Annotated in this window: 50 protein-coding genes (1 of these 50 running past the window's edge); 31 read left to right on the top strand and 19 right to left on the bottom strand. The window is 44.2% G+C overall.

The features are described from left to right. On the top strand, positions 1 to 425 hold the end of the coding sequence (locus tag VHA02S_RS10045; protein ID WP_038897503.1) for a hypothetical protein. Its footprint begins 616 nt before the window's first position; the window shows 425 of its 1,041 coding nt (coding positions 617-1,041); its start codon lies off the left edge, out of view; its stop codon occupies positions 423 to 425. A gap of 97 nt (positions 426 to 522) precedes the next feature. On the opposite strand, the gene VHA02S_RS10040 is transcribed toward VHA02S_RS10045, so the two are convergent. The 3 genes from VHA02S_RS10040 to VHA02S_RS10030 all read right to left on the bottom strand — a co-directional run bounded on the left by VHA02S_RS10040 (position 523) and on the right by VHA02S_RS10030 (position 2,620). Further along, the gene (locus VHA02S_RS10040; protein ID WP_038897504.1) at positions 523 to 819 is read right to left on the bottom strand and encodes a hypothetical protein; all 297 of its coding nucleotides are present in this window, start codon (positions 817 to 819) and stop codon (positions 523 to 525) included. Between the two features lie 117 nt (positions 820 to 936). After that, a complete protein-coding gene (locus VHA02S_RS10035) occupies positions 937 to 1,272 on the bottom strand; it encodes a hypothetical protein (RefSeq protein WP_038897505.1) in 336 nt (111 codons plus the stop codon). 124 nt (positions 1,273 to 1,396) lie between these two features. Next, entirely contained in the window at positions 1,397 to 2,620 is a 1,224-nt protein-coding gene (locus VHA02S_RS10030; protein WP_038897506.1) for a DUF5666 domain-containing protein, read from the bottom strand. Between the two features lie 88 nt (positions 2,621 to 2,708). Here VHA02S_RS10030 and VHA02S_RS10025 point away from each other — a divergent pair, with 88 nt between their 5' ends. The 4 genes from VHA02S_RS10025 (at position 2,709) to VHA02S_RS10010 (ending at position 7,130) form a co-directional block, all read left to right on the top strand. Next, positions 2,709 to 3,377 carry a response regulator transcription factor gene (locus VHA02S_RS10025; RefSeq protein WP_005450120.1) on the top strand — a complete coding sequence of 223 codons (669 nt, stop codon included), beginning with the start codon at positions 2,709 to 2,711 and terminating at the stop codon, positions 3,375 to 3,377. Then, the gene (locus VHA02S_RS10020) at positions 3,349 to 4,590 is read left to right on the top strand and encodes a sensor histidine kinase (protein ID WP_005450118.1); all 1,242 of its coding nucleotides are present in this window, start codon (positions 3,349 to 3,351) and stop codon (positions 4,588 to 4,590) included. Before VHA02S_RS10025 ends, VHA02S_RS10020 begins: the two co-directional genes overlap by 29 nt. Positions 4,591 to 4,750: 160 nt before the next feature. Then, positions 4,751 to 5,680 carry an SRPBCC family protein gene (locus VHA02S_RS10015; RefSeq protein ID WP_029790728.1) on the top strand — a complete coding sequence of 310 codons (930 nt, stop codon included), beginning with the start codon at positions 4,751 to 4,753 and terminating at the stop codon, positions 5,678 to 5,680. Between the two features lie 160 nt (positions 5,681 to 5,840). Continuing rightward, positions 5,841 to 7,130, top strand: coding sequence for an alkaline phosphatase (locus VHA02S_RS10010; protein ID WP_029790729.1), 1,290 nt, complete (start codon positions 5,841 to 5,843; stop codon positions 7,128 to 7,130). 142 nt (positions 7,131 to 7,272) lie between these two features. Here VHA02S_RS10010 and VHA02S_RS10005 read toward each other — a convergent pair whose 3' ends face one another. The 6 genes from VHA02S_RS10005 to VHA02S_RS09980 all read right to left on the bottom strand — a co-directional run bounded on the left by VHA02S_RS10005 (position 7,273) and on the right by VHA02S_RS09980 (position 16,346). Next, positions 7,273 to 7,719: a serine protease external chaperone gene (locus VHA02S_RS10005; RefSeq protein WP_038897507.1), complete on the bottom strand. Its 447-nt coding sequence runs from the start codon at positions 7,717 to 7,719 to the stop codon at positions 7,273 to 7,275. Between the two features lie 12 nt (positions 7,720 to 7,731). Continuing rightward, a complete protein-coding gene (locus tag VHA02S_RS10000; RefSeq protein ID WP_038897508.1) occupies positions 7,732 to 9,510 on the bottom strand; it encodes a S8 family peptidase in 1,779 nt (592 codons plus the stop codon). 255 nt (positions 9,511 to 9,765) lie between these two features. Next, positions 9,766 to 10,101, bottom strand: coding sequence for a hypothetical protein (locus tag VHA02S_RS09995; RefSeq protein ID WP_005450107.1), 336 nt, complete (start codon positions 10,099 to 10,101; stop codon positions 9,766 to 9,768). Positions 10,102 to 10,110: 9 nt separating this feature from the next. After that, positions 10,111 to 12,024: a tetratricopeptide repeat-containing diguanylate cyclase gene (locus tag VHA02S_RS09990; protein ID WP_005450105.1), complete on the bottom strand. Its 1,914-nt coding sequence runs from the start codon at positions 12,022 to 12,024 to the stop codon at positions 10,111 to 10,113. Between the two features lie 628 nt (positions 12,025 to 12,652). After that, the gene (locus VHA02S_RS09985; RefSeq protein ID WP_038897509.1) at positions 12,653 to 13,909 is read right to left on the bottom strand and encodes an aromatic amino acid transport family protein; all 1,257 of its coding nucleotides are present in this window, start codon (positions 13,907 to 13,909) and stop codon (positions 12,653 to 12,655) included. Between the two features lie 220 nt (positions 13,910 to 14,129). Beyond that, entirely contained in the window at positions 14,130 to 16,346 is a 2,217-nt protein-coding gene (locus VHA02S_RS09980) for an EAL domain-containing protein (protein WP_038897510.1), read from the bottom strand. A gap of 454 nt (positions 16,347 to 16,800) precedes the next feature. Here VHA02S_RS09980 and VHA02S_RS09975 point away from each other — a divergent pair, with 454 nt between their 5' ends. The 11 genes from VHA02S_RS09975 (at position 16,801) to nirD (ending at position 30,287) form a co-directional block, all read left to right on the top strand. Further along, a complete protein-coding gene (locus VHA02S_RS09975) occupies positions 16,801 to 17,235 on the top strand; it encodes a GNAT family N-acetyltransferase (RefSeq protein WP_005450095.1) in 435 nt (144 codons plus the stop codon). A gap of 290 nt (positions 17,236 to 17,525) precedes the next feature. Next, a complete protein-coding gene (locus VHA02S_RS09970; protein ID WP_038897511.1) occupies positions 17,526 to 20,189 on the top strand; it encodes a nitrate reductase in 2,664 nt (887 codons plus the stop codon). A gap of 20 nt (positions 20,190 to 20,209) precedes the next feature. Next, positions 20,210 to 21,115: a uroporphyrinogen-III C-methyltransferase gene (cobA, locus tag VHA02S_RS09965; RefSeq protein WP_038897512.1), complete on the top strand. Its 906-nt coding sequence runs from the start codon at positions 20,210 to 20,212 to the stop codon at positions 21,113 to 21,115. Beyond that, the gene (locus VHA02S_RS09960; RefSeq protein WP_038897514.1) at positions 21,112 to 22,065 is read left to right on the top strand and encodes a glycosyl transferase family protein; all 954 of its coding nucleotides are present in this window, start codon (positions 21,112 to 21,114) and stop codon (positions 22,063 to 22,065) included. Before cobA ends, VHA02S_RS09960 begins: the two co-directional genes overlap by 4 nt. 258 nt (positions 22,066 to 22,323) lie before the next feature. Then, the gene (locus VHA02S_RS09955; RefSeq protein ID WP_038897515.1) at positions 22,324 to 23,241 is read left to right on the top strand and encodes a dienelactone hydrolase family protein; all 918 of its coding nucleotides are present in this window, start codon (positions 22,324 to 22,326) and stop codon (positions 23,239 to 23,241) included. 74 nt (positions 23,242 to 23,315) lie between these two features. Beyond that, positions 23,316 to 23,897 (top strand): ANTAR domain-containing response regulator, encoded by a 582-nt coding sequence (locus VHA02S_RS09950; RefSeq protein WP_038897517.1) that lies wholly within the window; start codon positions 23,316 to 23,318, stop codon positions 23,895 to 23,897. Between the two features lie 265 nt (positions 23,898 to 24,162). Next, the gene (locus VHA02S_RS09945) at positions 24,163 to 25,527 is read left to right on the top strand and encodes a CmpA/NrtA family ABC transporter substrate-binding protein (RefSeq protein ID WP_005375887.1); all 1,365 of its coding nucleotides are present in this window, start codon (positions 24,163 to 24,165) and stop codon (positions 25,525 to 25,527) included. Positions 25,528 to 25,607: 80 nt separating this feature from the next. Next, positions 25,608 to 26,573: an ABC transporter permease gene (locus VHA02S_RS09940; RefSeq protein ID WP_038897518.1), complete on the top strand. Its 966-nt coding sequence runs from the start codon at positions 25,608 to 25,610 to the stop codon at positions 26,571 to 26,573. Between the two features lie 11 nt (positions 26,574 to 26,584). Beyond that, positions 26,585 to 27,421, top strand: a complete 837-nt coding sequence (locus tag VHA02S_RS09935; protein ID WP_038897519.1) for an ABC transporter ATP-binding protein — start codon at positions 26,585 to 26,587, stop codon at positions 27,419 to 27,421. 10 nt (positions 27,422 to 27,431) lie between these two features. After that, positions 27,432 to 29,951 carry a nitrite reductase large subunit NirB gene (gene nirB, locus VHA02S_RS09930; RefSeq protein WP_050567764.1) on the top strand — a complete coding sequence of 840 codons (2,520 nt, stop codon included), beginning with the start codon at positions 27,432 to 27,434 and terminating at the stop codon, positions 29,949 to 29,951. Then, the gene (nirD, locus tag VHA02S_RS09925; RefSeq protein WP_038897520.1) at positions 29,952 to 30,287 is read left to right on the top strand and encodes a nitrite reductase small subunit NirD; all 336 of its coding nucleotides are present in this window, start codon (positions 29,952 to 29,954) and stop codon (positions 30,285 to 30,287) included. A 98-nt stretch (positions 30,288 to 30,385) separates the two neighbouring features. On the opposite strand, the gene VHA02S_RS09920 is transcribed toward nirD, so the two are convergent. Both VHA02S_RS09920 and VHA02S_RS09915 read right to left on the bottom strand, forming a co-directional pair. Further along, positions 30,386 to 30,790: a PPC domain-containing DNA-binding protein gene (locus VHA02S_RS09920; protein ID WP_038897521.1), complete on the bottom strand. Its 405-nt coding sequence runs from the start codon at positions 30,788 to 30,790 to the stop codon at positions 30,386 to 30,388. A 1-nt stretch (position 30,791) separates the two neighbouring features. After that, positions 30,792 to 31,367, bottom strand: a complete 576-nt coding sequence (locus VHA02S_RS09915) for a TetR/AcrR family transcriptional regulator (RefSeq protein WP_009701863.1) — start codon at positions 31,365 to 31,367, stop codon at positions 30,792 to 30,794. Positions 31,368 to 31,651: 284 nt separating this feature from the next. Here VHA02S_RS09915 and VHA02S_RS09910 point away from each other — a divergent pair, with 284 nt between their 5' ends. The 4 genes from VHA02S_RS09910 to VHA02S_RS09895 all read left to right on the top strand — a co-directional run bounded on the left by VHA02S_RS09910 (position 31,652) and on the right by VHA02S_RS09895 (position 35,070). Further along, positions 31,652 to 32,266 (top strand): glutathione S-transferase, encoded by a 615-nt coding sequence (locus tag VHA02S_RS09910; protein ID WP_038897523.1) that lies wholly within the window; start codon positions 31,652 to 31,654, stop codon positions 32,264 to 32,266. Positions 32,267 to 32,520: 254 nt separating this feature from the next. Beyond that, on the top strand, positions 32,521 to 32,781 hold the full coding sequence (locus VHA02S_RS09905) for a hypothetical protein (protein ID WP_005443088.1): 261 nt from the start codon (positions 32,521 to 32,523) through the stop codon (positions 32,779 to 32,781). Positions 32,782 to 32,802: 21 nt separating this feature from the next. Further along, complete coding sequence (locus tag VHA02S_RS09900) at positions 32,803 to 34,485, top strand: SpoIIE family protein phosphatase (RefSeq protein ID WP_038897525.1); 1,683 nt, start codon at positions 32,803 to 32,805, stop codon at positions 34,483 to 34,485. Positions 34,486 to 34,509: 24 nt separating this feature from the next. Beyond that, positions 34,510 to 35,070 (top strand): hypothetical protein, encoded by a 561-nt coding sequence (locus VHA02S_RS09895; RefSeq protein ID WP_038897526.1) that lies wholly within the window; start codon positions 34,510 to 34,512, stop codon positions 35,068 to 35,070. Positions 35,071 to 35,145: 75 nt separating this feature from the next. On the opposite strand, the gene VHA02S_RS09890 is transcribed toward VHA02S_RS09895, so the two are convergent. Then, positions 35,146 to 35,571, bottom strand: coding sequence for an ester cyclase (locus tag VHA02S_RS09890; RefSeq protein WP_038897527.1), 426 nt, complete (start codon positions 35,569 to 35,571; stop codon positions 35,146 to 35,148). 116 nt (positions 35,572 to 35,687) lie between these two features. Here VHA02S_RS09890 and VHA02S_RS09885 point away from each other — a divergent pair, with 116 nt between their 5' ends. The 4 genes from VHA02S_RS09885 to VHA02S_RS09870 all read left to right on the top strand — a co-directional run bounded on the left by VHA02S_RS09885 (position 35,688) and on the right by VHA02S_RS09870 (position 42,586). Further along, positions 35,688 to 36,578 carry a LysR family transcriptional regulator gene (locus VHA02S_RS09885; protein WP_038897528.1) on the top strand — a complete coding sequence of 297 codons (891 nt, stop codon included), beginning with the start codon at positions 35,688 to 35,690 and terminating at the stop codon, positions 36,576 to 36,578. 298 nt (positions 36,579 to 36,876) lie between these two features. Then, positions 36,877 to 38,196, top strand: a complete 1,320-nt coding sequence (locus tag VHA02S_RS09880; RefSeq protein ID WP_038897529.1) for a peptidoglycan DD-metalloendopeptidase family protein — start codon at positions 36,877 to 36,879, stop codon at positions 38,194 to 38,196. A gap of 766 nt (positions 38,197 to 38,962) precedes the next feature. Beyond that, a complete protein-coding gene (locus VHA02S_RS09875) occupies positions 38,963 to 41,851 on the top strand; it encodes an Ig-like domain-containing protein (RefSeq protein ID WP_038897530.1) in 2,889 nt (962 codons plus the stop codon). A gap of 135 nt (positions 41,852 to 41,986) precedes the next feature. Further along, positions 41,987 to 42,586 (top strand): cytochrome b, encoded by a 600-nt coding sequence (locus VHA02S_RS09870; RefSeq protein ID WP_005447113.1) that lies wholly within the window; start codon positions 41,987 to 41,989, stop codon positions 42,584 to 42,586. Positions 42,587 to 42,669: 83 nt separating this feature from the next. Here VHA02S_RS09870 and VHA02S_RS09865 read toward each other — a convergent pair whose 3' ends face one another. From VHA02S_RS09865 to VHA02S_RS09845, 5 genes are all read right to left on the bottom strand, one after another. Then, entirely contained in the window at positions 42,670 to 43,242 is a 573-nt protein-coding gene (locus tag VHA02S_RS09865) for a YceI family protein (protein ID WP_005447112.1), read from the bottom strand. Between the two features lie 280 nt (positions 43,243 to 43,522). Continuing rightward, entirely contained in the window at positions 43,523 to 44,257 is a 735-nt protein-coding gene (locus tag VHA02S_RS09860; protein WP_038897531.1) for a GNAT family N-acetyltransferase, read from the bottom strand. Between the two features lie 25 nt (positions 44,258 to 44,282). Continuing rightward, entirely contained in the window at positions 44,283 to 45,701 is a 1,419-nt protein-coding gene (locus VHA02S_RS09855) for a flavin monoamine oxidase family protein (RefSeq protein WP_009696286.1), read from the bottom strand. Positions 45,702 to 45,755: 54 nt separating this feature from the next. Next, the gene (locus VHA02S_RS09850) at positions 45,756 to 47,027 is read right to left on the bottom strand and encodes a sensor histidine kinase (protein WP_038897532.1); all 1,272 of its coding nucleotides are present in this window, start codon (positions 47,025 to 47,027) and stop codon (positions 45,756 to 45,758) included. Beyond that, positions 47,020 to 47,694: a response regulator transcription factor gene (locus tag VHA02S_RS09845; RefSeq protein ID WP_101960690.1), complete on the bottom strand. Its 675-nt coding sequence runs from the start codon at positions 47,692 to 47,694 to the stop codon at positions 47,020 to 47,022. Before VHA02S_RS09845 ends, VHA02S_RS09850 begins: the two co-directional genes overlap by 8 nt. A 308-nt stretch (positions 47,695 to 48,002) precedes the next feature. Between VHA02S_RS09845 and VHA02S_RS09840 the strand changes: the two genes are divergently transcribed. Next, positions 48,003 to 49,562: a methyl-accepting chemotaxis protein gene (locus tag VHA02S_RS09840; protein ID WP_080640337.1), complete on the top strand. Its 1,560-nt coding sequence runs from the start codon at positions 48,003 to 48,005 to the stop codon at positions 49,560 to 49,562. A 70-nt stretch (positions 49,563 to 49,632) separates the two neighbouring features. On the opposite strand, the gene VHA02S_RS09835 is transcribed toward VHA02S_RS09840, so the two are convergent. Both VHA02S_RS09835 and VHA02S_RS09830 read right to left on the bottom strand, forming a co-directional pair. Further along, complete coding sequence (locus VHA02S_RS09835) at positions 49,633 to 51,156, bottom strand: AGE family epimerase/isomerase (RefSeq protein WP_038897534.1); 1,524 nt, start codon at positions 51,154 to 51,156, stop codon at positions 49,633 to 49,635. Positions 51,157 to 51,255: 99 nt separating this feature from the next. After that, a complete protein-coding gene (locus VHA02S_RS09830) occupies positions 51,256 to 51,798 on the bottom strand; it encodes a sugar O-acetyltransferase (RefSeq protein WP_038897535.1) in 543 nt (180 codons plus the stop codon). 320 nt (positions 51,799 to 52,118) lie between these two features. Between VHA02S_RS09830 and VHA02S_RS09825 the strand changes: the two genes are divergently transcribed. The 6 genes from VHA02S_RS09825 (at position 52,119) to VHA02S_RS09800 (ending at position 57,539) form a co-directional block, all read left to right on the top strand. Next, entirely contained in the window at positions 52,119 to 53,264 is a 1,146-nt protein-coding gene (locus VHA02S_RS09825; protein WP_038897536.1) for an AI-2E family transporter, read from the top strand. Positions 53,265 to 53,554: 290 nt separating this feature from the next. Further along, positions 53,555 to 54,400 carry an enoyl-CoA hydratase/isomerase family protein gene (locus VHA02S_RS09820; protein WP_038897537.1) on the top strand — a complete coding sequence of 282 codons (846 nt, stop codon included), beginning with the start codon at positions 53,555 to 53,557 and terminating at the stop codon, positions 54,398 to 54,400. 443 nt (positions 54,401 to 54,843) lie between these two features. Next, positions 54,844 to 56,169 carry a sensor domain-containing diguanylate cyclase gene (locus tag VHA02S_RS09815; RefSeq protein WP_009696279.1) on the top strand — a complete coding sequence of 442 codons (1,326 nt, stop codon included), beginning with the start codon at positions 54,844 to 54,846 and terminating at the stop codon, positions 56,167 to 56,169. 141 nt (positions 56,170 to 56,310) lie between these two features. Beyond that, on the top strand, positions 56,311 to 56,661 hold the full coding sequence (locus tag VHA02S_RS09810) for a DUF3147 family protein (RefSeq protein ID WP_005447099.1): 351 nt from the start codon (positions 56,311 to 56,313) through the stop codon (positions 56,659 to 56,661). A 242-nt stretch (positions 56,662 to 56,903) separates the two neighbouring features. Beyond that, positions 56,904 to 57,176 carry a DUF3601 domain-containing protein gene (locus tag VHA02S_RS09805; protein WP_038897538.1) on the top strand — a complete coding sequence of 91 codons (273 nt, stop codon included), beginning with the start codon at positions 56,904 to 56,906 and terminating at the stop codon, positions 57,174 to 57,176. A gap of 30 nt (positions 57,177 to 57,206) precedes the next feature. Beyond that, entirely contained in the window at positions 57,207 to 57,539 is a 333-nt protein-coding gene (locus VHA02S_RS09800) for a hypothetical protein (RefSeq protein ID WP_005447096.1), read from the top strand. Positions 57,540 to 57,671: the final 132 nt, after the last annotated feature.

Raw genomic sequence — 57,671 nt, 5'->3', positions numbered from 1 at the left:
AAGCGCAGTTGGGCTTGGTGGTGTTCTTATCTATCTTGTTGGATTTCTTTGCTGCTTTCTTTGTGGGTTTGATTGGTGAAGAGAATCGCTTCCGCCATTTCTTCCGTCGTAACGACGGAATAACGCTCGCAAACGTTCGAGATATTGACCCAGAGCCAGCGGGATACTTGCCTCATATCAAAGAGGAAGCCGAGCCTGAAGCGCAACAAGAGCTTGAACCAGAAGAGCCAAAAACGTTATTAGAGCAGGTGAGTGACGCGTTAAAAGGTCACCAAATTACTTGCACCAAAAAAGCGGTGGCGAAGCAGTTCAGACTTTCGGCAGAAGAGGTCGACAAAGTGTTTGAAGAACTAGCTAAACTTGGTTTAGTCGGTAAGAAAGCCAACCACCATTACCACTGGATTGGTCAAGCGGAAGTGGCTTAAGCATCGCGAACGAAAAAACAAAGGAGCGTCTAGATGGACGCTCTTTTCATTTACTCTAAACCGATATTTCACCAATCGACTCACTTCAGGCTGACGATTAATCAGTGATGATCTTCTTGGTTGTGTTTTTAATAGGTTTCTTCTCTTTCTCTGGCATTGCAGCGCCGACGGCCTTACCTGCAAGTCCTTCCTCGGGTAGCGCGTCTTTACCGGCTTCCACCGTGCTGTCTTTTAAGGCTTCTTTTGGTGTGCATCGACCACCGACTCCCACTACCGCTTTAGTGGCTGTTGCTTTGGCTGCTTTTTCTGCGTCACAGTCTGGGTCCAATACGCCAGCGTCCGCAGAGGTTGCGCCAAATAGGAGGAGAAGTAGGGCAAGGTTACGTTTGCTCATTACAGTTACCGTCTTCATGTCAACATGGATTAAGTGCAACTGAGTGATATGAGTTTGCAGGAAAAGAAAAGTGCCGCAGACGCGACACTTGTGTGTTTCTGTTGTAATTTCGGAGCCTTAGTCGTTCGCGACCTCGATTTCTCTTGCGATATTTTGATCGTTTACAACTACACCATCAACTTCAATAGTCGCACCGTCTAAGTTCGCTTCTTGTACGCCATTAAGCTGAGTATTGGTATCAATCACAACCGTTTTGGTTTGGAATTCTGGTCCATGATCGTTTTGGCAAGCAAGCACGAAAGTTCGGGAGTTTGCGTCGTAACTGTTTACTAAGCCTGTGCACTCAAAAGACTCTAATAGCTCTGATGTATTATCGTTGTTTGTTGCCGCGAAACTGCTTGCTGAAATACAAGCACCGAAAAGCATAATTAGAGGTAGTGTCATTTTACGCATTATTAATCCCTCATTTGGTCATACGTATCTGTTGTAAAAATTGAAAAGAAAAGACGATACGAGAGAGGGAAGAAGCACCACAAAGGCGGTGCTTCTTAGTTGTGTTTGTTGTACTTATTTCGACTTAGTCGTCAGATTCCAAAGGCTCAATCTCAAGTGCAACATTTGTGTTGTTGATGATAGTACCTTCAACTTCTACATGTTTATTTGCGATGTTTGAAAATGACAGACCATCTTCAAACATTGTTTTGCTATTTACGACCACGCTAGAGTTATCGATAGTTTGGTTTAAATCATTCCAACAATGATCGATGTCGAAAGTTGCGGTGTCCACGCCATTAATTTTGTGGTTTGCTACCCAGCCAGAACATTCGAACTCATTAACGTTCCAATCTTCTTCGTTATCATCTGCCCAGTCTGGCTTTTCAAACTCGACATGAGTTGCAACCGGGGTGTTCAATGTTCCCATGACAGAAGTCACTTCAACTTCAGAGCCGACGGCTAGATTGGCGATCAACGCTGGGTTACAAGGTGCGTCATCATCATTTTGGAAGCAAGTTTTGCCATCAATGATAAATGTTCCGCGGTAGTTAAGCTCGAAGGCGCTCTGGTCTTGGTTTACCCAAGTGACGATGCCTTCAACATCATTTTCTCCTTGTAGTTGGTTGTAGCTTTCAACTTCAACTAACGAGGCATGAAAAACGTTGCCATTGAAAGAGCCTTCTGCTTCCACCCATTGACCCACTTGTAGATCCGCAATGCGGTCATAAGCGACAGTCACATTTGCACCAAGTTTGAATTCTTTCTTATTAAGGTCAATGCTTGAAATTCGACCTTCAACTTCATCTTGATCAGACAAGCTGGTTTCAAATTTTACGACTGAAAGTACTTTGTATTGGTTGTTCGCCGCAGGTAGAGACGACACCATTACCCAGTCACCACTGTCAATATCAGAGTTAATGAGTTCTGGATAGACAAGTTCAAAACCATTGATGGTGAACTTGCCCGCGTTTTTGTCGATGATCTTAATGTGACCAGTCATGGTTGGTTCTAGTGTTACAACAACGGGTGCACTAGACGATTTTTCCTGACCAGAACCAACTTGAACCATCATGTTAGGCTTCACCGAAGCAAGGTTGGTTTGTTTACCACCATACATAACTTCTGATACTCGGTAAGTGTAGCCATTTACTGTGATTGAACTGTTTTCACTACTTACAGACTCTACGGTACCGATAGCTGCACTTGGTTTCGCTGCAGGTTGAGTTGTAGAGTTATCGCTACCTCCAGACCCACCACAACCTGATAATGCCAAACCCACTGCCGCTACAAGCGCTAATTTTTTCATGATATCGACCTATTTTGAAAGCTTATTTATGAATTTGGTTGTATCTTATGGCGCTTATCGTGAAGTGTTCGTGAAGAAACGTGAGCCTATGAAAATATTAATTGTCGATGATAATCACAATGTTTCAGAAACTATTGCGGATTATCTAGAGCTCGAAGGAATGACGATAGATTGCGCTTACCATGGAGAGGCTGCGCTAAATTTAATTCAAGAAAATCATTATGATGTCATCATTATGGACATCATGATGCCAAAACTTGATGGCATCAGTACAGTCGAGAAACTCCGTCGTGAGCAACTTTGTGGTACCCCAATTTTGTTCTTGACCGCCAAAGATACTCTCGATGATAAAGTCGCGGCATTCAATGCTGGTGGTGATGACTATTTGATGAAGCCATTTGCCATGCAAGAACTTAGCTTGAGAGTACATGCATTAGCCAATCGAGGTCCAAGGCAAGATATTGGCACGTTAAAGTTTGCAGACATAAGCTTAGATGTGAGAACCGATGAAGTGACTCGCAATGGTAAACACATCAAACTCAGCCGCATTCAAACTAAAATTCTAAAGCTGCTTTTAAAGCGCGCGCCTGCAGCGGTGTCTCGTACCGAAGTCATTGATAATGTATGGGGTGATGAGCCTCCAGGCAGTGATGCATTGAGAAGCCATATCTATGGTTTAAGAACGGCGCTCGACAAGGGTTTTGATGATTCCAGACTAGAGACGATTCATGGACAAGGTTACCGACTCAAAGCATAAAGAATACCCAAGTATTTATCGCAAGATCCGCTGGGGATTCGGTTTAATGACCTTTGCGATGTTTACCTTATTTTGGTCGTTAATTTATGTAGCGGAGAACAAACTCGAAGTACTGAGCTTACACCACTGGTTAGATACAGAGGTAGAGCTGTACCAAGAGAACTTCCAAAACATGGGGTGGGATGCGCCGCTTCCTAACGTTCTAGAATTTGATTCTTATTGGAGTGAAGCACCAACGCCGGAGTGGCTGTTGTCTTTCAAGTTTCCCGGTTTCTATGAATACCTTTTAGGCGAGGAGGATAAGCATTTTGTCGTGTTTGATCACCCGTCTGGTAAGGGCTTGATGTACATTGTCTTTCAAGATGACTCGGATGACTACTTGGATGAATACGAAAGCTCGCTGCACCAATTCACCTTCTTTTTAGGTGGATTGTTTTCTTTGATCATGGTTGGCTACGGTGTTTATATGGTGCGCATTTTGTCGCGTCCACTTGCCAAGATTGAAGACAAAATAGGGCGAATGCCACCTGACCAACCGGGTTTCGATGTGGATACCAAATTCAGCGAGACTCGTCATATTGAACAGACTCTGTTAGATAGTAAAAATGAAATCGCAGGGTATTTTCGTCGTGAGCAAGAGTTTAGTCGCTTTGCTTCTCACGAACTGCGCACGCCCATTATGGTTATTAAAGGCTCAACAGACATTTTGGCTCGCGTACCGGATCAACCGCCCATTGCTCACAAAGCTATCACACGTATGCAATCGGCTTGTGAGGAAATGAGAGTGTTAACGGAAGCCTTCTTACTATTGGGTAAAGAGAAGGTAGAGCCGCAACACTATGCCGATCATGCGTTAACCACATGCTTAAAACAGCAGTTAGCTGAGCTTGCACCTCTATTTGCTAAACAGGGAGCAGAATACAACCTGAGCGAAAATGAGAGTGGGCTCGTTCATGCCCCAGAGAGTTTTGTGACGATTGTAATTAATAACCTGATCAAAAACGCGTTTAGCTACAGTATTGGCGATATTGAAATCGTGTTGATAGGCACGCAACTTACTATTGTTAATCGACACGATGGTAACGAAACCTACAATGCAGGTTATGGTTGTGGCTTAGTCATTGTCGAACGTATTTGTGAGCGCATGAGTTGGCCATTTGAACTGGATGATGATGGCGTAAGGTTTACCGCTACGGTTGATTTTCGATCGTAAAGTCATCAGATCATTAGATTCCAGTAACACACTCAAAACGGTTAGTTGTAAAGCCAGAGCGTCGACTCTGGCTTTTTTGTTCCTAACTGCCAGTGAAACAAGAAAAAATCTCGATTTGAATTAGACTCATAATAGTAAAAATGAAACCCAAGGAATGGTTATGCTCTCTTATCAGGTCAGCCGAAGTATCGAAATCGAAAAGACGCAAAGTGAAATCATCGATTATCTGAAAGATTTTACCCATTGGCCCGAATGGTCACCATGGATAATTTTGGAACCGGATTGCGAACTTACGTACAGCGAAGAACAAGGAAAAGTTGGCTCAGGATATCAATGGAATGGTAAACGTATAGGTACAGGGGCAGTGGTACTGGAAAGTACACAAGAGCATCGCCTTGATATGGAGTTACACTTCTTTCGACCATTTAAAAGTCAGGCGAAAGTGACATTGATTGTGACGCCGTCACAGAAGGGGTGTGCAGTAGAATGGATGATGCAATCCCGTGTACCTTGGTTTTTATTCTTCCTTAAGGGGATGTTTAAATCCATGATTGAAATGGATTATGATCGCGGTTTACGTATGCTAAAAAGCCAGTTGGAAACCGGGCAAGTCTTATCTCAACTCAAAGACCTCGGTTCCCGGAAACAAAACGAAGTCAGCTACATTGGCTTGGCTGGGGCAGGAACTATTTCAGAGATTGGTCCTGTTATGCAGCAGCATGTCGAACGCTTGTTTGAAATGGCAGAAAAAGAAAACCTCCCCGTTACTGGAGAGTTGTTTTGCTACTACCTTTCGATGGACATGAAGCGTGGTTATTTTGAGTTTATCACGTGCTTACCAGTACAAGCAGGAGTCGTGGCGAGTGGCGAGTTTGTTGCTGGAACTATCCCCGCCAGTGATACTTATGTCGTTGAACATAAGGGCGAATACTGGTTCTTAGGTAACGCGTGGTCATTGGTGATGAACCTAACGCGACAAAATGGCATTAAAGTGAAAACCAAGCCGTTAGGGATCGAACGCTATATGAACAACCCCAATGAGACAGAGAAAGCAGATTTGTTGACCGAGGTAATTGTCTTCAAGAAATGATGTGCGTTGTAAAAGTATGAAGAAACACCATGTTTCAATCCAACTGCATGATAATATTGACTAATCAATTAGAACGATAACCAAGTTGATGAGTGCGATGCTCAAGTACCTCTCAGTTACTTGGATAAATAGCACCATCGCATTATGTCATGGATGAGATATGAAACTTAAATATTCCCTAATTACTGCCTGCTTATTTGCGTCTACTTCTTATGCGGATGAAGCTCCTAAAAACATCATCTACATGATTGGTGATGGCATGGGACCTGCTTTTACGACTGCATATCGTTACTACCACGATGATCCAAGTACAGAAGAAATAGAACCAACAGTATTTGACTCAATTTTAGTCGGTATGGCGAAAACCTATCCAGACGATGCTACTTATGTCACTGACAGCGCTGCGAGTGCAACGGCATTGAGTACAGGGGTCAAAAGCTACAATGGTGCGATTGCGGTTGATGCTGAGAAGAAGCCAATTAAGACAATGTTAGAGATGGCAAAAGAGCAGGGTATGACGACGGGGCTTGTCGCAACCTCGCAGATCAATCACGCTACCCCAGCGAGTTTTGCCGCACATAACGAATCACGCCGAAACTATGATGAAATCGCCAATGATTACGTCGACAATAAAGTGGATGATCAACTGCCAGTCGACTTGTTACTCGGAGGTGGTGTCCGTTATTTCGAACGAGATGACCGTAACTTAGTTGAAGAGTTTAAAGAACAAGGGTATCAGTATATTACGGACTTCAAACAACTTCCGGCGTTGCAAACCTTGCCTGCTCTTGGCTTGTTTGCAGATAAAGCATTTCCGTTCGCATTGGATGAAAACCCAACTCGATTGCAAGTGATGACCAACAAGGCGTTGTCCTTACTTCAACGCCAAGATAACGGCTTTTTCGTCATGATTGAAGGCAGTCAAATAGACTGGTGTGCTCATGCGAACGACATTGCATGTGCGATGGCAGAAATGAATGACTTTGCAAAATCAATTGAACTGGCAAAAGCTTATGTTGATGCTCACCCAGATACGCTTTTAGTCGTTACGGCGGACCACTCCACGGGTGGTTTAACCCTCGGCGCTAATGGTCAGTATTTATGGGATACAGAAGCGATTAAGGGCGTTCATACTACAGCGTGGCCGTTGGCGATGTCTTTGGCCAAATCTCACGATATGATCGCGACGTGGAATGAGTCCGTAGATTGGGCATTAACTAAAGATCAAAGCCGACAACTAGCATACGCGAAGTTGAGTGAAGAGCCAGCTAAAGCGCTTTACAAAGAAGTGAAGGATATTATCAATAAGAAGAGTTATACCGGCTGGACGACGAAAGGACATACCGCCGTCGATGTTCAGGTCTTCGCTTATGGTAAAGGCTCTGAGCAGTTTATTGGTTCGCAAAACAATACGGATATCGCTAAGAAACTAATCAACTTTATTCAATAATGGATGGGTGTTGATTGATAGCTTCTTGGGAGTGAAGTTGTTGTAAAGTTGATAGTTTTACGTGCTTCTTCATTTCTTAAAAAAATACCTCAGCGATTGCTGAGGTATTTTTGATTAAAAGCCAACTTCTCTTGCTAGAGAATTATTGTGCACGGTATTTACCGCTGTTTAATTCAATTTTAGACGCTTTTACGCGACTGTCAGCATTCAGATAGTCACTGATGCCCAAAAGGTCTTGTCCTTCAGAGGCTTTGAATACCGCTGATTCGCCCTGAGCGAAAACAACTTCAAGTTTGAGTTCTTTTGCTACTGCTTTAGCGTCTGCTGGATTTTTTACCGTGACAAAGATAAGGCCGGTTGCTTTTGATACATTGCTAAATGCATTCTTAAACACCTCGTCACCTGCATGCAATTCAGCGGCTTCTGAAAGGTTGTCGACAGACAGTTTACGGTAATCTTGACCGTTAATTTCTACTGCATCAGACGCGATGAACAAGTCTGGTGTTGGTTGCTCCGCTAATTGTTGCTCTGCTTGTACGGCAGTTGCCAACGTTGATAGAGCCAAAATCGAAAATGTTATAAATTTCATGTGAATGACTCCTTAGTGACCAAAGATACGCATAGACCAGTTCTTGATAACGCCTGGCTTAGCATTGTTTGCCATCGGTACATCATAGATAGCTGAAGAATTGAAATATGCAATGAATGAGAACACTTCATCACCATTAGTATCGATAGCGCGTAGCGTCCATTCACCTTTCGCGTTTTCACCATAGAAGTGGTTCGAAAGCATCAATTGGTTCTCGTAACCCGCAATGCTTGGATCCAGTGATTGTCCAACCAGACCGTTGCGAGGCGTTTGTAGAACAGAGCGAGTGCCTGATGGAGAGATCAGCTCGATTGCTAAATCTGGTAGACGTGAATGGTCCAGTGTTAGCTTCACTTGAACCGATTCAACCGTAATGTCATCAGTAACAGCGATGGCTGATGAGCCGCCCGCTAGACTTGCGTCTGGAACGCTGACTTCTGTCGAGTTGCTTGCCCAAGGCGTAATGATTTGTGCTGGCAGAACATTGTTTGTCATGCGTGCACGTTTCATTGCTTCGTCTAGGTTTACAGCACCAAAGCCATAGAACGTATGGAAATTAACGCCAGCTGCGTTCGTCTGCCATGGAGAAATCGCTTCATAGCTAACAACTTCGCCTTGATTATTAACGAACTCAAGTGGCACTCCTGGGTGAGCTTCGTCTGTCACACTTGCTGTTTCTGCAAGTAACGCACGAACGTCACGAGCAGTCAGTGCGTGGTTAGTTGACATGATGGCAGCAATGGCTCCTGAAGTGTTTGGCGCTGCAGATGAGGTGCCATTCATTGTGCTGGTGTAGTTACAGTTTGGATCTTGCTCCGTACCACCATGGAGACCGTTAATACCAAGGTCAGCACTGGTGTTTTGACCTTGTTCACAACCCATCAAGTCGGTGGTGACCATTGCTGGGAAATCTTGACCGTATTCACCAGCAGGCGCTGCAACCCAAACGTTTGAACCCACTGAAGAGTAACTTGCGCGGGTACCATCAGCACGCAAAGCGCTGGTTACTAAGTTGTAGTAATTTGAGTTGTCATAAGACTGCACTGCGTTGTGCATAGGTAGCCCTTTGTTGCCACCGCCAGCAAAGAAGTCACCCGGTAATACAAAGAATCGACCCGTATTGAAGTAACGATAGCCGTTACCTGCTGATTTTACGAACACGGCTCCGCGACCCCAAGCGTTATTTTTGCTGACGTCTTTCATCACATCCACTTCCAATTTGAACTGTGGATCGTTTTCATCGAAAGCAATTGGGGAAAGAGGACTAAAGCCGTAGCTTTGGTTGAATACACGAACATCGCTTGTTGACGCATCTGCACCGTGAGAAATCAACCAACCTTCAAGAGTTTGGTTTGCGAGCCAGTTAAAGCCCATAAGAGAAGAGCGAGAAGCGACACCACGAACCCCTTCGCCATTGTTACCAACGGCACTGATCAGACCGGCAACCGCGGTACCGTGACCATTTGCGTCTACCGGATAATCAGATGGGAAAGGAGAGTCTTCGATGAAGTTTCGGCTACCTGTGACTACGTTACCTGCAAGATCTGGGTGATCGATCTGTACGCCTGAGTCTATGACCGCAACCTTAACGCCAACACCAGCAATGCCCATTGCTTGAGTGAGTGTTGTGTTTAGGTCGTTACCGGCAACAGCAGGGTTCGCTGCAAACGCAGTTTGTCCGGTGTTGTTTAGGTGCCATTGCTCAGAATAGAGCGGATCGTATGCCGAGACGGCAGGTGAAATGCCTACTGCTAGCATCGCAGCGAATAGGCGATTAATGCGTGTTTCCATTTGTGACCTCATGTCTTTGTTTGGAATTTTTCTTCCTGTTCGGTACTCCTTTAAACAGGTCTAAACAAAGCTAGCGGTTAAAAATGGAGACGAAAACTGTTTACATCTTATTTACTTTTATTTTTCGACGCACGACAGTATCTTAGTGTTAACCACTTGAAGGTACGTAAGATTCTAGATATTTGGTGAAAATATAGCGTGTTTGAAAAGCAGGAATATTAGTGTAATTTCCTGCTTTTTATGGAATGGGGTGATTTATATGGCAGGTTGTATGGTTGCCTCAGGTTCTGTAGGGGCTTTCTCTTTACGAGACAACAGACCGTCAACCACTTTCTCAATGTAGAGTTGCTTATATTGTTGGTCACACCAACGCTTGTTCAAACCTCGACGGTTGAACTCAGCACCAATCGCAACACGTGTTTGGTTTGAAGCGCGATTATAATACAAGGTCTCACACAACTGCATGTTACTCATCTGTTGAGCGTATACGTTGACGCTGCTGCTTCTCATCCCAAGTTGTGCAGCTTGTTGATTGCTGCATGCTGCTAAAAACAAAGGCGCAATCGCAGCAAAAATCCATGTTTTCTTCATTGTTCTATTCTATGACGTCGAGTGAATCTTGTACTGGTTACGACCAGCTTGCTTTGCATCATACAGAGCTTGGTCAGCAGCGAAAAACCACTTATCCCACTCTTGTTTGATGGTTTGCGCGCTTAATTCATTAACCGCGCCAAGAGAGATTGTCGCGCCCATGGAGTCAGAGTCAACCTCTAGGTTGTTGTTTTCAACCGCAAGTCTCAAACGGTCCAATGTTTTTGCACAGTCGTCGGCATGGCTAATTTCGAAGAGAAGCACAAACTCTTCACCGCCCCAGCGAACCAGCAAGTCGCCAGAACGTGTGGCTTCATCGAGTATTCGTGCCACATGCATCAACATTTTGTCGCCCAAATCATGACCATATTGGTCGTTGAACACTTTAAAGTAATCAATATCGATGATCGCGAGAGCAAATCGACGACTTGGGCTTCTGCGCGCCATATTATCGAGCCAGTTCGGTAAGAAGCGGCGATTGTGTACCTTAGTTAATGGGTCCGTTGTGTTCTCTTGTGCAAGTACTTCATTGATTCGGTTCATCTGCCTGATATAACGGAACAACCAAAAACCAATGACGGCGACAACAAAGAAGTAGAAGATTTCGCGATAACGCTGCGACTCAAGTTCAGAAGCTTGCAAAGCATTCTTAGCCTCTAAAAGAGTCAGTTCTTTTTGTGCCAGTTTTGCCTCCAAATCGAGTTTGATATTAATCATCTCGTCGCCATGAATATGATTTTCAAAGCTCTTTTCTAGATTGCGTAGAAGCTCTAATGCGTTGAATGCTTCTTCGAAATGCTTAAGCTGTTGGTTTGCTCGGATAAGAACTAAATACAGATCCATTTTTTGTTTGGTCTCTGCACTTGCTGTTTCACTTAACCCTTCTAGGGCGAGATTTGCACTCTTTATCGCTTGCTCGAACTTACCATCTTGAAGATAAGCTTCTGAAAATGCTTCATAGCATGCTGCTTTCATGCCTTTTAGGTTTTGTGGATTGGGTAAATCTAAACAAGCTTGCGCCAACTGATAGGATTCTTCCATTTTCCCAAGCGTGCTGAGTAGCTGGGATAGGTTAGATACCGAGTTATGCTTAATTCTAACTGACCCTGTTGCCATTGATAGTTTGGCTGCTTCTTCGAAGTAACGCTCAGATTCCTCGTACTTTTCCATCCCAAAGTTAATGACACTCAAGTTTGCGTACATAATGGCTAAGAAAAGGCTATTGTCGTACTTCTCTTGGCTGTTTAAATAGCCTTTTAATGCTTGGTCTAGATAAGTCTTTGCACGATCCCAATCTGATAATTCCATATACAGAGAGGCAATGTTGTTGAGCGTCATCGCGATTTGAATTTCGAACTCTGAATTTTCCAACAAGTCATAAGCAGTTAGATAGTGCTTTAGACTTGTTTGGACCTGAGAGCGTTGAACTTCGGCATTTCCCAACCAACGGTAGGCGCGTCCCTGAAGGGAGTTATAGCCAATTTTTCGAGAGATATTAATAACGTCATGAAGAAGAAGTTCACCTTGCCAGACTTCATCGGCCTCCACCAATTCTACTGCTTGATTCAGTTTTGCCTCGGCAATAACCCACTGCAAATTATGAATGGTACCGAATTCGACGAGGTTTGGGATTTTAGGTAGAGGAACACCTTCATAACGCTCAAGATAAATACGAGCAAAATAATACAGAGCTTGGGATTCTGGTGAGGCGTCTTTAGGTAGTGAAAGTTCACTGGATTTAATTGATCGCGGTTTGCCGATGGAGTCAAAGTAGAACTCAAGCATCGGATAATCGTCTTTAGCGATATGGTGCCTTAGGTAACTCTCTTTGTTTGGTTGTTCAGAGGCAAAGCTAGAAGACAGACAAAGTGTACTTAGGACAATCGGAAAAATAGTTCGTAACGTTTTAAGCGGGAAAAGCATTAGTTTGGTGATAAGAGCTGACTCTTATAATTGAAACACATGTGAAGTCTATCACTTATTCTGAGTGATTACCCATAGATTTAGGCAGTCTATCTATGCTTGTAAAACCTTTATCAGATCAATGTTTGTAGGGGGTTGAAATTACGGGAATTAAAAAACGAAGGACTTTGGAGAAAGGAGAGAGTCGGCTGATGAACCCTAACCAGATACAAACGAACTGAAGTTGTTAGAAGTTTAAAAGAGGAGAGTGAACTAGCAAACAAAGAGAGGGATCTGCCTTAAAAAAACGTTTGATCTCTAAAATTTCATCTCGTTGTCATAAATATTTAATATTGCTATGTATTGTGGAAAAAGGCGTTTTTAGACATAGTGTTATTAAGCCATGAAAAACTGGCTGTTCCCATCAAAAAGGAGATTGCCTATGCACAACGAAATGATTCAACCTTCTCGCTTCGGTATTATCGGTCGTACTTGTATTGCTTCAGTACTGATGATCGCAGGTGTTTTCACTCTCATTCAATGAGACAGTAACGAATCATCACTGATAAGAAAACCATAGCAAAATTCAGGGAATTACCTTAATAAAAAATAAGGTATTCCCCTGAAAATCTCGCCTAAATCTCTTTTCTTAACTCAACAAGCTAAAAACCAACGCACTTACTGCAACAATACCTGTCATTAGTACAAAGTATGTAGATGCTTTCCCACGATACTTCTGCAGCCCTTTCACTTTATATACCGCTAACATCGGCATAATAAATAAGATCATGGCAATGACTGGGCCTGATAGAGCTTCCATCATGCCTAGTATGCTTGGGTTCATGATTGCTGCAATCCAAATAGACACAAACAGTACGACTACACTGATGTGATCAACACGTCGTTTTGGCATATCAGAATGCTTAGTGATCAAACCATTCAGGCTTTCGCGCGCGCCAAGGAAGTGACCAAGGAATGAAGAAGTAATGGCAACGAAGGCGACAAGTGGCCCCAAAGTTGCAATGAATGGGTTTTCTGTTGCGTTAGCTAAGTAAGACAATACCGACACGTTTTGTGCTTTTGCTTCTGCCAGTTGCTCCGGGGAAAGAGCAAGTACACATGAGAAGACAAAAAGCAGCACAAATGCGATCAGCATAATGCTTGTGCGGCGCAAGATCAGCTCTGATTTTACATCGGCACCGTCTTCATAGTGTCGGCGTTGTACGTTCGCAAAACTTGAGATCGCCGCAGCGTGGCTAAATGAGAAGATGACGACTGGAATCGCCAGCCACATTGTGCTTGCGAAAGATGACATCTCTGGTGCATCCATCACTGGCATGCTCCAGTTTGGCATTAGATAAAATGAAAGAAACGCCAGAATCGCAACCAACGGGTAAACCATGATAGCGAACGCACGTAGCATCACTTTTTCACCCGCCATCATGATAGCAATCAAACTGAATACTAATACGCCAGATAGTAGGGCACGTGGCAGTGGCTCCATACCCGCTTGGTTGACCATAAAGCTGTCAACGGTGTTGGTAATACCTACGCCATAGATAAGTAGAATCGGGAAGATAGAAAGAAAATACAGCAGCGAAATCGAACGACCAGCTTTCGCTCCGAAGTGCTCTTCTACAACATCTGTAAAGTCTGCATTTTTGATTTTGGATGACAGCACAAAGCGAGCAAGACCTCGGTGCGCTAAGTAAGTCATTGGATAAGCGAGGATCGCCATAACAACCAAGGGCCAGAAACCACCGATGCCTAGGTTAATAGGAAGAAATAGAATGCCTGCACCCACGGCAGTACCAAACAAGCTTAATACCCAGTGAGTATCATGTTTTGTCCAATTATTTGTTGTGTTTAATTCACTAAAATTTAACGTTTCTCGAGATTCTTTCACTTAAAACTCGCCTTTATAAAAATAATAATCGCGCGGATGTTATATGTTTTAGTGATTGTTATCACATTGGTGGAGTGGTGAATCATGCTGGTGAAAAGGCAGTGGTGTAAATTATCGAACCATGAAAATTTGCAAAAAGCGATATATAGTTTCAATTTTGCATATTAAAACTGAAACTATATCGTGAAATTTAACGATTTTTTGGTTTTAGATGTTGTGGTTAAGCTTTGTTCGATAACTTTGTAAGGTAGTCATGTAAGGGAAGTGGCTTAGCAACACCAAACCCTTGAGCAAACTGAATATTTAGCGACTCTAGGGTGTCAATATGTGCTTGTGACTCCACAAATTCGGCAACGGTTACTAATTTCATGCTGGTGGCAACTTGGCTGATGGCTTGAACGATAATTCGGTCGTTTTCACTATCAACGATATTTTTTACAAAAGAGCCATCAACTTTGAGCACATCCAGTGGGAGGCGACGTAAATAGTCAAAACTGGCGTATCCGGTACCAAAGTCGTCCAATGCGATGGTCGACCCTGATGCGCGAAGAAGATCGAGATTGTGAATAGCGATGGGTTCATTGCGCAGCGCATCCGACTCGGTTATCTCAAAGCACAGTTTATCCATTGGTATATGATGCAACCTAGCTTCTGCCTGTATGTCTTCCGCCATCCCTTCATAATTGAGTGCCTTAGCGGTCAAGTTGATGGCACAGCGTCCAACAAGGTTCCAATCTTCCACTTGCGCCTTTAGTGCGCTGAACGTGTGTTCAATAACCCACTGATCTAATTCTAATTCGAGTCCAAACTCATTGATCAACGGGAAGAACTCAGCAGGTGACATGAGCTCACCTTGGCTTGGCTTTAACCTCAGAAGGATTTCGAAATGCGCGGCTTGAGGTGTTAGCGTCAGGGCGCGATACGGCTGACAATAGAGCTCAAACTGATTCTCACGAAAGCACTGTTGGATAAAGCTGAGTTGATTGAGTGTGTTAGATTGCTGGTGGTTGTGAGTTACCCAACTCACACAGCTTTGCTGATGAGCTTGTTGCTCACACAGTTTAGAGATAAGTGGATCAAGGTTACTATTGCCAAAGATTGAAGCGCACTGAATCGTTCGTTTTACGAGACTAATAGCTTTGTCGTCGAAGTAAAAATAGAAGCTATCTAGTAGGCTAATCAGAGTATCGAGCTCTTTTTCCATGTTTGGTAAGCGGGGCGCGATGCAGAGTAAACCACTCGCAAAAGGAGGCAGGTAGGCGCGCTGTAAGTGCTCAGTATTTGATGCGAGATATTGACTGAGCTGTTTCATTAATTGCGCTCTACCATGATGCCCTAGACCACTTAGCTTTGACAACGTAGGCTCAAGGTCTATGTAAATCAAAGTAGCATTCGTGTGCTTTGCGACATCGTCTTTAAGTTGCGCGAGATTGTACAACCCCGTGAAGCTGTCGATACGCTCTTTACGAATGGCATTGCGTGTGGTGACGTAGTTTTTAATCGTGTGAGCGCCAAGCATAAACGTAAGCATGGTGAGAACAAACAACACCAAAAGCATGGCGTAAACTTGCTCTCTAGAGAGAATATCCGCGTTGAAGCGTTTTATGATGCTTTCGATACAAATCAATAAAGTGGCGGCGCCTACCAACATTGGTCGCACCAAGCCAAACTTGCCTAACGCCATGCCTACCAGACAAAGCAAAATTAAACTCAAGGTGTTGAGTGTTAGTGGGTTAGTCGTTGATATAGCCGCCACAAGGAAAAGCGCACAAATCATCAGCCAGAGTCTGAAATGCAAAGGGCTGGAATGGGCGTCCATCATGGCGCGGTCGAGCTTTAAATAGGGCGCATTATCACCATCGAGCACGTAGCTCAGTCCTAGGCTTAATAAAGGGGTCAGTACCATTTGCGTTAAAATCGCGCTCAAAACTGAATAGGCGATAAACTCAAAAGAAAAATCTGGCGCTCCTCCAAGAAGTGCACAGATCAGAAGCAAAAGTGCGGTGTTCGCTATTGGGTAAAGAATGCCGATTAAAATGGCGAAGTAACCTAACTTTAGTGTGAAGTTGTAAGCCAGTACACGCTTCAATGCAGCGCGATAAAGTTGGCAAAATAGTAATGGCAGGGTGGGCAAAAAGAAGGCAAATAATAGCGCCATCTCCCAAGGACGTTGGGAGAAGACGGTATAGTAAAATAGCAGGCTCGCGACAATGGTCGGCAATACTCGCCAACTGTATCTTAAGGTCACAGCAACGACAAAAGCGGCTGTGAAAGAGAGTACATGGACACGATCTTGCGAGATAACATAGAAATTAGACAGGCTATAACTGACTTGTATCGCGCAAAAAATTAGGGTTTGAATGCCTAAAAACTGCCACCACTTTTTATTTTTATAATCGAGCAAAGGGTTGATTTGCTCGAATCCAGACATCGACATTATTCAACTCTAATTATGACAACTTAATTGAAGCGCTGACGTAAACGCTAGCGGTACATTTTCGTAATGACTCGCTTGCTAATGAGCCTGATTGCTCAATAAGGACGACTGTTTTCGTCTCGTTATTATTATTTTTGTATATAAGAGCGGCGATTATTCAACAAAAAACGACCAACAATCAAATAAAAACTGGTATGACGTTCCATTAGTTAAAACTGGCTCTCATCATCAAGAATTGGTCTGACCAAAGCAAAAAGAAGTATACCCAAGGAGACTCGCCCTTCGGGAGCATGTCATTGAGTTGATTTCTGCGTCACCCAACTTGATGACAACGCTCTGAACCCTGCATCTTGAAGTCGCTTGGGTATATCAATGTGAACTGCATGAAATCGTTAGGTTTTATCGCACTTTGCAACTATATTCACTCGGAGAGTTTTATAAGGAAACATTGCCAATGCAGATCACCTCAGCAGATAAAAATGATTTAGCAGCTCTATATACACTGGAGCACAAGTTATTTGGTCATCACGCTTACCCTCAATTTTTCTTTCGACAAGCATTTGATTGTTGGTCTCAAGGTTTGTTGGTGGCCAAAGAAGAAGGGCAAATAGCTGGTTATGTGCTGATGGCGACAAGTGATGAACAAAACACGCAATGGATTCTGTCATTAGCGGTAGATGCGACACACAGAGGCAAGGGGGTTGCGCGTTTGCTAGTGGATAAGGTGCTAAGTAAAGTTGAAACAGGCTCAGTAGTGAAGCTAACCGTTGATCCTGACAATATACCTGCCTTCAAACTGTACTCATCGCTTGGCTTTGTTGTGGTCGCGGAAGAGGATAACTATTTTGGCGATCAAGAACCGCGCTTGGTGATGCAACTCGCTCGCTAGTGCTGCACTTCTGTGAAACAAATCCGCACCTAATCAGTGCACAACCAAATATAAAGAGAAAACGGATCTTTATAAGTTATTGAAAATGAATGGTATTCATAGTTGGCATTGGGATTGCAAATTAGATTGTGTTCATCGTTAACTCGATGCGCCGCTTTCCCTTAGCAGGCGGTTAAGCGGATAGGGTATTACTTTTTTGAGCTTTTATAGGCAATGCAGCCTCTCTCGTTTCGGGAGAGGTTTTTTTTCGCTTGTAGCTCGTCATTCTAAGGAAAGAATCAGGGGGCGGAATGTCGCAAGGATGCAAAAAAACCACTTGTCCCTATTGTGGTGTTGGATGTGGTGTCGAGGTCAATGCGAAAGGAATTGTTGGGGATGCGTGTCATCCGGCGAATACGGGTTCATTGTGCGTAAAGGGTGTGGCATTGGCAGAAAGTTTAAATATGCCGTCACGGTTGTTGTATCCGAAATTTGTAAGTCAGGAGCGACCTCAGGGTAAGGAAGTGCAATGGCAACAGGCGACAGATCTGATTGCAGAAAAGATCCACCAAGCAAAGGCGGAGTTTGGACCTGATTCGGTCGCAATGTACGTTTCTGGTCAGTTGCTGACAGAGGACTACTATATCGCCAACAAATTGATGAAAGGTTACGTCGGCAGCGCGAATATTGATACTAACTCGCGTTTGTGTATGTCTTCGGCGGTTGCGGCTCATGTACGAGCATTTGGTGAAGATGTCGTTCCCGTCAATTACGATGACATTGATAATACCGAACTATTGATCATATGCGGTGCCAATACCGCATGGACACATCCTGTGTTGTTCCGCCGAATCCAACAAGCGAGAGAGAAGAACCAAAATTTAAAATTGGTGGTGATTGACCCTCGTGAAACGGTCACCGCGCAGCAAGCGGATTTGCATCTACCGATTAAAAACGATGGTGATGTGTCACTCTTCAATGGGCTGCTCAAGTTTCTTATCGAGCAGCAATACATTGATTCTCAATACATAAACTCCTATACCGACGGGTTTGAGGCGCTTGCAGAAGAAGTTTCTGATTTGCGTTACGATGTCACTAATCTCTCGTCTTCCATTGGTATATCAGAAGAAAAACTCACGACATTCTTCCAATGGTTCGCACAAAGCCCAACCGCAATCACGCTGTTTTGCCAAGGGGTTAACCAAGCTGAAAATGGTGTCGATAAAGGCAATGCCATTATTAATGCACACTTGGCGACAGGTAAGATTGGGAAAGCTGGTTGCGGTCCTTTTTCTATAACTGGTCAGCCGAATGCGATGGGTGGGCGAGAAGTCGGTGGATTGGCAAACCAGTTAGCGGTTCATCGCGCTTTTGACGCAGAGTCTATCAAGGAGGTACAAGCGTTTTGGGATTCACCAGAAATTGCCACTAAGCCCGGATTAAAAGCCGTCGAGCTGTTTGAGGCGGTAGAACGTGGTGAGATTAAAGTTCTTTGGATCATGGCAACCAATCCCGTTGTCTCTTTACCAGATAACCAATTGGTAAAACGTGCGCTAGAGATTTGTCCATTTGTGATTGTTTCAGATATCACAGCGGATTCGGATGTAGCGCATTACGCGAACCTGTTGTTGCCCGCCGCCGGGTGGGGGGAAAAGCAAGGCGTGGTGACCAACTCTGAGCGTCGACTTTCAAGGCAGCGTCAGTTTCAAACACCTCCCGGTGAAGCAAAATCGGATTGGTGGGCGATAAACCAAGTTGGGCAAGCTTTGTGTGAACTAGAGAAGACCAAGAATGGTTTTGCATTTACCTCAGAACATGCGGTATTCAGGGAGTATGCGGCGATGACAGGCATGAATGCAGATTCGCCATTGAAGCTAGATCTTTCTCAACACGCGAACTTAACCGAGCAAGAATACGAAGCTTGGAAGCCTACTCAATGGGGAGGAGTACGCCCTTTTTCTGATGGCGTCTATTCACACCCAGATGGAAAAGCGCGTTTTGTCGTGACCAGCGAATTGCCTCAACGCTTAGAGAGAACAAAAGGCTGGTGGCTCAACACGGGTAGGCAACGCGATCAATGGCATACCATGACGCGCACAGGGCATATCGCACACCTTGCTGCCTCTGAGTTAGAACCAACCGTGTACATGAACACACTCTCTGCTACTCAAAATCGCTTAAAAGCAGGACAACTCACCAAGCTGTTCCAGCCCAATTCAAACACCAGTATTTATGCCAAAGTTGCCATTGATGAGGGGTTAGGTTTTCAGGAGCTGTTTATGTCAATGCACTGGGCGGGTCGATATGGCGGTGAAAGCGGTGTTAACGCAATAGTAAACAGCGCAAAAGACCCTATTTCTGGGCAACCTGCGTTTAAGTCATCTTATGTTGAAGTGCAAGACGCGGCGGTAAAAACCTACGGTATGTTCATCGGTACACAGTTTGATTCTGGCAAGTTTCTCTACAGCGCATTTCAAGCAGAAAGTAATTTGGGCATCTGGCGCTTTGCACACGATAAAAGACCAAAGAAGCAGAGTTTTTGTCGAACGGAAAAGAGCCGCAGGATTACGATAGATATTGCCCAGGGTTGGCTAGCGGTGGATTACGACCTTGTTGGAGACGTTCGTATCATTCGCTCTGTTTTAGTGGTGTCTAGTGAACCAATTCAAACCGACTACACCAACTTTACCGGCTTGATTGGCAAACCTATGGAGCTATCGCAACTGCTTACCATCACTCAATCGCAAAGCAGTGCCAAACTGGTCTGTAGTTGTTTCCGCGTCACCGATAAACAAATACATGACGCGATGGAGAAACAAGACTGCACGTCAGTGACCCAACTTCAAAACAAACTCAAATGCGGTACTAACTGTGGCTCGTGCGTCTCTCAAATCAAACAAATGGTCGACAGCCATCAGCATCAAAAGGGCAAGCAGCAAGCGAACCAGCAAAGTCTGGCTATTCAAATAAAGTAAGTCACAAAGAGGATAAGCACATGGAAGCGCCTTATCAAAAGTCTTGGTTTAAGAAAGGACAAGCGAGTCAGAAACAAGAACGTTCGTCTCGCTTTTCTAAGCATGACCAAGCAAGCAAACTGAACCAACTTTTAGAAGACCATTCAGTAGATCTAGATGCGAACCACAAAGGTTTTGTCTCGATTGTTGGAGCAGGGCCGCACGATCCTGACTTATTAACGGTGAAGGCAGTGAAAGCGATTATGTCGGCAGAGGTGCTGCTGTACGACCGTTTGGTTAACAAAGATATTTTGGAGTTGGCTTCGCCACAAGCTGATTGGATTTACGTGGGCAAAAGATGCGGACAACCTAGTATTGGTCAGGAAGAAATTTGTGATTTGATAGTATCGCTCGCTCAACAAGGAAAGCGAGTTGTACGCTTAAAAGGGGGAGATCCATTCGTATTTGGCCGTGGAGGCGAAGAGGCGTTAGCGCTCGTCAAACACTCAATCGCTTACGAAGTTATCCCCGGCATTACCGCTGCGATTGGTTGTTCAGCAAACAGCTTGATTCCGCTGACTCATCGTGGCGTTGCTCGCAGCGTTACCTTTGTTACGGGGCAAGTGGTAACAGGCGCATTTGAGGCGTGGAGCCAATTGATGCAAAGCGGACAAACGTTAGTCTTCTATATGGGGTTAGAAAAGTCATCGCAAATACAAACGGGTTTAATAGGCTCTGGTTTGAGAGAAGATTTCCCAGTCGCGATAATCACTCATGGTTGCAGCCCTCAACAACAAGTGCACGCTACACAACTCAATCAGCTCAATGATTTATCGATTACACTTAAAGGCGTGAGCCCAGCATTGATTGTGATGGGAGAAGTTGTCAAACTGCGCGAACAACTAATAGAAACCGTACAGTCAGTGACGGAATACGAGGGAATATGAGCAGCATTTTGGAATGTATCAGAACAGTCGGTCGTGGCGAGCGTGGCAGAAAACCACTGAGCTTTGACCAAGCGTTTCGAGTTATGGATGAATACCTAAACGGTGAGTGCGATGATGATCAGATGGCGATGTTATTGATGCTGATCCGCGTACAGAACGAGACTCAACAAGAAATCGCTGGTTTTGTGAAAGCATTCCAATCCCGCATGCCAGCTATTGGTGCAGACATTGATTGGCCATGTTATGCAGGCAAACGTGAAGCGGCAGGTCAGCCTTGGCACCTGTTGGCAGCGAAGATCCTTGCCGATAATGGTCATAAAGTGTTAATGCATGGCTATCACGACCGTCAATCTGGTCGTTTACACGCCGAAGATTACCTCGACACTTTTGCTATTACGAAAGCGGAATCAGCAGAAGACGCAAAGCGTGTGTTAGAAACACAAAACATTGTGTATCTGCCGCTGAGTGCGTTTGCGACTCAAGCAGAAACCATGATCGGTTGGAAGAATCGTTATGGGCTTAGAACGCCGATCAATACCGTGGTTCGAGCATTGAACCCGGGGCAGGCAACGGTTGGTATTCGTGGTAGTTTCCATCCTGGATTCCAGCAACTTCATGCCGAAGTCGAATACGAGATTGGTCAAACTGCGCACGCCGTTGTGTCATTCAAAGGACAATCTGGTGAGTCAGAATACAACCCAAAAGTAAGCCAAACAGTATGGTTAAGCCAAACAAGCGGTGTGACATCGCATTACTGGACGGAGCAAATGCTATCTGAGGTGCCAACGCCTGCGAACTGCCCATTTGGGACGTCAGAAGATGACATGAACCAAATGGCAAATACGGTTCTTGCTACGATGACAGTGGTCTTGTTTGCACAAATGCATGATCGAGAAAAAGCCTTTGAACGTGCCTTTAGTTATTGGCAGACGTACTGTCATTACGAGTAATTTTGAGTTGACTGGCTAAACCAAAGTATTGGTTTTAGACAAATCCACTCAAAACAAACAACGCAAAGTTGTTGAATCTGAATCCATTATCTATTGTTTGAAGAAGGTTAAAGATCCTAGCTCACCAGTGATGTGTTTCACCACCTTGCTCCGTATCAGAGAGGTGAAACTGCAGTTTTGACCTCAATTGCGCTCATTCTTTGCTTCGCTTTTGAGAATTAGAAATTCCCATATGGTAAGACACAGAGGACATGGATAATGGTTCTAAAGCATACCACTCCCACTAAAAAGGCTTCTCATCCTATCCCGCAAGAAGCCTTCGATTGGTACGATGAATACGCACACGGAAAGATCTCACGCCGCGAGTTCCTTAATAGGCTGGGTGGGCTCGCAGTGCTGGGTTTTAGCATGACGGCACTGGTCGATGCGCTAACCCCGAATTATGCACTCGCAGAACAAGTTTCATTTAACGATCCTGACATCAAAGCAACTTACGAAACCTTTCCATCTCCAAACGGGCATGGAGAAGGGCGCGGTTATTTGGTTATGCCACAGAAGAAGACCCTGAAATCGCCGACCGTGTTAGTTATTCATGAAAATCGCGGATTGAACCCTTATATCAAAGACGTGGCTAGGCGACTCGCCAAAGACGGTTTTATTGCTTTTGCTCCAGATGCGCTATACCCACTTGGTGGCTACCCGGGGAACGATGATGAGGGTCGCGCTATGCAGAAAGAGATGGACAGAGCCAAGATTGAACAAGACTTTATTGCCGCAGCTAATTTCCTCAAACAGCACGAGGATGGGAACGGTAGGTTGGGGGCGGTCGGGTTCTGCTTCGGTGGATACATAGTCAATATGCTTGCAGCGGTAATGCCAGAAGAGCTTGATGCAGGTGTGCCTTTCTATGGAACACCTGCGGTGCAAGAGATCCAAAAGCAAGTCAAAGGACCGTTGATGATTCACTTTGCAGGGCTCGATAAGCGTGTTAACGACACATGGCCTGCTTATGAACAGCAATTGATTGCAACCGACGCACAGTATCAAGCGCTAATGTATGAGAACGTCAATCACGGTTTCCATAACGACTCAACAGCCCGCTATGCGCCAGAAGAAGCGGCGCTCGCTTGGGAACGCACACTAGGATTCTTCCAACAACATCTCGCTTCCAGTTAATAACGCTTCAAGTTTAGTTGGCACAGTCCTTGTTATGTCTCTCTTAGTGAGTGAGATATAAACAAGGAATGTGCATGACTCAATCAACGTCAAAAACACCCATTATAGTATGCTGCGATAGCCTCCAAGAGCAGGCTCGATTGTCCGGCTTATTGAGCAAAGATTACGACAACATCATGGGTTGCCAATTGGCACAACTAGAAACGTTAATGCAACGAGAACCGTCAGCGAGCGTTGTGGTTGGATGGCAGCAGCCAACCGCGGAACTGCGTTTGATCGTCGATTTCTGTCGCAGAAAAGCGGCACCACTTCTTATCGTCTTAAAGCAGTTATCATCTAATGATATCAATCGGTTATCAGAAAAAATGGACTATGTTCTTATGCCGCACGATAGTGAGTTTGCACTTCAACCTTGGATTGAACATGCGACATTAGTGAGAGCGAAATTCGAAAGTATGCAATCGGAAATTGAATTACTGACCAATAAGATTGAAGAGCGCAAGCTGGTGGAAAAAGCGAAAGGTCTGCTGATGAAGATGCACAGCGTTGATGAAGAACAGGCTTATAAAGCGCTTAGAAATTCGGCCATGCAATCGAGCCAAACGCTCGCACAAGTTGCCAAGAATTTGATAACAACTTTGGAAGTGTTGGATTAGTTGCTCTACCACTTTGGAGTTAGGGTGCGTTTTCTAACGTGGTGCGTGTTGCACTATCAGCAAGCAATAACAGGGAATTAGAAACGGTAGAATAAACTAATTCATTGTATTTACAGTGAAAAATAAGTTGGCACAGTAATTGGATTAGTAGAATTGGGTTTATTGTTGAATCGCTTATCTCAATTATCAACGGCGGTAATTGTAGACTTAGCAACGGCGCTACTGCTCTTCGGAGTAGTGGCGCTTTTTTTATGGGAGCAAACCAATGAAATGGAGTTCGATGCTGAAAGTGTCAGCAATTTCGTTATCGGTATTCACCACGGTCAGCGTAAAGGCAGAGTTGGGTGAGCCAGAAATTGAAGACCTGAAGTTTGGTTTTATTAAGTTAACCGATATGGCACCGCTTGCGGTTGCTTATGAGAAAGGCTTTTTTGAAGACGAAGGCTTGTACGTCACTTTAGAAGCGCAAGCAAACTGGAAGGTGCTTTTAGACCGAGTCATCGATGGTGAGCTTGCTGGCGCGCACATGCTTGCTGGTCAGCCATTGGGCGCAACGATTGGTGTCGGCACAAAAGCAGAAGTGATTACCGCGTTCAGTATGGATTTGAACGGCAACGCAATCACGGTTTCCAATGATACTTGGGAGCAGATGAAGCAATACATTCCAAAGCAACCAGATGGCAAGCCAGTTCACCCAATCAAAGCGGATGCACTGAAGCCTGTGGTCGACAGCTATCTGGATAAAGGCAAACCGTTCAACATGGGGATGGTGTTCCCTGTATCGACGCACAACTATGAGTTGCGATACTGGTTAGCGGCAGGTGGGATTCATCCAGGCTTTTACGCACCAGACTCAGGCGATAACAGTGGCCAGTTGGATGCTGACGTTCTTTTGAGTGTTACACCGCCACCACAAATGCCAGCAACAATGGAAGCGGGCACGATCAAAGGGTACTGCGTAGGCGAACCATGGAACCAACAAGCCGTATTCAAAGGTATTGGTACGCCAGTCGTGACCGATTACGAGATCTGGAAGAACAACCCAGAGAAAGTGTTTGGTGTCTCCAAAGCTTGGGCTGAGAAGTATCCAAACACGCACATTCGCGTAGTGAAAGCCTTGATTCGAGCGGCACATTGGTTGGATGAAAACGACAATGCCAACCGCCAAGAAGCAGTGAAGATGCTATCAAAAAGCGAATACGTTGGAGCCGATGCCGAAGTTATCGCCAACTCGATGACGGGCACATTTGAATACGAGAAAGGCGACAAACGAGACGTGCCAGACTTCAACGTGTTCTTCCGTCATAACGCCACGTACCCGTACTACAGCGATGCGATTTGGTACCTGACCCAAATGCGTCGCTGGGGGCAAATCTCAAGCGAGAAATCCGATGATTGGTACATGGATGTGGCAAAAGAGGTTTACCGTCCAGATATCTACCAACAAGCAGCTCAAGCGCTAATTGAAGATGGTGTGTTGAGCAAAAAAGACTTCCCAGATTTCAGCGCTGAAGATGGTTTTCGCGCGCCACAAACACACTTTATCGACAACATCGTTTATGACGGTCGCGAGCCAAATAAATATCTAGAGAAGTTCTCTATCGGGCTTAAAGGAAAAGACAAAGTTTAGGATGAGCAGTCCTACAAAAAATACAGCGGGCAGGTGAGTCTGCCCGCAATAACAAGGATGTAAATTTCTTAGGAGTGAGTATGTCTAGTAATGTCATTTCCCTTTTTCCTGCTAAGCAGGTAGTGAACCGAAGTAGGTTGGTGCTTTTGCCCGTCATTGGTTTGCTGATCTTCTTGGCAATGTGGCACTTAGCGGCGAGAGAAGTGCAAACTTCATTAGGTACGCTACCGGGACCAGTGCAAACTTTTCAGCAGTTCAGCAATCTTGTCGATGACCATTGGCAAGAACGAGAAAAGGAACAAGCTTTTATCGAGCGTCAGGAAAAACGCAATGCTGCGAAGTTAGCCAAGAATCCGGACGCGGAAGTGAAGATTCGTCCCTACACAGGTAAACCGACGTTTTTCGACCAAATCATAACAAGCTTAGTGACCGTAACTGCGGGCTTTTTGCTGGCGACGGTTGTCGCGATTCCGCTTGGCATCGTGCTTGGTCTTAATCAAGGGCTGTATCAAGCGTTCAACCCAATCATTCAATTGCTCAAGCCCGTATCACCTTTGGCTTGGCTGCCTATCGTCACTATGGTGGTGAGTGCCACTTATGTGAGTGATGACCCGGTGTTTGCTAAGTCGTTCATTAACTCTCTGATCACCGTGGCGCTGTGTAGCTTATGGCCGACGCTGATTAATACCGCTGTGGGTGTAACGAGCGTTGATAAAGACTTAATCAACGTGAGCAAAGTGCTTCAACTTTCGTGGTGGCAGCATATACGCACCATCGTTTTACCTTCTGCCATTCCAATGATCTTCACAGGTTTACGTCTCTCTTTAGGTATCGCTTGGATGGTATTGATTGCAGCAGAGATGCTCGCGCAGAACCCTGGGTTAGGCAAGTTTGTTTGGGATGAGTTCCAGAACGGCAGTTCAGCGTCATTGGGGCGCATCATGGTGGCAGTCATCACTATTGGTTTTATCGGTTTGATGCTCGATAGAGGCATGCTGCAACTTCAAAAGTGGTTGTCTTGGAATAAACAACAAGCGTTGAGATAAGGGAAAAGATCATGGAAAAAGCATTATTAGATCTAACGCGTTTAGGGATGCGATTCCCAACGCCAGATGGCGAGTTTATCGCGCTTAAGAACGTCGATTTACAAATCAATAAAGGCGAGTTTGTATCGCTGATTGGTCACTCTGGCTGTGGTAAATCAACGGTATTGAACTTAGTCGCGGGTCTGCACATGCCAACAGACGGCGGCGTGATCGTTGATGGACGAGAAGTAGCTGGACCGGGACCTGACCGCGCAGTGGTGTTCCAAAACCATTCATTATTGCCTTGGTTAACCGTGTATCAAAACGTTGAGCTTGCAGTAAAACAAATTGCCGGCAAAAGGGGCAAAGCGTGGATTCAGGAACAAGTGAATCACTATTTGGAGTTGATTCAAATGCAGCATGCCGCGCACAAAAAGCCGGATGAAATCTCGGGCGGTATGAAGCAGCGAGTCGGCATCGCCAGAGCACTGGCACTTCAACCAAAGGTTTTATTGATGGATGAACCATTTGGCGCGTTGGATGCGTTAACTCGTGCGCATTTGCAGGATGCACTGATGAAGATTCAAGCCGAGCTAAACAACACCGTGATCATGATTACTCACGATGTGGATGAAGCGGTGCTGCTATCCGACAAAATCGTGATGATGACCAACGGACCGGCAGCGACCATTGGTGAAGTGTTAGAAGTGAATCTACCTCGCCCTCGTGAGCGTGTCGCACTGACAGATGATGCGCAGTATCAGAAGTGTCGACAAGCGGTGCTGAAGTTCCTTTACGAGAAGCAATCCAAAGTCGAGATTCCTGCTTCGAAAGAAGACCAACCCAAAACCGCAGCGCAAACGGCATAAGGAGGCAGCGATGAACAGTCCTTTAACGATTCCAGTAAAGAACGCATTGAGCCACATCGTTGTGGTAGGCAACGGTATGGTCGGGCAACACCTCGTTGAGCAATTAGTGCAGAAAAACGCGCATTTGGAGCACCGAATTACCGTGATTGGTGCAGAGCGTTTTATCGCGTATGACCGTGTACAGTTGTCCTCTTTGTTTGCGGGTAACTCTCATGATGATTTGATGCTGAGTACCCAAGAATGGTACGACATGCATGGCATCCAACTCGTACTTGGCAGCCAAGTAACAGGTATCGACAGAGAGCAAAAGCGCATTCTGCTTGATGGTGAAGATGTGCTGGGTTACGACCAACTCGTGCTCGCAACCGGTTCATACCCATTTGTGCCGCCAATTGAAGGTAAAGACCGCGCCAACGTGTTTGTCTACCGCACACTTGATGACCTTTCACAAATCAAAAAGGCATGTGAAGGCGCAAGAACAGGCGCAGTAATTGGTGGTGGCTTATTGGGTTTAGAAGCGGCAAACGCACTCAAGCTATTAGGGCTAGAAACTCACGTCATTGAATTTGCGCCTCGCTTGATGCCCGTGCAATTAGACGATGGTGCTGGCTTAGTGCTAAAAGAGAAGATTGAAGCGCTAGGGCTTACTGTTCATACCTCAACGGGTACGGAACGAATCTGCGATGGTGAAACGGCTAAGCATCGCATGGTGTTTAAAGACAAAGATCCTCTCGAAGTGGATGTGATTGTCTTTTCCGCAGGCATTCGCCCTCAAGATGAGTTGGCAAGGTTGGCTGAGCTAGAAGTCGGTGAACGTGGCGGGATTGTGATTAACAATCAATGCCAAACCAGCGATGAGAATATTTATGCGATTGGCGAATGTGCTCTTTGGGAGCAGAAGATCTTTGGTTTAGTCGCACCCGGTTACACCATGGCGAGAACCACTGCCGATGTCTTGACTGGTATGCCGAGCGAAGGTTTTAAAGGTGCAGACATGAGCACTAAACTTAAGCTGCTTGGGGTAGATGTGGCGTCTATCGGCGATGCACAAATGCAAACCGAAGGCGCACAAGAAATGGTATTGCAAGATGCAGTTGCAGGCATCTACAAAAAGCTGGTGGTTGATGCGAGTGGCACTCAATTGCTTGGTGCGATTCTCGTTGGTGACAACAGTGACTACGATGCGCTCTTACAGTGTTATTTGAACAAAACTGTCTTGCCAGACCACGCAGCGAACCTGCTGTTTGATACTGGAATGCTGGACGGAGAGATGCCAGATAGCGCTATCATCTGTTCTTGTCACAACGTCACAAAAGGCGACTTAGTTGCCGAGATTCAAGCCGGCACTACCAACCTGACAGACCTTAAAGCCAACACCAAAGCCGGTACTGGCTGTGGTGGCTGTAGCAATATGGTGAAGTCGGTATTGGATACTCAATTGGCAGCCATGGGGGTAGAGGTTAACAACCACCTTTGTGAGCACTTTGAGCTCAGTCGCCAAGAGATGTTCCATATTTGCCAAGTGGAACAGATCAAAGACTTCGACACCTTAATTGCACTGCATGGCAAAGGGCATGGGTGTGATATCTGTAAGCCGACAGCGGCATCTGTGTTTGCTTCTTTGTGGAATGAACACATCATGGAGCCGCAGCATCAGTCTCTACAAGATTCCAACGATGCCTTTATGGCTAACCTGCAAAAAGATGGCTCTTACTCGATTGTGCCTCGTGTTCCGGGCGGTGAAATCACACCAGACAAACTCATCGTGCTAGGCGAAGTTGCTCAGCAATACGATCTGTACACCAAAATCACTGGCGGTCAGCGCGTGGATTTATTTGGTGCGCAGTTAGAGCAACTCCCAGAAATCTGGCAAACCTTAATTGATGCTGGTTTTGAAACAGGGCACGCCTATGGCAAGTCGGTCCGCACCGTGAAATCTTGCGTGGGTTCTACTTGGTGTCGTTATGGTGTTGATGATTCGGTTGGATTAGCCATTGAGTTAGAGAACCGCTACAAAGGATTGCGAGCGCCCCATAAACTTAAGTTTGCCGTATCGGGCTGTACTCGCGAGTGTGCAGAAGCGCAAAGTAAAGACATTGGGGTGATCGCCACCGAAAACGGTTGGAATCTATACGTTTGTGGTAATGGCGGCATGAGACCAAGACACGCAGATTTGTTTGCATCCGACTTATCTAAATCAGAGTTGATCACCATGATCGACCGGGTTTTGATGTTCTACGTCAGCACCGCTGATCGCTTACAGCGCACGTCCGTGTGGATGGAGAACATGGAAGGGGGCTTAGACTACCTTAAACAAGTGATTTTGGATGACTCTCTCAACCTATGTGATGCATTGGATGAGCAAATGGCACGAGTCGTAGATACCTATCAATGTGAGTGGAAGAGTACGTTGGATAATCCTCAAAAATTGCAACGCTTCCGTCCTTTCTTGAACAGCACGTCGGGCAGCAAAGTCTTGCCGTACCAACGTGTGCGCGGTCAGCGTATTCCAGTGAAACAGGAGGTGTAAATGGCAGCGTTAACCAAAGTGAAAGTGTGTCAGCTTGATGACTTGATGCCGTTTATCGGTGCCACTGTATTGATTGAAGGCGAGCATGTCGCGTTATTCTACATTCCCGATAACGGTGTTTACGCTGTTCAGGATTGGGACCCAATTGGTAAGGCTTATGTGATGAGTCGAGGGATTGTCGGTGATATTGATGGTGAGATGTGTGTTGCATCACCACTGTACAAACAGCATTTCAGTTTAAAGAGTGGGCAGTGTTTGGAAGATGAAGCGTACTGTCTAAAAACTTGGCAAGTAACGGTCGACGATAATCAGGTTTGTTATTTAGTCGAAGAATGATCCTAGAAATTTGCCTGCTCGATATGAGTGAATGCTTAGCGTAAGAGATAAGCGAGTAAAGCTCCAGAGACACCACAGTATGGCTCTGGAGCTTTTTACTATTTGGAAGGATTCACTTGTAGTTCGGTATAGCCAGTCGAGTCGTCCATTGCTCTAGTGAACTCAAGCTCTGAGTAAGAATGGATGATCAATTCTGCGGTAGTATCAATCACCGTGCCTTCCAGCAAATGCCCACCCCAAACTCGTCCTACACGATCAGACACCGAGATATGAACGTGCTGATGCTCAGGCGTTAGTGTTCCCATCACAGAGACGATTTCAAATGGCTCTTGTTTGGTTAACGTACTCTCTGCACCTGCCAAACGAAGGTTGAGGTCAGAGATACAGCCAACGCATGAGGCAATCGAGCCTGCTTTGATACCATGCTGCTCGACCAATTTCGCTAGGTTCAGCTTTAAGTCCATGCCTTTGGTAAGACGTACTGCTATCACTTCAATCGACATGTCACTTCCTAATCAAAACCAGCAAGCAGGAAAGCGCGGTATCCAAGTCGGCATAACGTTTGGCTTTGCCAAGTACGCGCATACCTTGCATGTTGTTGAGAACAAAACGAGCGAGCTCTTCTGGTTTCAACGTTTTTGGCACTAAGGTTTCTTTCTGCGCATTGGTCAGCGCATCCGCAATGATGTCGATAAGATGGTCAAATAAGAAATGCCCTTTACGCAGTACGTCATCGTCTTCACCTGCATGCTCAATCAACGCATTTTGGATAAAACACCCACAGCTGCGTTTGCGTTGCAGATCAGCAAAAGATTTAAGGAACGATTCCAACTCAGGTAAGGACGCGTCGTCTTTTTCCAAATCATTCAGTGACGGTAGCGAGACCTTTTTCAAGTAGGTATCGAGCGCTTCGTAGTAGAGCTGTTGCTTGTCACCATAGGTGTTGTAAAGACTGAAGCGGTTGATGTTCAACTCGTCGGTGAGATCCGAGATAGACGTGTTCGCAAAGCCCTTGCGCCAAAACACATCCATAGCCACGAGAAGCTTTTCATCTCGGTCGAAGTTGGCTTTTCTTGCCATAAATTACCTGCCTGGGTCTGCTTATCGGGTAATTAAATTGCTTTGGAGGGATGGTACAGAGAACCTCTAGCGTTCGAACTGAACCAATATGATGAATACCCATCTATTCTTGGGTATCAGCCTCCAAATTCATGTGAACTCACAAACGGCATCAATAATCTCGCTCAGCAAACAGACCCACAACTGTTTGAAAATTTTTGATAGTGAAGTTCTTGACTGATCGTTTATAAACTGGCTACAGTATATCCTAACCAATCGGTTAGAAAAAGATAAAAGGATGTGAAATGAAGCTCTATGAAACCGCAATGACTCCAAGTTGTAAGCGAGTTAGCATTTTTCTAAAGGAAATCGGTGGCGAGGTTGAGCGAATTGCGCTGAACGTTCGTGAGGGCGATAACCTATCTGAACCGTTTAAATCGAAAAGCGTTAACGGTAAAGTGCCTCTACTGGAACTGGATGATGGCACGACGATCTGTGAGAGCGTGGCGATTTGTCGCTACCTAGATGAAGCGTTTGAAAATGATCTGGCGCTGTTTGGTGCTAACCAACTCGAACGTGCTCAGGTGGAAATGTGGCATCGCGTTGTCGAATTCCAAGGTTTGTACACGGCTTTTCAGGCGTTTCGCAATATCACCGCAATTTACCAAGACCGTGAAAACTGTGTTGCTGCGTGGGGTGACGAGTCGAAATCCCGCGTATTAGAATTCCTGCCAGTTCTCGACAAACGCTTGTCAGAAAGTGAACATATCGCTACTGACAACTTCACCATCGTAGACATTACCGGCTACATTTTTGTTGGTTTTGCCGTAAATGGTTTGAGTATTGAGGTGTTCGAAACCTACCCAAATATTGCACGTTGGTTTGAACAAGTATCGGTGCGTGAAGCGTTTCAAGGTTAACTTCTAGCGTGATTTTTCTAAGCAGCAAGGCTTTTGTAGACTTGCTGCTTTTTGTCGTTTTAAGCGCAAAGATCTTCAATTTGTTCAGGTTTTCTCTTCTTTTTCTGCCTTTCTCCTATAATTAACTCTGTTAATGCAACAACATCAATTGGCTCTCACGGCGTTTTGGAACCTTGAGTTCTTAGTTTGTAGACGTCCCAATCATTATTGGACTTCACCAAGTAATGAAGGACACCAAGCGACAAGGAGAGGTTATGCGTGTTCGAAGTAAAACCATCAATGGCGTGTTGTGTACGCTGCTCGTAGCGTCTGTGTGCGGACTCGTTGCCATGTATCAAAACCACAGTCAGCAGCATCAACAAATCGAGTTGCTGCGTGGGCAATTGATGGAAAAAGAAAACCAAATCGTCATCTCAAATGAGGCGTTGTCTTACACTCGTTATCAACATCAACTTTTAGCGGAAGATTACAGCCGTTTCAGAGATGCACAATCCATGAGTAGCGTGCTGCAATAAAGCAAACAGGCAAGGAGAGGTATGAAGTCCATATTGTTGGTTGACGACAGCAAAACGGTCCTGCTCTACATGACCAGTGCATTGCAAAAGCAAGGGTACGAGGTCATTGCCGTTGAAGATGGTGAGTCTGCGTTAGAAGTGCTGACTCACCGAATTGACATTCAGTTTGTCCTCAGTGATTTGATGATGCCGGGCATCAGTGGCATTGAGCTTTGCCGTGAGCTTAAATCGTCGGCGTTTTCTCGTTATATCTTCTTTGTGCTTCTCTCTTCCCGCAACGATCAAGATTCCATCATCAAAGGCATGGATGCAGGCGCCGATGACTTTGTCGACAAGAAGACATCTGTAGAGGAACTGCAAGCGCGCATCCGGGCGGGCTTTCGCACCTTAGAACTGCACAACACGCTCACGACAAAGAACCAAGAGCTCGATTTAGCGTATCAAACCATTCAGCAGGATTTGGATTCGGCTGGGGAGTTAATGGGGCAACTGTTGCCGGTGGAAGAACAAATTCACACGGCACAATTTAGTTTCACTTATGTCCCTTGTACCAAGATCGGTGGGGATATGTTGGGCTATGTGGAGCTTGATGAGTCCCACGTTGCGTTTTATGTCTTTGATGTTTCCGGGCACGGTATTTCTTCGGCGTTAATGGCATTCTCGATTCAACAAACTTTGTCACAACGTAACAAGTCGGAGTCGATAACGTTAGACTGGAGCGACAATGAGTACCGCATCAGTGAGCCTGAGGCTGTGATTGAAAGGCTCAATCGACGCTACCAGCAAACCCAGAACGGCAAGCTCTATTTCACTATCGAATACGCCGTGTTGAACACCAAAAGCGGTGAACTGAATTATTGCACAGCAGGGCACCCTAAATTCGTTTGGCAACAGACGGAACACAACTGCTTGGAACTTGTTGGCGACAACAACTTCATCGTCGGGGCATTGGAGCCGATGATGTACCAAGGTGGAAGTATCCAACTCAAGCCCAATGACGCGCTCTGGTTCTTCTCCGATGGCTTATTGGAAGCCAAGCAAGGCGAGGAGCTTTACGGCATTGACCGACTGCTATCCAACATCGAAGGGAGTAAAGCGATGCCAGAAAAAGCACAGACCAATGCCGTTTTGGAGCAAGTGCAAAACTGGCAAGGAAAACCAGAAATCGACGATGATGTGAGCGTGTTGAAAGTGCAATGGTTGGGTTGTGCACAATCGCAAGCCGTTAAGCCGACAAGTGCGGTATTCCAGAAATCCTATCAAGCGTCTTTAGAAGTTTCACGCCAAGCGAGTCTCGAAGTGGTTGAGTTCCTTCAACAACACTCGATTTCTTCTCATGTCGCGCAAACTCTAGAGTTGTGCGTGGTTGAGTTGATGAACAATGCTTTTATCCATGCCTATCAAGAACAAACCGGAAAAACGGTTGAGTTAGAATGCGAACTAACACAAGGTGAGCAGCACAACATAGAAGTGCGTGTATTTGATTATGGCAATCGCATTTCTGATGAAACCTTTCAAAGTTACACCTCAAAGCAAATTGAGACGCCAAATCTATTCGATGAAGAGAGTTGGATGCCTTCAGGACGAGGTTTGATGCTCATTGCCCAGATGACGGAAGCGTTTTCTGTATCACATCAAGGGGAATGCAATTGCTTTACGGTGGTGATAACTCCCGACGAAAAGACAAAGTCTATAATCCTTTAAAGACTTTATCCGTGGAAACCAAACATGTCGCAAATAGAAATCAAACGAGATCGACCACGCGTCGAATTGTTGTTTGCTAAATACAAAGAGCAGCTCGGTGACGATTTTCCCGGTTATCGAAATCATGTATATCGGACAATCACCTATGCGATGCATTTTCTAGGTAACGATGAACAGTATGAACCGCTCGTAGAAACGGCCTTCGTGTACCACGATATCGGACTGTGGACCGATCATGAGTTAGCGTATCTAGAACCATCAGAGGCTGCGGCGTTAGCGGATAACGAACACTTTGGGTGGGGCTTAGACCCAGATGCATTACGCGGAGCAATTCATTGGCACCATAAGATTTCTCCGTACAAAGGTCCGCACCAAAAAGTCATTGAAGCATGCCGCAAAGCTGACTGGATTGATGCGACCAAAGGCAGTGTTCGTAAAGGGTTGAGTAAAGAAACCATCGCAGAAGTTGAGGCGGCCTTTCCAAACTTAGGTTTTCATGACACTTTGCTGCGTCTAGCAAAAGACTATGGTGGTTCGACGTTAGTCGGCGGTGTTAAAGTCACGCTGGGTATCGTGAAGTGGTAGCCTGAATAATCTTATAGATCGAATGTAAAAAGAGGACTCCATTTGTGAGCCCTCACATTTACGTAACAGCATTGGCTATTGTGTGATCGTTAACCCAAGTTGAGTTGCCATGCTTAACTCGTTGCGCTCTACGATTTCTTCAATCACTTTACCTTCTTGGTTAAAGCGAAAGTAGGTGAGGCTTGTCCATGTAACGTCTTTATCTGATACATCGAACTCCATCCACGTATTTGCATTTTTGGCTTTGTGAGTCAGGGCGACAACCACTTGATCTTCTGCTTCTACAATGCGTTGAAAGCTTGTCTCAAGGCTCTCATAACGTTCAGTTACGCAAGATTTCAACTTGGCTTCAAATTCGACTAATCCTTTTAAGGTTTTTCCACAATCAGGGCGGTGAATAAGAGCATCTTCAGCGAAAAATTCTCCCACACGTTCTGTTGCCTTACCGTCAACACAAATCTTAAAGTAATTTCTTATGGTTTGGACTTGTTTACTTTCCATTTATTTATCTTCTCTTTGTTTGTTGAATTGCTGGGATTTTTAATCAAAAAATGAAGCTTGAATAGATCAGATAAGGTCGATAGTCTGTCAACAAATAGTAAACAATGAATGTTTTGATGAACTTAATCACGCTAATTAAATCGTTTATTTGCACCGTAGAGGAAGGCAGTTTTACGGGCGCATCTAAGAAACTAGAAGTGTCTAAATCTCTCGTGAGTCGCAATGTTAGAGATCTAGAAACGTATCTTGGAACGCGATTAATGAATCGCTCAACCAAGGCGCTGTCTCTTACGGACGCTGGTCATCAGTATTATCAAGAAGCACATGTTCTGATTTTGCAACTTGAAGCGCTGAATGACACGATGAGGTTTGATAGTAATGAAATCTCTGGCACCTTGAATGTTCTCGCGCCAAATGGTTTGACAGAAATCTTGCTCATGCCGTTTATTTGCGGTTTCAGTGATAAATATCCGGAGCTAAGAGTGAATTTGCTGCTTGATGATGGTTTAGATGATATCTCCTCACAAGGGTATGACGTAGCAATTCGATCTGGTCGTTTGGTTAGGCAAGATTCAGATTTGATCGCAACAAAGATCACTGAAAACAGGAATATCATATGTGCCTCGCCGCAATACTTAGAAGCCTCTTCTTCACTTTTGCAACCGAGAGATCTGCATTCTCATCGAATTATCGAAGACCCAAATTTAAAGAATTATAAGGTGTGGCGATTTAACAAAGCGGGAAAAGAGCTGGATGTGCAGGTGTCACCATCTCTTTCCGTTAACAGCGTACAGGCAGTGAAAACGGCGCTAAAACAAAACTATGGAGTTGCGATGCTTCCAAGAGCATTGGCGGAAGATGAGTTGTGTAAGGGCGAATTGATAGAAGTACTGAAAGACTACCAATTACCAACAAGAATGGTCTACGCGCTTTATCGAGCACGCTCTAACACACCGAGAAAGGTCAAAGTCTTTATCGAAGAGCTAAAAGCGTACTTTGTACCTTAACGTCAGCTCATTTCTGAGTATCCGTTGCTCTATGTTTATCGGTGCTGAAATCAGGTATGTGCGTTTAGTTTGTTTACTTTTCAATTCATCAAAGAGGATGGAACTTCAAAACGATTTGGTAATCATAGGGAAGGGTAAGATAATTTTCCCTTTTTTGTTGTAAGGTTTATCTAAGCAAAATAGACGTTTAGTGAGAATAGCAAAGCTTAGAAACAAAGTTCTCAAATACGTAACGTTTAAATTGCCTCTGTATGATGTTATAACATAACAATTGCTATTCTCAGTTAACCCTAGTACTATGAAGTTTGTTCGTTATTCCTTAATTGCTGTCGCTGCTACCGCATTCTCTCTTGCAGCTTATCTCACCTATCAAGCAGAAACGAAACCAGAAGAAATCACCATTAAGGTCACGCCTTATTCAGAACTAAAGAGCGCTCAAAAAAACGAGACTCAAACAAATGAAACACCTCAAAATCCCGAACGTGAAGTCAAAAAGCATGACAACATCGCGCGTATTCACTACTTCGTTAAAGTTGGTGACACGCTCAGCACGATCTTTTCCTCATGGGGGGTATCATACGACACCACTCAAAAGCTTCTTGAAGCTGACTTAACGTCACTGAAGCTCGATACCATCAAACCAGGCGACCACCTTGAGCTCGTGGTAGATAGAGATACTAAGACCCTAAAACAAGTGATTTTCCATGAAAGCCTTGTCGAACGCGCGGTCTATACGCAAAACGACGATGGCACGTTTGCTTATGACTTTATTGAGGAGCCGGGAGAGTGGCGTGAAGAAATGTACTCAGGCACGATCAATGGCAGTTTTTCTTCTTCTGCGCATAAGCAAGGATTGACCACAACGCAGATTGCTAACATCACTCGCGTATTACGTGACAAAGTAAATTTTGCTCGTGAGCTTCGTGCTGGTGATAGCTTTCATGTATTGGTGAATCGACAATATCTTGATGATCACTTTACTGGTAATGCAGAAGTGCAGGGCATCGCGATCAAAATGCGATCTAAAGACGTTGAAGCATTCTTAGCGGAGGACGGTCGTTTTTATGACAGAGCAGGTAACAGCCTTGAACAAGCATTTAACCGTTATCCGATCGACAAACAGTTCCGTCGTATTACCTCTCCATTCAACCCTTACCGAAAACACCCTGTTACGGGACGAATCTCTCCGCATAACGGTACGGACTTCGCAACACCAGTTGGTTCCCCGGTTTACTCAACTGGCGATGGCAAGGTGATAGCGGTTCGTAACCATCCTTATGCGGGTAAATACTTAGTGATAGAGCACAATAGTGTCTATAAAACGCGTTATTTGCATCTAAGCCGTTTTCTCGTCAAAAAGGGCGACCATGTTAAGCGTGGGCAGAAGATTGCATTGTCGGGAGCGACAGGACGATTAACTGGGCCACACCTTCATTTCGAAGTGTTGGTACGTAATCGTGCAGTGGATGCTATGAAAGCGGATTTACCATTAGCGAGTTCCATTTCTACTAAAGACAAGCCAGCCTTTTTAGCAAGAGTCTCTGAATTTGATGATTTGGTTGCTCGTGAGCAAAGTGCCAGTAGTGCGCAAACAATGCAGAACAAACAACCCTCTTAGTGGGTATAGCAGCATCAAAGGCAAGCATTTTCGCTTGCCTTTTTTGTTTTTAGCGAACTAGGAATTAGGTTCTTAAAATAGATGAAAAATAAAGCATATCAGAAGAATAAGCCTATGGGATGAGTCGGTTAATTATTGCATTTAAATGACAGTAAAAATAGAATTTATACTCTATTTTTATAGTGACATAACTCATTTTGCGCGATATAAATATGTGATATTTATTCCATAAAGTTCCATCGTCTTTGCTTGCTATTATTTCCTATTTAACCAGGTGTATTTATTTTAAATCATTATTATTTGATTTAATTTATAACTCTAATCAATGGGTGGATAATATATCTTCATTGTTGATTTTAAATCGCTGATTTTTAGTTCATTGTTTTTTGGTGCGAGCAAAGTGCTTTAAGAAAGACTGTTGATTCTATCTTTTTGTTTTTAAAGGTTTTTATTCTCTTTTTGGTTGCTTTTCTAGTGTGTGGTGACCGGTGATTAGTGCTAGCTTTTGATTAAATTAATATAATCTAATTAAGTTTATTCTTTTTCTTTTATTTTGATGTTTCATTTATAACTTATTGGTTTATAAATTGAACAATAAATAGTTATAGAGAAATAAATTTTGATATTTATCCCAGAAACAATAATGAATTTTTGCCTTGGTTATTTTTATTTATAAATTAAGTGTGCTTGCAAAACACAAATGAAACATTAATTGCAGGTCTTTGTGCAGTACCTAAATAATTAATATAAGACTAAGGACTTTATTATGTATCTAAGAAAGAGCAGTGCTACGCAGACAAACTCCATTGGTTATCGCACGCTAGGGCTTACAATGCTTTGCTCCGGTTTATTACTGAATCCTATTTCACAAGCCATGGCTGCGGAGTTTAGTACTGATGCGGTTGCTCAATCAGAAAGTGAATACTGGAGCACTTATAAGCTGGATATCAAGAACACAGGTTCTGAAACGGCAGACATGCGTGAAGCTGTCATTGAGTTCGTATTGCCTGTTGCAATCAATGACATCGGTTGGGCGTCAAATCACCTTTCGTATCCGTCATGGGAAATCTCTCATACGACACAATCTAACGGTGTACTGAACTCTGTCTCGCTGAAGTTTCCGCAAGGATCTTGGGTAGATAGCGAGCTTGCTTCTGGAGAATCTGCGGCACTGACGATTTCTTTCGGTGGAGAGTTGACGGATCTGAATGCGTTTGAAAATTCAGTGGTAGTGAAAGTCGATGGTGAAGTCGTTCCTCCACCTGAGTTCTCGCTCGATATTTTGGCTCCTGCACAAAACTCAGTGGTTTATACTGGCACAAATGTAGACATCATCACGGATATTGCGGGTGAAGGTGCAACCAAACTAGAGTTCTGGGTAAACAACATCAAATTGGGAGAGCAACCTGTTGTAGAAGGCACGACAGAGTATCAACAGGCTTGGCTCCCTGACACTATTGGCGCAGCATCGATTGCGGTCATGGCATTCGATGAGAGTGGAAAGAAACTGACAGAACAAACGGTTCAAGTAACGGTTGAATCGGAATCTACTGCACCAAATCCACCTGTGATTGAGTTTATCTCACCAGACGCTGGCTCTTCTCACCAAAAAGGTGACACCATTACAATCTCGGCCAATGTCTCTGATCCAGATGATGATTTAACAACCGTCAAATTCTTCGCCAACGATGCTGAAGTATGTCAGTTAGACGCGAAAGCGACTCAAGATTTCTCATGTGATTGGACGGCACACACAGCGGGGTCAACAACGCTTCGCGCTGAAGCTCAGGATGACGAGCAGCATACTTCACGCAAGAGCCTAACCATTACGGTCACAGACACGGGCACAAGTTGTGGCGATATTCCTCAGTACGAAGATGGTGTGCCATACAAAGTAGACGATGAAGTCACGAATATTGGCAATATTTACTCATGTACCGTCGCGGGTTGGTGTGGTAATCCGGTTTGGACGCCGGGCACCGGCCACCCTGATTATCCTGATGCGTGGAAAGACGCATGGAATGAAGTAGGGCAATGTGATCCGAACCCTGTGCCAGTTGTTAAGGTTCAGTCCCCTCAAGATGGACAAAAGATCGCACCAAACCAAGCATTCGATGTGGTAGTTGATGCAACGGATGATACCGAAGTTGCTCGCGTTGACGTTCAGTTGAATGGACAAGTGGTAGCAACCTCAGGCACACCTTCACAGGGCGATACTTATACCATCACGGTTCCTGCTCAAGTTGAAGGTCAATACACATTGACGGTTATTGCATACGATGATCAAGGTGCGAGTGCAGAAGCTGCGCCAATTTCTTTGGCTATCACTGACAAGGACTTGGTGGTTTCGCTTTCATCTCCTGTCGATGGTTCTAGCTACTTCGAAGGTCGTGCGATTTCTATCAAAGCGGATGCAAAGAGCTACGAAGGTGATATTACTTCTGTAAGCTTTATCGCCAATGGTAATGAACTGTTCAAAGATACCGAAGCGCCATACGAGTATGAATGGCTAGGTGCGCAGAAGGGGGCTTATGCCATCACGGCAAAAGCGGTAAACACAGCAAGCCAAGAGCAAACCTCAGCGACATCTAACATTACAGTTAAAGAAAGCACGGGTGGTGGCGGTTTAGTTGATAACCCAGATCGCTCTATCAGTTACCTCACATCTTGGGGTCTAAATGACTACGAGCAGTTGTTCAACTCAGAAGGAGACGGTTACCTATTGTCATTTGGTAAGTGGGATTCAAGCGGTAATATCACGATCTCTGACGGCATGCTCACACCGCCGGATTACAACCCAGATTGGATGCCAACGCAGTACCTCGCTTGGTCAACGCTTAAGCATGACAATGAAAACGTCACGATGATGGTAGCGTTCGGGGGCCAAACTTACGAAAGTATTTGGTCGGCGATCAGCACCCCACAAAGCCGTGAAGCGGTCGCGACTGGATTGGTTGAATTGGTCCACACGCCATTCCCTGTATACAAGAAGAACCTAAAACCTGAAGAGATGGAAGGTGAGTGTCTTGCATCAAAACCCGATGGCAGCTGTGATTACAGCAAGTATCAGTTAGCTGGTTATGTGCATATTGATGGGTTGGATTTCGACTTCGAAAAAGCCGCTCGAATCACAGACAAAGAGAACCAAGACTTAACGGCATTGATCAAACTGATCCGTGAGAAAGTCGGCAACACCAAAGTGCTGTCCCTGACTACTTATCACGTAGGTGCCGACCCTGTCGAGTGTATGAATGCAAACGTATTCGAAAACTGTTCTTATGTTGAGCCATCTGGTCGCTCATCGCATCATGGTGAAGTCATTGATCTACTCAAAGCGACTAAAAATGACTTTGATTTCTTCAACGTCATGACATACGACGCTGGTCGAAACTTCCTATACGATGTCGCGATGGCGAACTATGCTGAATATATTGGAGACAAGTCGAAGATTGTTTTAGGTAACACGATCAACAGTCAGTGGGCACCAGGTGGTAACTTTGTTGAAACGCGTCAGAACAACCTAGACCGTGCTAAATGGCAGAAAGATAACGGTTATGGTGGTTTCTTCATGTGGACGTTGGGTTCAAACAACCAAGGTTTGAGTATGGCAGAACAAGTTGACTACTTTAACGACATGATCAATGTAAGTAAGTAGTACCTACCTCATCTTGTAATCTACTTGAACGACGGAAGGCTCAATGCCTTCCGTTATTTCTTCAATCTTCATCATGGGAAAGCCTTCTCTCGTCGTATTCCCATGTACATCTCAAACTAATTCAGTGGTGACAATATGTCGAGATTAGATTCTGGTCAGCACCAGAAAGCGATTCCGTGCGTCCAAAATACCTCCACTCAACACTACGATGCGTTCAGTAAATGGCTACATTGGGCTATGGCGGTGATTATCATTTATGCAACGCTTGCAGGCTACGGAATGTTATTCGTCATGGATATGCCGCAGGTGTTCCATGTTCTATCTACGCTCAATATGTCGTTTGCAACCATCGCCTCCGTGTTATTGATTGTACGTTGGGGGTGGTCATTCTTTCGTAAAGCCCCAGAGTTACCAAAATCGGTTTCTCATACCCAGAAAAGCATCGCTAAACTCACACATGGCGCTATCTATTTGGTGATGTTTGTAGTGTTTGTTAGTGGCTTTCTAATGCTTAAACATGAGTATCCATTCTTTTGGCTGTTTACCATTCCAAACCCAATTTCTAATGCCGAAGTGAATGCGTTCTTTTTTATGGTTCACCGTTTTGGCTGTGCCACACTCGCGAGCTTGGTGTTGCTACATGCGTTAGCAGCGTTGAAACATCACTTTGTGAATAAGAACGACGTATTGCGGAGTATGGCATTTAATGTGACTAAGCAAAGTCAGTCGTCGTAAGCCGCACAGTACGGTTGGTTGAAGGCGTGTAGAAAGAAAAAAGGCTTGGTGAGCCTCCAAGCCTTTGTGTCCACTTAATCTAACTATTTTTTAAAGGTTAGATTCAAAGTGAGTGGAACTCGATCAGAAATCTTAATCCCGCCAACTGTTGCCGCGAGGTCAGTTAAGTTTTTACTAGGAATACCAAAGTCAGCAGCGCCAATAATCACAGGTGCACTTGAGCTCACCATTACCGTATCGCCAGCGTTTAGGATAACAACCGGAAACTCAACGGATTTTGTCTTACCAAACAGCGTTACTTCAGCAGGTACTTTTACCTTGTGTGAGCCTTCACCCAGAGAAGCCCAATCAACTTTTCCTGTCACTTTTACTGGTGCGTGTTTCGCAGATTCAAAGAAGATTTCATTAAGACGGGTGTTACGAATAGGGATACCTGTCTCAATGCTATTTAGATCGATAGCAACATCAAATTTGCCATTGCTGTCTAACGTGCCGGAAAGAGTATTGATGGTCGCTGGCTCGACAACAAACTGGTTCTTGATGGTAGCAAAGCTTACTGAAGAAAAGTTTGAATCTAATGTGTAGTTGTCAGCAGCAAATGAAGCACTAGAAAACAGCGCCAGCGCAATGCTTAGGGTGGATAAAGTCTTTTTCATTATTATTAGCCTTATATACGTTGAACGGTTGTTCCCCTTGATACTAGTCCGGATTTATAAAAGTTAATAAGGAATTAAATCGATTAATTTTGGTGATTTTTTCGATGTGATTAACTGTGCATTAATGGTGTTCGAATATCAATTTGAATGATTATGAGAGCGTATTATTTGTCAGAAACTTGCTAATTAGCAATTGCTTATTAAGCTTGGTTAAATGTACGAAGTCGTTGACCTATGATTCGTCACTTATGGTGTTTGCTGGTCCTCTAGGATCCCGAGGCTAAAAAGCGACTTCGTTGATCACTTTAAGAGGATAATCTGGCGTGTTGTGCGATTCGTTAGTTATTGGTTTGCAAACTCGAGGCGCATTGATATCGAGAGAGAGAATCATGCCATCAGGGATATTGCTTTTCTCTTGATGGGTGGAGTATGTTTTAAATCTTTTATGTAAGGTGAATCCTTGGTTAAGATAAAACTTATAGTTACAGGTTAAATCCGTCCATAAGAAGATTTTCTTGAGTTCATTCGTTCTACAAAACTTGACATAACGTTCCAATAGCAATGATCCGATGCCTCGACCCCTTAGTTTTACACTCACGATGAATAGATTGATTTCACCGTCAAACATAGCGGCATCTTGCTCTCCTGCACAGTCATTTCTTAGAAATCCGGAGAAGACCTTTTTTGCTGACTCTTTTTCACCAAAATTACCAGCAGCAAGGTTTTTGTTCTTCCACTTATTGAGCTTCTTGTCTTTTTTGGCAAATTTGAGTTCTTCTAGGTAAGAGATATTTTCTTTGCTTGCAAAGAGTACGCCCACCACTTTTCCTTGAGGATCGAGAACGACATCAAGGTGGTGATTCCAGTTAAGGCAAGTGGTGAGATAATGTTCGTAGACAATCCGTATATTCGGTACATTGACAAAACCTGAGTGAAGGTTCCATGTAGACATCACAAGATCAACGCATGAGTGGAAATGCGAATCTTGATAAGAGGTAAAGGTAAGACTTTTCATTGTTTAGTATCGCTTTCTCTACCATTTATTCTTCATCTGATTCAGCTTGCAAGACCGCTTCATGTCCGGACTCAAAAGCCGCTTCAAATGTCGGATAGGACATATAATCTCCCGCGAGGTATACGCCTCTAAAACTCGCTTTTAATTGAACAAGTCTATGAAAGTAGTAAGGGTCGAAAACCGGATAGGCAGCATTGAAACGTGTGATGTCATAACCCTCTATTTTGTTATTGATGTCCGGCACTACCAAAGAGAGCTCACTCGTGACGATATCCAATATCTCTGAGTCCGATAGTGTTAACAGTGACATATCCGATGCGGTTTTCGGTGCTAGGTAGGCGCTCGCTATATACTCATCCACCTTTTTAAGGTCCTGATTATAGTGGCGCTCTACCCATGTTGAATCATATAGGTCAGTCACGTAACCTTTTCCGATGATCGCCATATCGAATGCTTTATTAAACACTGGCTGTTCAGAAAACAGAGCGACGGTTATGTATTGGGAATATTTAACTTGAGATAGCACCGATTTTTGCTCATCAGTCAGTACTGGTTGGGCGATATATTGAGCGATTGGTGCGGGCACTGCTACGATCACTTTGTTGGCCAGTACAGTGTTATTTTTTCCTTTGTGAGAAAAATGAACTTTGTATCCGTTAGGCGTTTTCTCAATGGTTTGAACTGTTGAGCGATACTGGATTTTGTCTCCCAACGTGGAGGCGATGGACGTAGCAATGGTAGAAATACCGCTTTGTGTTGTCCACGAACCAGACTGGGAGGATTCTTCTTCAATAAGCTCACTAACGTCGGTTACATCTACGTAATCAAAACTCGCCTCAGGGATAAAGCTTAAGGCTGAGATGTCATCGAGACTTGCTCCGAATAACCCACGAGACATGACGTTATAGCGTAATTGAATAAACGGCGAGATATGGTGTGAATCTAGCCATTGTTTTGCCGTTATTTTGTCCAGTTGACTCAACTTTTGGCGCGATAGTGATCGAGATTGATTGAGAACATCAATAAAGTGCTGAAACTCTTCTTCACTTGACTCGCTGATGGTGAGGTGGGCGAGTTGTTTATCTCCGATGTGCATTTCGTTTTGATAGAATGCGATATCCATTGGAGAGGGGATTTCAACCAATGGAATCTTCAGTTTTTGAATGACTTTTGCAAGCTGTCCTTCTGGTTTACCGAGGTATTCCGTCCCTTTAGCATAATGGAAGCTACCTTTGATTCCGGTGTGAGCGATACCACCAGCACGGTCATTTTTTTCGAGCACGATAAAGCTTTCGTTGAGCTCCTGAAGTGTGTAAGCAGCGGAGAGCCCAGCGGCTCCAGCTCCAACGACTACGTAATCATAGATTTGCTCGTTGGCGTTTACGTTTCCTGCCAATAAAACACTTGTAGCTAAAATTGCTAGCTTTGCTTTTGTATTGCTCATACAACCTTCTTTCAATGCTTATATTTGAGCCTAAACATAATGCATGAGAGGTTATCAATCGGTTATCGACGCAGATAAATCGACTATCGCAGTCGCTGAGCCAGCCTTGTAGGTTAGAGAAAACAAGTGGTTGCGATTTGAACAAATTTTCTCAACTAAGTACAAGCCATAACCGTATGATTCGTTATCGGTACTTTGCTCTTGTTGCTCGACTGGATTGCTGATGGTCACAACGCCTTTGTGGTGATGAATAGTAATGATGCCATCGGTACTGTGTTGAAGTGCATTTCTCAATAAATTAACCAGAATTAAATATACTGCGCCATAGTTATCTGTGACGATACACTTTTCATCTAATTCCGTTTCTATAGAGAGTTTTGTTTCACGCCCCATGAGTAAGTATTCGTTGTCTTTGATGACATTTTCGATAACGTCTGAAAGATGTATTTCTGTATATTCAAGGGGTTGAGCGTCTTTCTTCGAGAGCCAAAGTAGTGCCTTTACGAGGATGTTCATATTCTTAATCGCGTAGTCGATTCTATGATTAACTTTGGTAACTTTTGGGCTTGTGTCGAGCCTTTCTACTAGTTCCACGCTGGATGATATGATCGCAATAGGCGTTCGTAGCTCATGACTCATCGTATTTAAGAAGAACTCCTCCTTATCAATAAGCTCTTTTTGCTTCTGATTACTTTCTTGGTAGCTTTTAGCAATAGCTATCATTTCTCGATATTTGATTTTGTCATCGGGAATGGCTTTGCTTGGTGTATCCAACCAGCTGGACAGTGCTCGAACTGGACTTAGCAGAGTGCGATAAATCAGAATGAAAATGATGGTGAAACTGAAAAGCACGGCGCAGGCTATGATGATGATAAGGGAGGTGTTCGCGCCAAAGATGGTCTCATCGTAGCGCATCTCTTCCTCTATACTCTCTTGGTACTCCGAGACTATATATAAATAACCGCGCTGGTCTTGTAGTTCGTACTTTAATGCATAAGCGTAAATCTTTTGTTTCTCATCGTTGTGTAGTGAACGTTCGTGTAGTTTGCCTGGCTGCATCTTTGCCCAAGGAAATCCTTTCTTGAGATACAGTGGAATGTCATCGATAGCGCTGTAAGTTGCAATGATTTTACTTTGCGTATCCTTTGCTAATGATTGTTCCAGATTATGCTCTTCAATAAACTTACCTTGGTAGATCATCATATTACGCGTATCAACACTAATGGCATTACCTAACACCATATAGTTTAGGGCACAGATAAGTAATAAAACAATTACAAGGAAGGCAGTGATAAAAAGGTAAATTCTTTTCTTCAGACTAGGCATCGCCTTGCCCTCGTAATACAAAACCGACTCTAGGAACACTGTGAATTAACGGTCTAGAAAAAGGCTTATCCACACTTTGCCTTAACTTGTGCATTTGGACCTTCAAGTTGTTGGCATTGGTTTCGTCACCCCAAACCTCTTGTTGAAGAGCCTCTTTTGTGACGACTTTTGGGCTGTGTTTCGCAAGTGTCACCAGTAGTTTCCAGCCAAGCGGTGATAGTGTTAATTCGTTGCCGTCTCGATGTGCTTTATGGGTACTGAGATCTAATTTGAGATCATCAACCTGAATAATATTTGAGATACAATTGGTACGTCGTTTTGATAATGCTTTTAAGCGAGCACTGAGTTCTGCCATGGCGAATGGCTTAGTGATGTAATCATCAGTTCCTGAGTCAAAACCTTGGAGCTTATCATTGAGTGAGTCCCTTGCTGTCATCATCAAAATCGACGTGTTAATGCCATTCTCTCTTAGCTGCTGACAGAGAGTGAAGCCATTGAGCTTTGGCAGCATAATATCCAAGACAATCACGTCATACTCATTTTGCATTGCTAGATTAAGTCCCGTTTGTCCGTTATAAGCAAAGTCGCATTCAATGCCATCAAGTGACAGATAGTCGCTTAGTGAGGCTGCTAAAACTTTGTCGTCTTCAATCAGTAGTACAAGCATAAATAACCAAATTACACAGAGTGCTAATGTTCGCATCCTAGCACACTAGTGGTTACCGAACGGTTAGCTAATCTACTTTGGAGCGAATACACGGAAACTTACTCAGCTTTCAAATTCTAAAAGTGTGATATTTATATAATTAATCACCAATTTTATTAAAGTTGTTGCATTTTCTTCAGATAAAGTAACTGAACATTTACATCTAACGTCGGGTCTTCGATAGCTTGGCTTTCAGTTGTCAGTACCAAAGTGCAAGGCTTAAACACCCCTGTAGATGGACATTAATAAATTGCGTTGAGACAATCAGAATGAAAAGAATAATCCTATTAGCCGTTTGTGCCATGTTTGGCATTGCTGTCATGGCGAGTATGGCGTCTACCTACTTTATCTCCAGTCAGAAAATCGATGACATCATCTTGCACAAATCTCAGGTTCAGGCTGAGTTCTTAGCTGAGAATGCAAGTTACATTTTAGAGAACTCAAACCATCCGGTCCAAGATCTCCAAGCGTTAGTTGACCAGTTAAAGCAACGCTCAGATGTAAGTTATGCCATTGTAATCGATAGCAATGTTTCGGCGGTTGCACACAGTGATAAACAAAAGCTAAACAAGAAGTACGAAGATGACTATACAGTGGCGGGTGCAACCAAAGGTGTGCAGCAATACTCGAAGTGGTACGCGGATGTGCAGCAAGTGTGGGTGTTCGATATCATGGCTCCAATCTACGTGAATGGCCAGCTCTACGGCACGTTCGATATCGGTATTCCAATTACGGAAGTGAGCCAAGCAACGAACGGTATTATTAGTTACCAACTTGGTTCAATGATCGTGATATTTGTACTCTGCGTGCTACTACTTTCACTTCTGCTAAGCCACTTAATGCAGCCGTTATCTGTATTGAAAAATGCACTGCATGACATTTCCCAAGGGGAAGGCGATCTGACTGTTCGTTTGCCAACAAAAGGTAATGATGAAGTGGCTCAGATTTCATCAGCATTTAATGTCTTTGTCGAAAAGGTACATGGCATTATTTCGCAAGTGGTGAACACTGGTGTTGCATTGAATGGCTCTGCAACTGCCTTACGTGAGCAATCTCAACAGGCGTTGACTCGTGGGCAGGAGCAAAACGAGCAAACCATGCTGGTGGTGACGTCAATGAATGAAATGATTGCGACGGTTAACGAAATTGCATCGAACGCAGCAGGTGCAGCGAGCGCGGCAAGTACTGCAACGGATGAAACACAAGAAGGCTACAAGACGCTGCAAAAGACCACTACGGCAATCACAAACCTTGAAACCGAGATGAACAGCACGTCCAGCATCATCGTCAGTTTGGCAGATAATACTCAGTCGATCGGTTCAATCCTTGAGGTGATTCGAGGTATCTCAGAACAGACGAACTTGTTGGCACTTAATGCTGCAATTGAGGCTGCTCGTGCAGGGGATGCAGGCCGTGGTTTTGCTGTGGTAGCTGACGAAGTGCGTAACCTTGCGACGAAAACCGCGCAGTCAACCGATGAGATTGACCTGATGATCAAACGCTTGCAAGACGAAGCGCAAAATGCCGTGAGTTCGGTGGGGAACAGTAAAGCTCTTATCGAAGAAGGAACTGCGGAGACGGAACTTGCGCGACAAGCACTAGAAGCAATTTCTAAGCAGGTAATGACCATTTTGGATATTAATACTCAGGTTGCAACGGCAACAGAACAACAATCGACGGTAGCTAACGAGATCAACATGAACATGGATACGGTGAGCAACTCAGTGAAGCTCGGTCTAAATGCAAGTGAGCAATTAGAGCAATCGAGTCAACAACTGGCTGAGCTTTCGCAAACGCTTGATCATTATGTCGGATCGTTCAAAATCTAACCTACAACAAGCATGCAAAAGGCGACCATCGAGTCGCCTTTTTGTTTGCCGATACGCACACAAAGTGTGGTTAAGGGGTGATGTTACTAAAGGTCACTGCTTGAATTTCGCCTTGCGCTGTTCGTTCGACATTATCCACTTTGCCTTGGAAATAATAAGGCGTGAAATCGGATTGCCCTTTGCTCGCATTTGCATAATACAAAGTTACTGGCTGATGGTTTAGTGCACCAGACGTTAAGGTGCCAATCAATGCGTGCTCGAATTGATGATAACCATTGCCCCAATGAAACGCTTTGGTTGACTTTGGATCGAGACCGACGCCCCCATATTGATGATCAACCCATGCATCCATAAAAGTACGTGTGGTGTATGGCAGTACATTTCCCACCTTGTTATCTAAAATGGCAAGTGTCATTGCTGATTGGTCAAGCTCTGCCCATTCCCAAGAAGAGCTGCCGTTAGAATAAGGGCGGCTTTGCCAAGCAGGGATGGATTGATTCGCCCATTCGCTTTGCAGTTCGGGAGAAAAAAAAGCGCTAACTGGTTCAAACTGTTGTTGATATTGCGCTCGCTCTAATGTCGTTCGCATGCCTTGTTTCGCAAATTGTTTCCAATCGGCATTGTTTATTTGTTCTGCGACAAGGTAAGTCATCCAATACGCTTTAATGGTGTGACCGAAATCGTTATGTTTGGCGTTTGGCTGCATGACGGCTTTATGATGAATGGCACCGTAGAAGCGTTGCTCTTTATCTGAGTGATAATGTTGAACTAATGTATTTGTTAACCAGGTCAGGTCACTGAGCCACTTCGTTCGATGTGGCTCAGGCAATAGGGGAGCGACCAAAAGCATATAGCCGTTAATTTGGTCTAATTGTGCAACCAACTCATGCTGTTTTGCACTTTGCTCATCTCCATCTTGTAAAACCCAAGCAAGTCCTACTTCATCGTTTAGTCTGTAGTTATCAAAGATAAATTTTTGCTGATCAATAAGTACTTTTTCTACCAGAGGATCGCCCGTTAGGTAGTAATACATTGCAAGTCCAACGAGTGCGTAAGCTTGGTCTTGCGAAGTTCTCTGTGTCCACTTTAAACCAGCTTGTTTGTTTTGCGTGAACGAAATAAAGCCGCCACGCTCTTTGTCTTGCAATTCATTGATTAGGTAATAAGCCCCTTGTTTCGCTAGTTCAAGCGCTTGAGTGTCTCCAGTTAGGTGGAAAAGCACCCCATAGGCGTAGGTTTGGCGCGACTTCATCCGCGTATATTCACGACCAAAATAAGGAGTAATCCAACCTCGATCTAACTCAGGACAAACATTGGCTGTATTCAGTTTGCGACCATCGTTGCAGCGGAAAGTGGGGAAGTTTCCAACAGGTTCTCCGTAAGCTTTCTTATCCATCCAGTAAGGGGCTAAGCCTGTTGTGATGTGGTTTAGCCATGTCTGTGTAGATGGAAAGGTCGTTGATGCCGCATTATTTGCAATCGCGTCTTGGGAAACAGTTTCGTTTGAAGCTGAGTTTTCAATTGTCGCCGCCAGTGACAACGAACTGGTGGCGAGAGAGAACGCTATTATTAACGACTTTGTCGAAAAAGACATAAAGCAAGTCCTTGAAAGAAAAGAAAGAGTATATCGGTTGGTGACCTCTACAAACCGTTGAATCTCTCCGGTTTTCCATTCCCTCTGCTGACAAGCTTGTCAGTCTTTTTTGATGGAGCGAGCGGGGTTACCAGCAACGCGGTCTCTCGGAGCCACATCTTTCGTTACGACAGATCCAGCACCAATGACAGCTTCTTCTCCAATCGTCACGCCCGGCATAATGATCGCACCACCAATCCATACTTTATCTTTTATGGTTACAGGTTTTGCAGTTTCATCACCAGCAAGGCGTTGCTCTGTCTCTAAAGCATGCGCAGCGGTGTAGATTTGAACTCGCGGACCAATCATCACGTTCGCGCCAATAGTTACCTGTCCGTTGTCTATGATGATGGCATCCCAATTAATGTAAGTATGCGAGCCCACTGAAAGGTTGCATCCATACGTCAATTGCAACGGGGTTTGGATACAAGCACCATCACCAAGATTGACGCCTATTTCAACGAGAAGTGCATGACGCTTTGCTGCATTGGGTTCATGGTTGAAGTTGAAAATGAGCTCACATGTGCGCTCCCGCATGAGCTGAAGTTCTTCGTCCAGACAGTTATAAACCTTTCCTGAACGCATAAGTTCGAGTGCTGACATCTTTTTGCCCTTACTGCTTAAATAGTGCGACAAAGTGAGCAATATAAAGCGCGCGTTATACAAGTGGAAATAGAGAACCGCAAAATCAGAATATGGTCACTTAATAACGCTTCTTAACATCGACTTCATAAACAACTCAACATTAAACCGTTGAATGTACGGGAGGTTGTACTAGGTTTTATATGTGAGCTTTGCGTTGCAGAGTGGGGCTCTAAAACATCCACTTGTGTAATGCGCGGACAATGACTGTGCTTGGAAAAATTGACACGTTATCCATCATCAGATGATGGGAATATGACGTGAAACCAAAGGGATAAACAGTGAATAATTCAAATGAAAATCTTGAGAAAATACTGGCGAAAGCGTTCACCACATCTTTGATACGATTCTCAATCACGACGCTTATCGTTATTGTGTGCTGGTGGGCATTCTTACCTTTTTTACCTATTTTGCTCTGGGCGTTAGTCCTTGCTATTGCGCTTTATCCAGTCAAACTTTTTATTGAAAGAAAACTCGGATTAAGCTCCGCGCGCTCGGCAACATTGATCGCGATTATTGGTGTGCTGATTCTCGGCACGCCAACAGCAATGGTGGGCAACTCTTTTGCTTCTAAAACCTTAGGTGCGTTTGAGTCTTACCGAGATGGCACTTTGGTAATCACCAAGCCAGCAGACAGTGTGAAAACCTGGCCGTTGGTCGGTGAAAAAGTTCATGCGGTTTGGTATGAAGCGGCGGACGATCTACCAACTTTTATTGAAAAGCGTCAGCCACAAATTAAAGGGTTCTTTAGTTGGTTTGTTGACAGTGCGACAGGTGCGGCGAAAAGTGTGTTTATGCTGATTGGTGCGATTATTATTGCGGGGATCATGCTTGCTTGGGCACAACCTGCGGTTAAGTCGATACGTAAGATCTTCATTAGTTTTACCGATGAAGTAAGAGGTCCGGATTTGCACCAACTTACCACTGCAACTATCAGGCAAGTCGCCGTGGGCATCATTGGTATTGCTTTCTTAACAGCAATGGCATTTGGCGGTGTCGTTGCATTATCCGGCGTACCTGCCGCAGCCTTGTTTACACTTATCGCACTAGTCTTCGCTATCGTTCAACTTCCGGTCACTATTATTGCTTTAGTCGCCGTTGGTTTATTGTGGGCGGGGGACAGCGGAACGGTTCATAACGTGATCTTTACCATCTTACTGATCGCCGCTAGCTTGATTGATAACTTCTTAAAACCATTGATTCTCGGGCGAGGGTTAGAAGTCCCGATGCCTATTGTCCTTATTGGTGCCGTTGGCGGCATGATGTCCGGCGGTATACTGGGTATGTTTATTGGCGCTGCATTCTTAGCTGCTGGTTATCAGGTGTTTATGAAGTGGGTCGATACGGAAACTCAGGACGTTGTTGATGTCGTAGAGAGTGAAGAGTTTCAGGAAGAGAAAACAGAAGCTAAAGAGTCCAAGGATTAAGTTAGTTATGAATAGGCAGTTAGACCGTGGGATCGCACAAGCCCATGTGAAGTGCGCTTGTTGATAGTCATTTGAGCAACTAGAAGGTCGCTGTTCTAGTTGCTTGTGAATGCAAATAATCAGCGCTGGAAACTTAACGATTAGTCGTAAACGGACAAACAACCTTTTAGTTTTCGTAAATACTGTTTCAATTTATAAATCATTGTTTGATGTTTTTCAGAGGCGTAACGTTAATTGCGTTGCTTAAGTAAATCGCAACGTTATGTTTTTATTGGAAAAAGGAAATGGATATGGCTTACGAAGGCTACAAAACATTTACTGCAAAACAAGAAGAAGCCGTTCTTTATGTTACGTTTGATTTTGGAACGGTAAACGTACAAGGGCAGGAAATGTTGACGGATTTGAACGGTTTAGCGCTACGTCTGGAACGTGACCGTAACGTTAAAGTGGTTGTATTCCAATCTGCTAATCCAGAAATTTGGGTTTGTCATTACGACACCGAATTGCTGAAAGAAATGTCGACAGAAGCGGTTTCACGTGAAGAAGCGAAATTGCTTGACCTTCAATCAGTGTTAGAAAGGATCAGCAAGCTACCACAAGCAACGATTGCTAAGTTGGAGGGATTTGCCCGTGGTGGTGGTCATGAATTAGCATTGGCATGTGATATGCGCTTTGCCGCACGCGGTAAATACAAATTTATGCAGATGGAAGTTGGCATGGGCATCTTACCGTGCGGTGGTGGCGCATCTCGGATGGCACGCCAGGTTGGTTTAGGACGTGCTCTAGAAATCATCTTGAGTGCTCGCGACTTCGATGCGGACGAAGTAGAAGCGTACGGCACCATAAACAAAGCGTTGGAGCCTGATAAGATTGGTCCTTATGTTGATGAGTTAGCGCAGCGAATTTCTAAGTTCCCAGCTGAATCTATTAATGCATGTAAGCAAATGGTGTACGAGTCAATCGATAAGCCAATCGATGAAGCGTTGAAAGCCGAAGCTTACTGGCTTTACCAAGCAACCAGCAAAACGCCAGCGGTTAAGCGTTTCCAAATTGCCGATGACCAAGGTTTAGAGCACGATATCGAAAACCAAAGAAACTGGGAAGAACTGGTTATGAAGGTGCAAGACATTAACTGATCATTCATAGCTTGATTGTCGATATAAGATTAAAGGCGAGTTTTTTGGCTCGCCTTCAATTGACGAGTAAATTTGGCTCTGCTTGCTGTCGCTCATGTAAACCAGACGATTATCAGTGACAATTCTAGAAAATGGCTAGATTTGTTTGAAAATTCATCAGTTTAGGCATTAAGTTTTTGCCGTGTCGGTCAATATTTTTAATTAATAGAATCGATTGTGTCGATCAATCAAATCGATCGATAGAAATTTACTGTTGATTGATAAAAATATTTATCCGTAACGACACCTTTTGATCATCGAACAGTATACAATTATGCGTATAATCGCCGCTTCTTAAATGCATCAAGTTCAAATCTTGATCAGAATTGCAGTGAATGAAAGCTAAACGGATTTTAGTTGTTGAATTAGGGATAGGGAGAGTGGGTTAATCTAGGACAGTTGTAATGAGTTGGGGCATCAAAGTAGTATTTTTAATTTCGGTATTATTGCTAACGGAATTACTCGCCACAAAACTAACCGCCATCAATAACGAAAAAGAATCTGAACAAGTTATCAGTGCTATCAATAAAGAGATGAAAGTCATCTTTAATGACGCATTGATTACGGCTGAAGTATTGAAAGAAGTTGTGGTGCTTTCTAAGAACCATGACATGTCATCAGCAGAGTTTAATAAACTTAGTCGTAAGCTTTTATCCACTTATACCAATGTGGATGCCTTGTTATACCTTCCAAAAGGGGTCGTGCAATATGCTTATCCCTACGACGAGCATAAAGCGGCAATTGGTCACAACGTTCTTGAAGACCAAACACGAAAACTTGGGGCAAACCAGTCTGTAAACTGTAAGAAAAACACGATTATAGGTCCCGTCACCTTAGTTCAAAATGGTAAGCAAGCATTCATCCTCAGAAAAGGTATCTCAGACGATGCTAATTTCATTGGTTTTTCTTCTTCCGTTATCTATTTAGAATCAATCGTTAGCAAACTAGAGCAAGTATTAAACCAAAACCACGTGAATCGTTACTCTGTTGTTGGCTATGATCCTGATAACAGCAACTATTATGACAAAGTGATCAGCTCTAAAGGTGAGATTGATTGTGACATTCATACTGGCGTCGTGACGATTTTTAACACCAATTGGCAAATCTCAATATCGCCAGAGGACAGTGGCTTGATCCCACGAGTGGTTATTTTTGCCACTTTGTTGACGCTACTAATATTGGTGACAACACCGGTGAGGTACTTCAACAAGTTTCGTCATTCAGAAATGCAGCGAGATAGCCTGCAAAATGAAGCGCATACCGATTACTTAACTGGACTCCTAAACCGTCGTGGTCTTGAGACCAAGTTTGAGGTGTTAAGAAAAGAGAATACGGCAGGCTCAATTGCTGTGTTTGATATCGATTTTTTTAAGAGCATTAATGATACTTATGGTCATGAGGTGGGGGACATCGTATTAGCTCAGTTCTCTAAGCTATGCGAAGCAAACACGAGCCATGATTTCACTCTTTCTCGCACTGGTGGTGAGGAATTTATGTTGTTGATGCCAAACACTAACGCTCGACAAGCATACCTATACTGCGAGCGAGTAAGAAAAACAGTGGCGAATACGCCCGTGTTTATCAATGATATGTACATTGATATCACGGTAAGTATTGGGGTCGCCTATTTTGACGGCACAGACTCTCTAAAAGACGCATTAAGAGAAGCGGACCGAGCGTTATACAAAGCGAAAAACTCAGGACGAAATCAAGTGTGTTGGACTCGTTAAGAATGAAGTCTCAAATAGTATGCCTATAGCTTTACTTGATGTCTGAGAAGACTCACAGATATTAGGTTATCAGCTTGTAAACAAAGCCTTGTTTTTGTTTAACTTTAAGAGTGGATCGAAGTGAATTGAAGGTGCAATACAATGCTATGGATAGTGACCAAGTACTTAACCACGGCGGCAATCGTCGTATTAATTTCTGAAGTGGCGAAAAGAAGTGACAAACTTGGTGCCTTGGTAGCAGCCTTACCAACGGTGACTATTTTGGCGCTGGTATGGATGTATATTGAAGGTCAAGGCACAGAAAAACTGTCCAACCACGCTTTCTACACGTTTTGGTTTGTCGTGCCGACGTTGCCAATGTTTTTACTCTTCCCGTATTTGCTAACCAAATACTCCTTTTGGCTGACACTATTAATCAGCTGCGTAGTATCGGTAGCTTGTTTTGCTTTGACAAACTTAGTAGCAAAGCAATTCGGAATCAATTTGCTGTGACAAGGTTTTTCTGGCTCCCAACCTGACATACCAGCGTTTACCTTAATAGATTCGCTATCTGCTGTGGTAAAGCGTGAAATAAATGCAACGCTTGCTGATAACAACACAAGCGCATCGCACTTCAATCATCGACTTCAACAATGACCCGAAACATACGGTATTTATTGGCTTCGTTGTTAGTGGTTAGGTCACAGGATTACTTATATTAGGTTGAACGCAACAAAATAGGGTCGTTGAGAAAAATGAACAACACTTGTCAAAATAAGAGCTTTGGCGTTTTACATCCTGGTGTTCGCTACCGAGTTAAAAAAGAATTTTATGATTATAACGGTGAGCGGTATCAAGTTGATGAGGAAATGGTGTTTATTGACCATAACTTCGTTCCTTATGAAAGTGGTTTATCACTCTTTTTCCGAACACATAACCGAGACCTTCAGATCATGCTTTGCAATCGGGAGGGCTTACAACAACACATCGTTCATGAGCTAGGTACTTATTTTGAACGACAGCAATAAATTTAGTTAAAGGTGAACTGGAAAACCAAAATGAGTTGTGAAGATTGTTCAGATGCCGCGAGAAAAATAAACAACCCTAAAGATTTGGCGAATGCAATGTGCTTTCTCAATGAAAGAACGGAGGCTAAAACGCTTAAATACTTGGGTTACGGCAGTTGGGGTGAGCCTTTTTCTCAGATGATAAATCGGAAAGGGTGGAATGATTTAATCTGTAACTACTTTGCCTGTCGAACCTGTGGTCAAGTATTCAATCTATATGCTGAAACCTACCACGGTTCGGGAGGAGCCATCGCCGCGATCGATTCGATTGCAGGAAAGCTGTTCATCGATGAATTTGTTACTTCTCAGATTGACGAGGATTGAAAGCATAAGATGCTGTTGTTTGTCCTTATCTTGCTCTTTACGGCTTTATCAGTGCGTGGCTCGGTGGTAGGGACTTGTACGCAGGGAGACGATAGCCGTTTTTTCAGCTCTGGTAGTTATACCCAAGTAACC

Source organism: Vibrio harveyi NBRC 15634 = ATCC 14126 = KCTC 12724 (assembly GCF_001591145.1).
GTDB lineage: Bacteria > Pseudomonadota > Gammaproteobacteria > Enterobacterales > Vibrionaceae > Vibrio > Vibrio harveyi.
Note: the sequence above shows the minus strand (reverse complement) of the source record. Positions and strands in the feature narration are given on the sequence as shown.

Excerpts from the sequence above, each read along its gene's own strand:
- VHA02S_RS10040 (WP_038897504.1), bottom strand. The coding sequence starts at position 819 with ATGAGCAAACGTAACCTTGCCCTACTTCTCCTCCTATTTGGCGCAACC.
- VHA02S_RS10035 (WP_038897505.1), bottom strand. The coding sequence starts at position 1,272 with ATGCGTAAAATGACACTACCTCTAATTATGCTTTTCGGTGCTTGTATT.
- VHA02S_RS10030 (WP_038897506.1), bottom strand. The coding sequence starts at position 2,620 with ATGAAAAAATTAGCGCTTGTAGCGGCAGTGGGTTTGGCATTATCAGGT.
- VHA02S_RS10025 (WP_005450120.1), top strand. The coding sequence starts at position 2,709 with ATGAAAATATTAATTGTCGATGATAATCACAATGTTTCAGAAACTATT.
- VHA02S_RS10020 (WP_005450118.1), top strand. The coding sequence starts at position 3,349 with ATGGACAAGGTTACCGACTCAAAGCATAAAGAATACCCAAGTATTTAT.
- VHA02S_RS10015 (WP_029790728.1), top strand. The coding sequence starts at position 4,751 with ATGCTCTCTTATCAGGTCAGCCGAAGTATCGAAATCGAAAAGACGCAA.
- VHA02S_RS10010 (WP_029790729.1), top strand. The coding sequence starts at position 5,841 with ATGAAACTTAAATATTCCCTAATTACTGCCTGCTTATTTGCGTCTACT.
- VHA02S_RS10005 (WP_038897507.1), bottom strand. The coding sequence starts at position 7,719 with ATGAAATTTATAACATTTTCGATTTTGGCTCTATCAACGTTGGCAACT.
- VHA02S_RS10000 (WP_038897508.1), bottom strand. The coding sequence starts at position 9,510 with ATGGAAACACGCATTAATCGCCTATTCGCTGCGATGCTAGCAGTAGGC.
- VHA02S_RS09995 (WP_005450107.1), bottom strand. The coding sequence starts at position 10,101 with ATGAAGAAAACATGGATTTTTGCTGCGATTGCGCCTTTGTTTTTAGCA.
- VHA02S_RS09990 (WP_005450105.1), bottom strand. The coding sequence starts at position 12,024 with ATGCTTTTCCCGCTTAAAACGTTACGAACTATTTTTCCGATTGTCCTA.
- VHA02S_RS09980 (WP_038897510.1), bottom strand. The coding sequence starts at position 16,346 with ATGTCGATGTCTGGATTCGAGCAAATCAACCCTTTGCTCGATTATAAA.
- VHA02S_RS09975 (WP_005450095.1), top strand. The coding sequence starts at position 16,801 with ATGCAGATCACCTCAGCAGATAAAAATGATTTAGCAGCTCTATATACA.
- VHA02S_RS09970 (WP_038897511.1), top strand. The coding sequence starts at position 17,526 with ATGTCGCAAGGATGCAAAAAAACCACTTGTCCCTATTGTGGTGTTGGA.
- cobA (WP_038897512.1), top strand. The coding sequence starts at position 20,210 with ATGGAAGCGCCTTATCAAAAGTCTTGGTTTAAGAAAGGACAAGCGAGT.
- VHA02S_RS09960 (WP_038897514.1), top strand. The coding sequence starts at position 21,112 with ATGAGCAGCATTTTGGAATGTATCAGAACAGTCGGTCGTGGCGAGCGT.
- VHA02S_RS09955 (WP_038897515.1), top strand. The coding sequence starts at position 22,324 with ATGGTTCTAAAGCATACCACTCCCACTAAAAAGGCTTCTCATCCTATC.
- VHA02S_RS09950 (WP_038897517.1), top strand. The coding sequence starts at position 23,316 with ATGACTCAATCAACGTCAAAAACACCCATTATAGTATGCTGCGATAGC.
- VHA02S_RS09945 (WP_005375887.1), top strand. The coding sequence starts at position 24,163 with ATGAAATGGAGTTCGATGCTGAAAGTGTCAGCAATTTCGTTATCGGTA.
- VHA02S_RS09940 (WP_038897518.1), top strand. The coding sequence starts at position 25,608 with ATGTCTAGTAATGTCATTTCCCTTTTTCCTGCTAAGCAGGTAGTGAAC.
- VHA02S_RS09935 (WP_038897519.1), top strand. The coding sequence starts at position 26,585 with ATGGAAAAAGCATTATTAGATCTAACGCGTTTAGGGATGCGATTCCCA.
- nirB (WP_050567764.1), top strand. The coding sequence starts at position 27,432 with ATGAACAGTCCTTTAACGATTCCAGTAAAGAACGCATTGAGCCACATC.
- nirD (WP_038897520.1), top strand. The coding sequence starts at position 29,952 with ATGGCAGCGTTAACCAAAGTGAAAGTGTGTCAGCTTGATGACTTGATG.
- VHA02S_RS09920 (WP_038897521.1), bottom strand. The coding sequence starts at position 30,790 with ATGTCGATTGAAGTGATAGCAGTACGTCTTACCAAAGGCATGGACTTA.
- VHA02S_RS09915 (WP_009701863.1), bottom strand. The coding sequence starts at position 31,367 with ATGGCAAGAAAAGCCAACTTCGACCGAGATGAAAAGCTTCTCGTGGCT.
- VHA02S_RS09910 (WP_038897523.1), top strand. The coding sequence starts at position 31,652 with ATGAAGCTCTATGAAACCGCAATGACTCCAAGTTGTAAGCGAGTTAGC.
- VHA02S_RS09905 (WP_005443088.1), top strand. The coding sequence starts at position 32,521 with ATGCGTGTTCGAAGTAAAACCATCAATGGCGTGTTGTGTACGCTGCTC.
- VHA02S_RS09900 (WP_038897525.1), top strand. The coding sequence starts at position 32,803 with ATGAAGTCCATATTGTTGGTTGACGACAGCAAAACGGTCCTGCTCTAC.
- VHA02S_RS09895 (WP_038897526.1), top strand. The coding sequence starts at position 34,510 with ATGTCGCAAATAGAAATCAAACGAGATCGACCACGCGTCGAATTGTTG.
- VHA02S_RS09890 (WP_038897527.1), bottom strand. The coding sequence starts at position 35,571 with ATGGAAAGTAAACAAGTCCAAACCATAAGAAATTACTTTAAGATTTGT.
- VHA02S_RS09885 (WP_038897528.1), top strand. The coding sequence starts at position 35,688 with ATGAACTTAATCACGCTAATTAAATCGTTTATTTGCACCGTAGAGGAA.
- VHA02S_RS09880 (WP_038897529.1), top strand. The coding sequence starts at position 36,877 with ATGAAGTTTGTTCGTTATTCCTTAATTGCTGTCGCTGCTACCGCATTC.
- VHA02S_RS09875 (WP_038897530.1), top strand. The coding sequence starts at position 38,963 with ATGTATCTAAGAAAGAGCAGTGCTACGCAGACAAACTCCATTGGTTAT.
- VHA02S_RS09870 (WP_005447113.1), top strand. The coding sequence starts at position 41,987 with ATGTCGAGATTAGATTCTGGTCAGCACCAGAAAGCGATTCCGTGCGTC.
- VHA02S_RS09865 (WP_005447112.1), bottom strand. The coding sequence starts at position 43,242 with ATGAAAAAGACTTTATCCACCCTAAGCATTGCGCTGGCGCTGTTTTCT.
- VHA02S_RS09860 (WP_038897531.1), bottom strand. The coding sequence starts at position 44,257 with ATGAAAAGTCTTACCTTTACCTCTTATCAAGATTCGCATTTCCACTCA.
- VHA02S_RS09855 (WP_009696286.1), bottom strand. The coding sequence starts at position 45,701 with ATGAGCAATACAAAAGCAAAGCTAGCAATTTTAGCTACAAGTGTTTTA.
- VHA02S_RS09850 (WP_038897532.1), bottom strand. The coding sequence starts at position 47,027 with ATGCCTAGTCTGAAGAAAAGAATTTACCTTTTTATCACTGCCTTCCTT.
- VHA02S_RS09845 (WP_101960690.1), bottom strand. The coding sequence starts at position 47,694 with ATGCTTGTACTACTGATTGAAGACGACAAAGTTTTAGCAGCCTCACTA.
- VHA02S_RS09840 (WP_080640337.1), top strand. The coding sequence starts at position 48,003 with ATGAAAAGAATAATCCTATTAGCCGTTTGTGCCATGTTTGGCATTGCT.
- VHA02S_RS09835 (WP_038897534.1), bottom strand. The coding sequence starts at position 51,156 with ATGTCTTTTTCGACAAAGTCGTTAATAATAGCGTTCTCTCTCGCCACC.
- VHA02S_RS09830 (WP_038897535.1), bottom strand. The coding sequence starts at position 51,798 with ATGTCAGCACTCGAACTTATGCGTTCAGGAAAGGTTTATAACTGTCTG.
- VHA02S_RS09820 (WP_038897537.1), top strand. The coding sequence starts at position 53,555 with ATGGCTTACGAAGGCTACAAAACATTTACTGCAAAACAAGAAGAAGCC.
- VHA02S_RS09815 (WP_009696279.1), top strand. The coding sequence starts at position 54,844 with ATGAGTTGGGGCATCAAAGTAGTATTTTTAATTTCGGTATTATTGCTA.
- VHA02S_RS09810 (WP_005447099.1), top strand. The coding sequence starts at position 56,311 with ATGCTATGGATAGTGACCAAGTACTTAACCACGGCGGCAATCGTCGTA.
- VHA02S_RS09805 (WP_038897538.1), top strand. The coding sequence starts at position 56,904 with ATGAACAACACTTGTCAAAATAAGAGCTTTGGCGTTTTACATCCTGGT.
- VHA02S_RS09800 (WP_005447096.1), top strand. The coding sequence starts at position 57,207 with ATGAGTTGTGAAGATTGTTCAGATGCCGCGAGAAAAATAAACAACCCT.